Genomic DNA, 57671 nt, shown 5'->3' on the forward strand with positions numbered 1-57671 from the left:
TACGGCAAGGTCGCGCGCTTCTACGCCGACTGCGGGCGCACGGCGTCGCCGCTCGCCGAGCACGCGCGCAAAGTCGGCGCGCAGTCGTTCGACCGTGAGCGCGTCGCCAACGCGCTCGAACGCATCAACCGCTGCGCCGGCTCGCCCGAGCTGACGTTCAAGAACATCGAGATGCTGCGCCGCCCCGGCTCCGTGGCCGTCATCACGGGCCAGCAGGCCGGCCTGTTCACGGGGCCGCTCTACACGATTCACAAGGCGATGACCGTCATCAAGCTGACGGACTGTCTGCGCGAGCAGGGCGTTGACGCGGTGCCTGTCTTCTGGGTCGCCAGCGAAGATCACGACTACGAAGAGGTGAATCATTGCCGCCTGATCGATGTCGAAGGCCACCTGAAGACCGTGCGCTACGACCCGGCGACGCGGCCCTCGGACGCGCCGGTCGGCCGCGTGCAAATTGACGAGGGGATCAACGCGGCGATTGAAGAGTTCGTCGCCGCGCTGCCGCCGTCCGAGTTCCTGAGCGACATCGAACGCGATCTGCGCGAGAGCTACGCCGAGGGCGCGGGCTTTGCCGACGCCTTCGCGAAGTTGATGGCGCGCATCTTCAAAGACTATGGCGTCGTGCTGCTCGACCCGCTCGATGAAGAGTTGAAGCAGGTCGCCGCGCCGCTCTACGCAAAGGCCATCGAGCGCACGCCGGAGATCGCGCGTGCGCTGGTCGAGCGCAGCCGCGAGCTTGAGCGCGCGGGCTATCACGCGCAGGTTCACGTGTCGGAAGACGCCGTGCCGCTCTTCGTCATGGATGGCGGCAAGCGCCTGGCGATGACGCAGCGCGACGGCCGCTTTTACGTGAAGGGCTCCGACCGCTCGTTCGATAAAGCCGAGCTTGTCGAGCTGGCGGCGCGCTGCCCGAACTGCTTCAGCCCGAACGTGACGCTGCGGCCCGTGGTGCAGGACTGGCTGCTGCCGACCGCCGCCTACATCGGCGGGCCGGCCGAGGTCGCTTACTTCGCGCAGATTCGCGCCGTCTACGAGACGCTGGAGCGACAGGAGCCGTGCGTGCTGCCGCGCGCGAGCATGACGATCATCGAGCACCGCCACCGCAAGACGCTTAAGAAGCTCAAGCTCGCCTTGCCCGACTTCTTCGACGGCCTGCACGCGGCCATCACGAAGGTCGTCGAGCAGAGCCTCGATCGCGAGACCGCCGACACGTTCGCCGAGACTGAGCGCGTGATCGGCGAGCAGCTCGACAAGCTCGAAGCCAGCCTGCGCCGCGCCGACGCCAGCCTGTCGGACGCGACCAGGAACGCGCGCGCCAAGATCGTCTACCAGCTCGACCACCTGCGCACGCGCTTCGTGCACACGAGCGCGCGGCGCGACGAGACGGTCTACCGTCAAGTTGAACGCGCCTACGCGACGCTCTTCCCGGACAAGAACCTGCAAGAGCGCGAGCTGAACATCTACTACCTGCTGGCGCGTTATGGCCCGACGCTGATGCGCGACCTCTACGATGCGGTCGAGATCGGCTATTCCAACCACCGGCTCGTCACCCTGAGCGGTATGCCTTCGCAAGTCGTCAACGCCGGCTGAGCGCCAGGCCCGACCGCCGCGCCATCACCTTGCCGCTGCTTGCGGGCGCGGGCTACACTTTTGCGCTGGCAAAGCCCTCTGGCGGCTTTTCCAAGTCTCGCGAAAGGAACTCCACTCGTGAAGCGTATTCTTTCCTTTGTACTCTTTATCACACTCGCCGCGACGCTGACCCTGGCGCAATCCAGAGGCCGGCGCGCTGCCGGCAACCGCGCCCGCACGCCTGCCGTGAGCGCCGAACAAAGTTTGCTCGCCGCCGAGCGTCAATGTTCCGAAGCCTTCAAGAATCGTGACCGGCAAGCCCTCGACCTGCTGCTTGCCGACGATTTTGTCTTCACCGACGAAGAAGGCAAGGTCTATGACAAAGCGAAGTACATTCAAGAGATCACCTCGGCGCAGGTCGAATCCTACAAGCTGGACGATCTGGCGGCGCGCGTCAGCGGCACGACGGGCGTCGTCACCGGTCTCTGGAGCGGCAAGATGACGATTGCCGGCAAAGACGCGAGCAGCGCGGTGCGCTTCACCGACACCTTCGTCAAGCGGCTCAATCGCTGGGTCGTGCTGGCGTCGCACGAGTCGCGCATTCCGCAGAAAGGCACGGATATGAGCAACGCCATCACCACGCCTTCCGGCCTGAAGTACATCGATGAGGTCGTCGGCACCGGTGCCAGCCCCGAACAGGGCCAGATGGTCACGGTGCATTACACCGGCACGCTCGAAAACGGCACCAAGTTCGATAGCTCGTATGACCACGGCCAGCCATTCACTTTTCAAATCGGCGTGAGCCCGGTCATCCGCGGCTGGGCTGAAGGCTTGATGACCATGAAGGTCGGCGGCAAGCGCCGGCTGATCATCCCGCCGCAACTCGGCTATGGGGCGCGCGGCGCCGGCAATGTCATCCCGCCCAACGCCACGCTCATCTTTGAAGTCGAGCTGCTCAAGATTCAGTAGGCAGTAGGCAGCCGGGAATGCTGTCGCTATCCGGCATTCCTGGCCATACTGCCTACTGCTTCTTGCCTGCTGCGTTATGGCACACGACCACGACCACGATCACACTCATCATCACCGCCATGCCAGCAACCGGCGGCGGCTGATTCTGGTGATGGCGCTGACGGTCGTCTATATGCTCGCCGAAACCATCGGCGGCTTTGTGACCAACTCGCTGGCGCTGCTGTCGGATGCCGGGCATATGCTGGCGGACGTGGCATCGCTGGGGCTGGCGCTGCTGGCGTTGTGGTTCGCGGCGCGGCCCATCACGCCGAAAAAAACCTACGGCTATTACCGCATGGAGATTCTCGCGGCGCTCGCCAATGGCGTCGCCCTGATTCTGATCTCGCTGCTGATCGCTTACGAAGCCGTGCATCGCTTACATCAGCCTGAACCGGTCAAAGGCTTCGAGCTGTTGTTGATCGCCGGCGGCGGGCTGGTGGTCAACGCGCTGAGCGCCTGGCTGTTGCATGGCGCGGCGGAAGAGAACTTGAACATGCGCGGCGCCTTTCTGCATATCATCGGTGACGCGCTCGGCTCGGTCGGCGCCATCATCGCCGGCCTTTTGATCTGGCGCTGGGGCTGGACGATGGCCGACCCGATCATCAGCTTCGTCATCTGCGCGCTGATCGTCTTCAGCTCGTGGCGGCTCATTCACGAATCGGTGAACATTCTGCTCGAAGGCACGCCCTCGCACATCAGCGTGCGCGCCGTCATCGAAGCCATGCACGATGTCAACGGTGTCGCCGACGTTCACGAGCTGCATATCTGGACGATCAGCTCAGGCAAAGAAGCGCTCTCGGCGCACGTCACGCTCGAAGCCGGCGCGGCGCACCGCGCGACGCTCGAAGCGTTGCAACAGGCCTTGCGCGCCCAATTCAACATTACCCACGTCACCATACAGATCGAGCTGCCGGACGAAGACGAGGTGGCCAGCGGCAGGCTCTATCAGATCGTCAAACGGACGCCGCACGACTGAGCAAGCCTATGGCGGTGCAGGTCATGAAAACCGAAATGCCCGACCCGGCGCCTGCCGAGGCGCTGTCGCGCTTCGCCGGCCTGCGGGCGGTTGCGGCTCCGGTTGCTTTATTGATCATCGGCGCGGCGATGCTCGGCCTCTGCTGGTGGGCGCGCGACCTGCACCGCTTTACGCAGTGGGTGGCGGCCTACATCTGGCTGTTCATCGGCGAGCTGGCGATGTGCATGCTGGCCTGCGGCGTGGTGCTGAAATGGAATCGGCATTCATCGCGCGCCGCTCGCTGGCTGACATTCGCCGTCATCATCATCTTTGCCATCGGCCTGCGGGCGACGCTGGTGCCGCAGCGGCCTTATCTTTCGACGGACGCCTATCGCTATGCCTGGGACGGCCATGTGCAGGCGCATGGCATGAACCCTTATCGCTTCGCCCCCGAGGCGCCGCCGCTTGAGCCGTTGCGCGATCCGGAGCGCTATCCGAACGTCACGCGGATTTATCCGAACATCAATCGCCCGAATCTGCCGACGCCTTATCCGCCGGGCGCGCAATTGGTTTACTTACTGGTCAGCTGGTTACAACCGTTGCGCGTGACGGCGTTCAAAGCGGCGGCGATGGCCTTTGACGTGATCACTATTCTGGCGCTGATGTGGGCGCTCGGGCGGGCGCGGCTGGACCCGGCGCGGGCGATTCTGTTTGCCTGGCACCCGCTGCCGATCTGGGAAGGCGCGCACAGCGGCCACATCGAAGCGGCGTTCATCATGCTGCTGGCGCTGGCGCTGGTGGCATGGACGGGTCGCCGCCACTGGCTGACGGGCGCGCTGCTGGGACTGGCGACAGCCGTCAAGTATTACCCGGCGCTCGTGCTGCCGGCCTTCCTGCGCGCCGTCAGTGAGCGAAGTACTGCGCCGCTGAAAGCCCGCTTGATTGCCGCGGCGCGCGCCGTCTTATTCAATCGAGCGAATCTCGTTATGGTCGGCTCGTTCGCGCTGACGCTGGCGATTGTTTACCTGCCTTATGTGCTGACGGGCGCGACCGGCTTCGGCGCGCTCGGCAACGAGTTCAGCGAAGAAGGCTTCACCGGCACGGGGGCGCGTTACTTTGCGCTCGATGTGATTCACAAGCTGGTGCCGCTGCGCGCCGACCTGTTTTTGATTGCTGCCGCGTCGTTGCTTGCGGCGCTCGGCGCGTGGTGGGCAATGCGCACAAAGGCGGGCGTGGCCGTGGTAGCGCGCGGCGCGGCGGCGCTCATCGGCGCATACTGGCTGCTGACCTCGCCGCGCTATGCGTGGTACTACGCCTGGATTCTGCCGTTCCTCTGTTTCGCGCCGCGGCTCGGTTGGATTTACCTGACCGGCGCGTCTGTCTTCATGTACTGCTTGTGGTACGAGCCGCTGGTCTATCCCGACTTGCCTCTGTGGCTCGGCGCAGTCGTCTACCTGCCGGCGCTGGCGTGGCTGGCGTGGGAGGTCTGGCGCGAGCCCTACGCGCCCGATGGCGGCGCTGCCGACGCGGCGCGTGAAGAAGCGACCTCGCCCGTGGAGTGATTGCCGGCAGTCGTGTTGCGATTGCTAGCCTTGCTGATTAAGATAAGTTCGTCCGGCATCAGATTACCGCAGCGCAGTCGAAGCTGTATCCCCACACCGTTCAACCTTCGGCAGAATGGGAGGATCATCCATGAACCTGAGAACCCAAATCAAAATGCTGGCGGCGCTCGTCTTTATCGCGGCGGGCGTTGCAACCATGCTGGTCAGCCCCGCCACTCGCGCCCAGGACAGTGGCAAGAAGACGGAGCCGCAGTCGTCGTTTTCGCCGGTCGTCGAAGAACCGTTCGCGGTCGTCTTGAAGCGCGACAAGGCCAACAAGGCGCGGGTGATGGCCGAGCATCAACGGCTGCTCGAAGCACGCTATGACCTGAGCCGTCGCGTTGACCAGAGCGTCACCATGACGCGCGGCAAACCAATCCCCGTAGGCCCGACGGCGCGCCTCAAGGGCGTCACCTGGGAGCAGCTCGGCCGCATGTCGCCGGAAGAGATCCGCGACAAGGGCGTCTTTCCTTACCTGCCGCTGCCGCACGTCAGTCATCCGGTCGGCGGCATGATCTTTCCGCAGGCCGAGGTCAAAGCCCTGCCGCGGCTAGAGCGCTTTGACATGGATTTCGACCTGCCGGAGCAGTTCTTGCCGGAATTCCCGCCGGCCATCTTCCTGACGACGCGCCCCGATCTCGGCGACGTGTCGAAGGGGCAGTTGGTGACGATCAACAACTTCTACGAGCTGTTCAACGGCATCCTCAACCCGAAGCAGCTCGACGGCCTGCGCCTGCTGGTGTCGCAGTTCCCGCAGCAGCAGTTCAACGCCACCGCCGACCGCAAGACCGAGCGCGCGGAAGGCATGTTGGGCGTCGCCTGCTTCGACTGTCACGTCAACGGGCACACTTCGGGGGCGGCGCATCTGGTCGGCGACATCCGCCCGCAAGAGAATCGCCGGCGCATCGAAACGCCGAGCCTGCGCGGCGTCAACATCCAACGTCTGTTCGGCTCGCAGCGCGCCCTGCGCACGGTCGAAGACTTCACCGAATTTGAGCAGCGCGCCGCCTACTTCGACGGCGACCCGGTGATTGCCACCAAGAAGGGATTGAACATTCTTGAGCGCGGCTCGCAGATTCATGCGATGGCCGAGTTTCAAGAGCTGCTCGACTTTCCGCCAGCGTCGAAGTTGAATCTCTTTGGCCGCCTCGACCGCGCCAGGGCGAGCGAGAGCGAAGTTCGCGGCGAAGACCTCTTCTTCGGCAAAGCCAGTTGCGCGGCCTGTCACACGCCGCCTTACTACACCGACGGGCTGATGCATGACCTGAAGGTCGAGCGCTTCTACCGCCCGCGCATGGAAGGCGGCATGATGATCACCGCGCAGGGGCCGATCAAGACCTTCCCGCTGCGCGGCATCAAAGAGTCGCCGCCTTACCTGCACGATGGCCGCTTGCTGACGCTTGAGGATACGGTCGAGTTTTTCAATCTCATCGAACAGCTCAATCTTTCGGCGCAGGAGAAAAAAGACCTGGTCGCTTTCTTGCGCGCTTTGTAGCCCTATTCAAAAGATGAATTAAACACAGAGACACAGAGGCACGGAGGTACACAGAGAAGACTCCGTATCTCTGTGTCTCTGTGTCTCTGTGTTTTTCTTTCATCCCTGTTTCGCAGAACTGAATGCTCCTGCCGCTTCGGGGAGGCTTTTAGCGCGGCGTGACTTTACGTCGCGCGCTGGCGGCTTTTATGCTAAATTGAATCGTGCGCCCAAATCGGTTGAGCGGAGAATTTAGCTTAGTGATCAGCACTGCCGGGAAGCTCGAACAACTCCAGAAAACAATCGAATCAGTCATTCGCGGCAAGTCGGATGTCGTCGAGCTGGCGCTGGTCACCTTGATTGCCGACGGCCACCTGCTCATCGAAGACGTTCCCGGCGTCGGCAAAACTACCCTGGCGCAAGCCATGGCGCGCAGCTTCGACTGCTCGTTCCAGCGCATCCAGTTCACCTCTGATATGCTGCCGAGCGACATCCTCGGCCTCGAAGTCTTCAACCAGCAGCAGAGTTCTTTCGAGTTCAAGTCCGGCCCCATCTTCGCCAACGTCATTCTCGCCGACGAGATCAACCGCACGACGCCGAAGACCCAGTCGGCCTTGCTTGAAGCGATGGCTGAAGGCCACGTGACGGTCGAGCAAGTGACCTATAAGCTGCCGCGCCCGTTTATTGTCCTGGCGACGCAGAACCCGGTCGAGCATCACGGCACCTACCCGCTGCCCGAATCGCAGATGGATCGTTTCATGATGCGCGTGCGCATGGGTTACCCCGACCTCGAAGACGAGAAGACGATCCTGCGCCAGCAGACCTTCAACTCGGCGGTCGAGCGCCTGTCGCCGGTTATGCACAGCGATGACGTGCTACAGCTCCAGCGCGAAGCGCGCGAGGTGGCGGTAGACGAATCCTTGCTCGATTACCTGATCCGCATCGTGCGCGCGACGCGCCAGTCGGATTTACTCGACCTCGGAGTCAGCCCGCGCGGCTCGCTTGCCTTGTATCACGCGGCGCAGGCGATGGCCTTTATCGAGGGGCGCGATTACGTCATCCCCGACGACATCAAGCGGCTGGTTGTGCCCGTCTTTGCCCACCGCATCGTCGTCAACTCGCGCTACTCTACGGGGATGCGGCGGTCGGACGAAGCCGAGGCGGCGCTTCAAGAAATTCTCAAGACCATCAATGTGCCGCTCTAAGAGTTTGTAGTTATGAACCGGCAAGCGTGGCGCGATTTCTTCATCACTGTCTTTTTCCTCGGCGTTGCTTTTCTGGTGGCGTTGCTCAGCTCGGTCGCCGCCGACCAGCGCAATACGCAACTGGCGACGATTGCCGCCGCCGTGTCACTGGTGCTGGCCTTGCTCGGCGCGCTCTACATCATCCCGCGGCTGGCGCGTAATGTGCGGCTTGAAATCCTGCGCTTCGCCATCCGCACGACGGTGACGGTCGAGGGCTTGCTGTTCATCGTCTTTCTGGTGATCATCGGCTTTGCCGCCTGGAACACCGGCAACAATCTGCTCTACCTGATTCTCTCGGCGATGCTCGCCTTTCTGATTGCCGCCAACCTGATCGGGCGAGTGTCGCTCGCCGGCGTCGCCGTGCAATTGCGCTTTCCCGATCATATCTATGCCGGCGAATCGGCCAGCATCAGCGTCACCTTGCTCAACCACAAGCGCGTGCTGCCGAGCTTCAGCGTCCTGGTCGAGGCGCTCTCGGAGCCGCGCGAAGCGCGGGACGTGACGGCGCGGCGACGCGGCGACGCGGATAAAGGGGACGCGGCGACGCGGCGACGCGGCGACGCGGAGAAAGAGGAGAAAGACGGGCTAGCCAGTGATGACAAGGTGAAACTCGCCGCGTCGCTGCGTCCCCGCGTCGCCGCGTCGTTCCTGCCGCCGGCGTTGTTAGAGATTGGTAAGCTGGCTTACTTTGTCCTCGTGCCGGCGGGCGCGTCGGGGCGGCATCGCATCGAGCGGACATTCGCGCGCCGCGGACGTTACCCCATCACAGGCTTTCGCCTGGCGACCAAGTTCCCCGCCGGGTTCTTCAAGAAGTGGCGGCGCATTGATGCGCGCGGCGAGCTGATCGTCTACCCCAAGCCGCAGCCGCTCAGCGATTTTTACCACTCGCTGCCGATGCTCGCGGGGCGCATCGAGAGCCGGGCGCGCGGCTCGGGCGACGACCTCTACGCCATCCGCCGCTACCAGACCTCGGATCACCAGCGCAACATTGACTGGAAGGCGACCGCCAAGGCGCAACAGATGATGGTGCGCGAGCACACCCGCGAAGACGAGTGGCGATTGACTATCGTTTTCGACACCATGGCGCCGCCCGATCTGGCCGCCTTACGGACGAACGAGCCGGATAAAAAGTCGCAAGACAACGGCACCGCCGAGCCTGACGAAGAGCGGCAGCGCCTGGCCGCCGCCTTCCAAGAAAAATTCGAGCGCGCCATCGTCGAAGCCGCGTCATTCGCCAATCACTTTATTTTGGAGCGCGCCGAGGTGGAACTGATCACCCCGGAGGAGCGCTACAACGTCGGTTCGGGCGCCGGCTACGAGCAGCTTTATAAAATCCTGCGTGTGCTGGCGACGTTGCAACCGACGGTTTATGCGGTAGAGACAGAAGAGGCCGCCGAGGCCGCGCCGGCCCCGCGTCGCCTCTTCAAACGGCGGCCCCGCGCGGTCGCTGCAAGCGCCGGCGAAGCGGCGGCGATGCCGCGCGCCGCCGGCCAGATCAGTTGGCGCTTGCTCGACGAATTGCCGGTGCTGGGCGACGAACGGCGTTTTAAGGTGCTGATCACTTCGGCGGCCAAGGGCACGATCCCGGCGCACATCTGGCGCAGCGCCCACGTCGTGTTCATGGATGACCTCTGAGAGAGGAGGCAGTAGGCAGGAAGCAGGAGGCAGTGATGAGTAATGAGTGATGAGTGAATCGGCTCCCCACTCATTACTCATCACTCATCACTGCTTTTCCTGCCTCCTGCTTCCTGCCTACTGCCTACTGATATGGAGACGTACTTTCGCATCACTTCCTACGCGCTGGTGGCGACGGCGTTTCTGGCGCTGGCGCTGACCGGGCAGCTCGACGGCGCATCAATGATCTTGTATGCGGCGGCTATCGGCGCGAGCTTCGTGCGCGACCACCGCCGTCGGAATGATGAGGACCACCAGGGCGTCGCGGTGTCGCGCTGGCGCATGTGGGCGTGGCGCGGGCTGGTGGCGCTCTACCTGCCGTTCTTATTTTTCGATGCCGCTGTGCTGACGAACCGCGTGCTGGCGCTCGTCCACCTGGCGCTGTTCGCGTCGGCGATGAAGCTCTTGCAGGCGAAGCGCGACCGCGACTGGGTCTTTCTTTATGTGATCGCGTTTTTCATGATGCTGCTGTCGGCGGGCCTGACCTTCAATGCGACGTTCGTCGCTTCGCTCGTCCTATTCCTTTTCTTCTTCGTGTCGTCGCTCGCGGCCTTCGAGGTGCGCCGCGCCCAGCGCGAGATCGAAGCCTCTCAAGACGAAATCATCGCCCCGATCAAGGCGTTGAAGCGGCGCGCCGGGGGCGAAGTCACGACCAGCCCGCGCCGCCGCGTGCGCTATCTGCTGGGGGCGTCCTTCGCCCAGGTCGCGATTGTGGCGGTGCTGACGTTGCCGTTTTTCTTTATGATCCCGCGCTTCGGCGGCGGCATCACGCAGGGCTTTTCCGAAACCCCGGCAACCGGCTTCTCGAACACCGTCGAGCTTGGGCAGGTGGCGCGCATCAAGAAAAGTCAGCAGGTCGTGATGCGCGTTCAGCTCGACCGCAATCCGGGCCGTTACCTGCGCTGGCGCGGCGTCGCCCTCGACCAGTATGAGAACAACACCTGGAAAGTCGGCGGCGCGATGAACCGGGTTCAGACCTGGGATAATATCAAGAATAGCGGCGCGACCGAGAGCGCCGCGCCTTTGGAATGGACTTACCCGCTAGAGAAGACGGCACCGCCACGCGAAACGCTTCCCGAGCAGAAGATCATCCTTGAGCCGCTCGACACGCCGACCCTGTTTGCGGCACAGAAGGCGCTCTATCTGCGCGGCCCGATGAGCAGTCTGCACCGCGACAGCTATACCGGCGCGCTCTGGACCGGGGGCGCCTTCAAGCGGCGCATCGTTTATTCGGTCTGGTCTGATCTGAGCCTGCCCAGTGAGCAGGAATTGCGCGCTGAGACGCTGACGGATTTGCCGGACGACATGAAACGAATGTACGTCCTGCCATGGCTGCAACTGCCGCGCAAGCTCGACCTGCGTATTCGCCAGGAGGCGCACCGGGTCGTCCATGAGGCCGGGGCCGTGACGCCATTCGACAAGGCGAAGGCGATTGAAACGTATCTGAAAACACGCTTCGGCTACACGCTCGACCTGAAGATCAACAGCGAAGACCCGCTGGCCGAGTTTCTATTCGACGTCCGCGAAGGGCACTGCGAATACTTCGCCTCGGCGATGGTCGTCATGCTGCGCACGCTGGGCATCCCGGCGCGCATCGTCAATGGTTTTCAGATGGGCGAGTACAACGATGTCAATCGCATGTTCACGGTGCGCGAGAGCGACGCGCACTCGTGGGTCGAAGTCTATTTCCCGCACGCCGGCACCTGGGTCGAGTTCGACCCAACGCCGGCCGCCGGCATCAACGACTATTCGCAGGGCGGCTTGCTCGCGCGCTTCCGCAAGTACATGGATGCGATGGAGGTCTTCTGGCTCGACTACATCGTCACGCTTGACAGCGACGAGCAGGCATCGATCATCGTCGGCTTGCAGCGGCGGCTGGCGGCAGTCAAAGACCGTATGATGGCTTACTATAACAGCGCCAAGCAATGGACACGGCAGGCGCTGAGCTTCGTGATGGCGCGCGACTGGCAGACGGTTGACTGGCTGAAGCTCGCCGCCCTGCTGTTGCTTGTCTTAATGGGCGGCGGCACGCTTTACGTGCTGCGCCACATGAAGCAATGGAGCCTGGCGCCGACCGGCTACGGCCCGTGGTGGCACCGCTGGTTCATTCTGCCGACGTGGAAACACCGGCGCCGCGCGCGCGGCGATGGGCGCGAATGCGCGGTCATGTTTTACGAGCAGATGCTGGCCATCGCCAATCGCGCCGGGCTGCGCAAGCCCGCCGATCAGACGCCGATGGAATTTGCCTCGACCAGCGGCTCTGAAGCCATCTCTGAAATCACCCGGCTTTACAACCGTGTGCGCTTCGGCGGCGCGGCGCTCGACGAAACCGAAAGCCGCCGCGTATCCGAGCTGCTCGGCGAATTGAAGCGCCACCTGCGAAAAGCAGGGAGCAGGAAAGGCAGGAATGAGTGATGAGTGATGAGTGATGGGTCGGGGACCGCTTCATCCATCACTCATCCTTTATCACTCATCACGGCCTACTGTCCCCTATCCGCCGAATTTGACAACCACCGGCGCGCCACTTAGCATACTTCGCATCAATAACGAGAAGAGGAATTCAAGGGGTATGAAGATTTTCGATGTGACCGTCCCGATCTCGAAGGATATGCCGGTTTATCCCGGCGATCCGGCGGTGAAGATTGAGCGCAAAGCGACGATTGATAAGAAAGAGGCAAAGTATAATTTGAGCCGTTACTCGTTCAACTCGCACGTCGGCACGCACGTTGATGCGCCCTTTCACTTCATCGCCGATGGCAAGACGGTTGACCAGTTGCCGCTTGAAATATTGATCGGTCGCACACGCGTCGTCGAAGTGACCGCGCCGCGCATCGATGAAGCAGCGCTCAAAGAGTTCACTTTTACGGCGGACGCGCGCGTGCTGTTTAAGACGCGCAACTCGTACCTCTGGAGCCAGCCGCGCTTCGTCGAAGATTACGTTTACATTACGCCGGGAGCGGCCCGCGCCCTGGTCAATGAGGGGATTAAGCTCGTCGGCATCGATTATCTTTCGGTTGAACAGTATGGCAGCGACACGTTCGAAACGCACCTGACACTGCTCGGGGCCGGCACGCTGATTATCGAAGGGCTTGACCTGCGCGAAGTCGAGCCGGGCGATTATGAGATGATCTGCCTGCCGATGAAGATTCAGGGCGGCGACGGCAGCCCGGCCCGCGTCATCCTCAGACAGTAAACCGTGACAGGTGACAGATGCCAAGAAGTGATGAGCGATGAGCAGAAAGTGATGAGTGCGGAGAGCGAAGCGTACAGCGCGTCTGCTTACTCATCACTCATTACTCATTACTCATCACTTCCTTTTTGCCACTCGTCACTCGTCACTCGTCACTTATGAAAGACGAAGACCTGATCCAGCTTGCCAGCGACCATCGCGTCATCGCCGTCGTGCGCACGCGGTCGGCAGAGACCGCTTTGCGCGCCTCGGAAGCGGCCATCATCGCGGGGGTCAAGCTGGTCGAAGTCGCGCTCACGACGCCCGGCAGCTTTCGCGTCATCGCTGACCTGCGCCGTCAGTACGGCGACCGCGCGGCTATCGGCGCCGGGTATGTGATGAGCCAGGATCAAATTGATCGCGCCATCAAGAGCAGTGCGCAATTCATCTCGATGCCGCACACCAGCGCGCCGCTCATTGATGCCTGCCGCAAGCGGCGCGTGCCGCCGGTCATCGGCGCGCTGACGCCGACCGAAATCGCCGCGGCCTGGGCGCTTGCGGTGCCGCTGGTGACGTTGTTTCCTGCCGCGCCGCTCGGCGGGCCGGAATATGTCGCGGCCATCACCTCGCGCATGCCGGATGCGCGGCTGGTCGTCGCCGGCAGCGTCGGGCCTGAGAACATCGTTGATTATTTCGCCGCCGGCGCTTTTGCCATCGCCGTCGGCAGCCGCTTGTTCACGCCGGGCGACCTGCAATACGAAAACTACACCGCCATTGCCGAGCGCGCGCGCGGCATGATTCGCCTCGCCGGCGTCGCCTGATTCGCCCACCCGCCAACCGCTTCACGGCAGCTCCGGCAGCATCAACAGGTAATCTTTGTTGACGCGCCCCATATGAACATACTGGTCGTCTATCTTTTTGATCGAGATGACATTGGCGCTGAACACGCCATAGATCACCGCGGCCAGAAAGAGCGGAAGGCCCAGCAAGACGACGCCGGCCAGGCTATTGGCCGCGCCGAGGATGATCATCGCAATGCTGAGCGCGATCAGTCCCCAGCTCACCGCAATGGCGACGCGCCGCTTGGAAAAATGCTCGTCGCACAGGCCGAGATTGAGGACGACCGACTTGCGCACGACCATCGCGACAATGGCGTAAATCAGGATGCCGGCCAGGATGGTCAGCGCCCATGCCGGGTGGTGCCACGAGTACCGTTTCGTCAATCTCCGGCCATTGGCTGGGTTGTTGCACTTGATGCAGCGATCCGGCAGCGTCGCCTGCTTGTGCATTACGAGCGTATTCTTCTGCTGCCATACGCCTGAAATAGACCACGGTGCTTGCGCCGCCGCCGGCGGCCCGCCATAAGCCGGCACCGGCGACATCGCCGCCTGAGCCGCGCCGCCATAGCCTGCCTGCGGGTCGCCATAAGGCGGCGGCGTTGGGTAGGGCGGTGGCGCTGTATAGGGCGGCGCTGCCGGGTCAACCGGGCGTGCGGCGGCTTCGAGCACGGTGCCGCAATTTCGGCAGAAGCGACTGGTGGCCGGGACGACCAGCGCGCATGTCGGACAAGTCTGCGAAGCCATGTTTATCTCCTGCGTGAAAGGTGTTGAAGCGAGCGGCACGCTCGCCGTCGGCCCGCATTATAGCTCGCCTGTCGCGATGGCGGAAGATTAAGATCAACCGGTCGCCCGCCACTCAGCCGTAGCGGCCTGCGGCTGAAGGGCAGGCAACTGCCTTGAATTTTCCGCGCACGGCTCACCGAATCGCATAGCGCCACCCCAAATCGTTTATGGCGGCGACCGCGGGCGGCAGGGCGCATTTTATAAACCCCTGTAAAAACAAACTTTTTGTCTGTGGGCAGGGGAGCCGTCGCTACGGCATATCGGTTGCTCTTATTGAATAGCGCGGCCCGCAAGCCGCAACATCAGAGAGGACGGAGGGTCGAAAAAATGTTGAGTCTTAATAAGAGAGTTTTCGCCGGGTTGTTGAGCCTTGCGCTTTTATTCGCCATCGTTTCCCCGGCTGGTGCCCAGTGGCGTCGTCGTGACCGCGGGCTGTCAACGGGCGAAAAAGCCGGAATCATCGCCGGCGGTGCGGCGGCTGGCGCCTTGCTTGGTGGTTTGATGGGCGGCAAGAAGGGCGCGGTGATCGGCGGCCTGCTCGGCGGCGGCGGCGGCACGGGCGTGGTCATTTACAAAGACCGCCAGGATAACCGCTGGGATCGTTATCGCGAAGACCGTTACCGGTACTACCGCGATTCGCGCTATCGCTACTACAACAACTACAACCGCTGGCGCCGCTAAGCCGGTTTCAGCGCGAGCGCATCGCTGCTAGAATGTCTTGCATAGAGCGATGACAACGAAACTGATGAAATGGACAGGGCCGCCGACAGCCATTCTGCTGCTGTCGGCGGCAATCGTTTTTGGTGCCGTGCGTCCGCAGACGACCGCGCCGTTACAGAAACGCCGCGTCGTCGCGCAAGGTCGCTTGACCGGCACGCGCGACCTGTTGCAAATCATCACCTGGCAGACGGCCAACCCACCGCGCACCTCGCGCCCTTACGCGCAGGCGCATCTCGCCATCGAAGCGCCGCGCGGGAAATCGCGCATCGCCTTTCAAGTTGATGGCGGCGAAACACAGTACCTGGTTGATCGCGTGCAAATCGCTGACCTCGATGGCGACGGCGTGCCCGAGATCATCAGCCTCTGGCAGGAAGGCGCTTCTGCCGGCAGCCGCCTGCGCGTCTTTCACTGGGATCGCGCACGGCAAACCTTCATCGAGCTAAAGAGCCAGGATGATCTCGCGGGCATCCATGCTTATCGCATCAGCCCGGCGCGCGGCGCGCGGCACGTTGTGATCTACTCGCGCACGATAAGCAAGCCATCTTCCCCGGTGCAGCTAGGCGAGCTTGCGGTGCGTGGCGCGGAGCTGGTTCGTGTCAACGGAAGGGACAACGTGCGGACGCAAACCGAATCAGGGATCGAGGGCCGGACGCTCATCAGCCCGACGCGGCCCGGCCCGACCAGAGTCACTGACCCACCGGACATCGCCCCTTATCCGGCGACCCTGGCGATTATTTCCACGGCCACAGACCGCGAAGTCGCCCGCCTGAAAACCGGCTCTGATGGCCGTTTTCGTGTCGCCTTGCCGCCGGGCGAATACCGCGTCGTCTATGCGCCTGAGCGGCCCGGCCGGATGCTGCCACACGCTACGGAAGAGCTTGTCCGCGTCCTCCCCGGCCAGTTTGCCCACGTTGAGATTCATTTCGACAGTGGAATGCGTTGAGGAGCAAGAAGTCAGGAGTCAGGAGTCGGAAGACAGAATAGAAGAGGAAGCCGGCGGCAGTGAATACACTTCTCGCGCCGCCGCGTTTATTCTGACTCCTGACTCCTGACTCCTGACTTCTTCTTCGCAATCACCGTCCTGAGCAGCAAACTCTTCAAGCGAATCTCGTCGTCGCTCTGGATGCCCATCTGGGCGACGTAGAGCGGCACCGCGCCCTGCCGCAGTCCTTCAAGTCGCACCGCATCCTTTTCCGTCGCGATCACGAAATCGGCTGCCGCCTGTTGCGCGGCGGCGCTCGCGCGGTCGAGATCAGCCTGCGTGAAGGGATGATGGTCGCGGAAGAAATTTTCGCTGACGATATCGATGCCGGCTTGCAGAATGTCGTCGGCAAAAGCGTGCGGATTGCCGATGCCGCACAGCAGCGCCGCCTTCCAGCCGGCGAATTCGCGCGCTTCATAGACCGTGCCGGTCTCAAGGTGGCGCAGGCCGTTGATGCAGCTCGCCACATACATCACGGGAATTTGATCGCCGCAGAAATGGCGAATGATGGCTTGCGCCCGCGCCTGATCGAATGGCCGGTCGGCGCGCGTGACGATGATGGCATCGGCGCGCTTGATGCCGTAAAGCGGCTCGCGCAGGCGGCCCAGCGGCACCATCTCGAAATCGCCGAACGGATCGCTCGCGTCGATCAACAACAGATTCAAGTCGCGCGCCAGTTGCAGGTGCTGATACGCATCGTCGAGCACCAGCACATTGGCGCCGAGCCCGCGGGTGGCGCGCAAGCCGGCCTCGAAGCGGTCTTTGTGAATGACGATGGGCACGTCGGGCAGCCGTCGCGCCAGCATCAGCGGCTCGTCGCCGACTTCGCGGTATGACCGGGAGTTTACCGATTCGACGTCCGCGCCGCCACTTGAAGGGCCCGGCGCATTGAGCATTTGCATGGCGGCGGACTCGCGCCCGTAGCCGCGTGTGAGAATCGCTACGCGGTGCGCCTCGCCGCGCAGGTAGCCGGCGATGTATTCGACCATCGGCGTCTTGCCGGTGCCGCCGAGCGTGATGTTGCCGACGGCGATCACGGTCGCCTCAAGCCGGCGTGGCTTCAGGTAGCCGGTTTCGTAAGCGGCGACGCGCAAGCGCACCGCCAGCTCATAAAGTTTCGCCGGCAGCCAGACCATCGCGCGCTTAAGCCTTTTGTCTTTAGCGATCACCGCATTCGCTCACGAAATTCGCTCACGAATCGCCGCCACGGTGCAGCGGGTCGCGCCGCGATTCGATAGTAAGATTTGTCGCGCCCTGGCGCCCAGCGCCCGCGCCGCCTCGCCGTCTCGGAGCAGGCGGATCAGCTCGCGGGTGAGCGCGCTGGCCAGGGCTTCGCCGGTCGCCTGTATCTGCACGACGGCGGCGGCGGCGGCGAAGTCTGCGACGATCTGCCGAAAGTTCTCGGTGTGCGGGCCGACGATGATGGGCCGGGCAAAAGCCGCGGGCTCGATGATGTTGTGGCCGCCGCGCGCCACCAGGCTGCCGCCGACAAAGACGACGCCGGCGAAGCGATAAACCGCCGCCAGCTCGCCGATAGTGTCGAGCAGGATGATGTCGGCGCGTGCCGCGTCAGCCTGCGCGACCGAGCGCCGCGCATAATCAAGACCGCTTTGCGCAATCAAAGCGGCAACCTCGTCGAAGCGTTCCGGGTGGCGTGGCGCGATCAGCAGCCGCGCCTCTTCAAGTCCCGGCTCGCGGCGAATCTCGCGGAGCGCCGCAAGCAACATCGGCTCTTCGCCGGGCGCGGTGCTGCCGGCGACAATCAGGAAGCGCGAAGCCGAGAGCGCGAACTGGCGATCAATCTCGCTGGCGATTGGCGAGGCGACATCATCGGCCTGCGGCTCGCCGTCGCTTGCCGCCACATCGTATTTGAGATTGCCGCAGACCCGCACTTCGCTTGCGCCGAGCGCGCGGGCGCGTTCCGCGTCAGCGTCGGATTGCATCACCAGCAGCGACAGATCGGCGAGCGCTCGTTTGATGAAGCGGCGCGCTCGCCGGTAACGCGCAAACGAGCGCGGCGAGATGCGCCCGTTGGCGATGACCGTGACAATGCGGCGGCGGCGGCACTCGCGCAAGAAGTTCGGCCACAGCTCGGTTTCAAGAATCACGACCAGCGACGGTCGCACGCGGTCGAGGGCGCGGCGCACGCTGAACGACCAATCGAAAGGGAAATAGCAGACCGCATCAAAATGCCCCGGCTGCTCGGCACGCGCCAGCCGCTGGCCAGTCGCTGTGGTTGTCGAAACCAGAATGCGCCAGCCGGCGAGCTCTTCGCGCAGCGCGGCGATCAATGGCCTGGCCGCGATAAACTCGCCGACCGACACCGCATGCACCCACACCGTCGGGCGCGCGTCGTCGCCAGGCGCTTTCGGCAAGCGTCCCAGCCGCTCGCGAAAGCTGCCCGCATACTTGCCGTGACGTAAAGCTTGATAAATGAAATAGGGCAGCAGCAGCACGAACAACGCCGTCAGGATGAGGCTGTAGAGCAGGTACATAATCAACAAGCGGAGTAAAAAGTTTGAGGCGGGCCATACCCGCCTCGCCTCTACAACTGCCGCGCCCGAGGCGCGACGATTCGCCTCAACTCAGCCGCGTTTACTTGGCGCGCTCAAGGTAGGTGCCTTTCGACGGGTCAACGCGAATGCGGTCACCTTCCTTGACGAACGGCGGCACTTGCACGGTGACGCCGGTTTCGAGCTTCGCCGGCTTCGGGCTGTTCGACGCCGTCGCGCCTTTCATTTCGGGCGTCGTTTCGACGACCGTCAGCTCGACCGACGGCGGAAGTTCGACGCCGATGGGCGCGCCGTCAAAGAATTCGACCTGAATCTTGGTGCCCGGCGTCAGGTAATCTATCGCGTCGCCGAGCGATTCGCGGTCGAGGGCGATCTGGTCATAGGTCTCGGTGTTCATGAAGTGATACATGTCGCCGTCCGAGTAGAGATACTCCATCTCGTGATCTTCGAGGGCGGCGCGCTCGATGTTTTCAGTCGAGCTGAAACGCACCTCGGTCGAGGAGCCGTTCTTGAGGTTGCGCAGCTTGGCCTGCACAAAGGCGCGCAGGTTGCCCGGCGTGCGGTGCTGGAAATCGAGCACGCGGTGCGGCCCGCCGTTGTACATAATGATCATCCCGCGTCGAATGTCGTTTGCGTTCATAGCAATCAGTTTCCCTTCTCGTCGTCTGGTCGGTTTGTTATGAATTCAGCCGTCCGGCTAACCTCCTACATTACCGCATCCCGAAACCGCCATGCAAGCAAGGCTAACCGCGGCGCGGCGCTACTTTTTGTGACCCAACACACTATGAATCTGTTATAGTGTGAGCGCTCAAGACAGTCACGGCGTTCTCGCCACCTGCGTATCAACAGAGACGGATTGAAAACAAACCATGGGAAAGACATTCGATTGCCTCAACTGTGTAGGCATCTGCTGCTCAGTGTACAACCGCGTCGAAGTGACCGGGCGCGACATCAACCGCATCGCCCGACATTTCAACATCACGCCGGAAGCCGCCACCGCGCGCTTCACCAAAGTCCTCGAAGGCGAGCGCGTCCTGCGCCGCAAGAAAGACCCGCTGCTCGGCGAGACCTGCATCTTTCACGATCTTGAAAAACGGCTCTGCGGCCAGTACGATGCGCGCCCGCACGTCTGCCGCATCTGGCCCGATCACGGCGACGGCGGCTGCGTCTACTATGACGTTTTGCAATTCGAGCGCGACCAGCAGGGCAAACACAACGTCGTGCCGCTCATTCAACTGGCATACAAGGCAGAAGACAAAAAGGCTAAGGGGAGCGGCTCACGCTAAGGCCGCCAGCCGCAGTCGCGGCAGAGCTGTGCTAAGCTATGGCTATGCGCGACGAACTGCAAGCGAAGGCCGAAAAGCTCGGCGTCCATCGCATCCGCCGCCACATCTTTTTGTGTTGTGATCAGAGCAAGCCGAAGTGCGCCGACAAAGAGCTGAGCCTTGTCTCCTGGGAATACCTCAAGCGGCGGCTGAAAGAGTTGCGTCTGGTGGGCGACGGCGGCGTCTATCGCACGAAAGCCAACTGCCTGCAAATTTGCGCCGGCGGCCCCATCGCCGTCGTCTATCCTGAAGGCGCGTGGTATCACTCCTGCACGCCCGACACGCTAGAGCAGATCATCCAACGTCACCTTCTGAATGGCGAGGTCGTCGAGGAATTCCTCATTACCCGACACCCGCTCGACCGTGAGAAGTGACGAGTGACAAGAGGCGGTTGCCGGTTCCGCTCTTGTCACTCATCTTCTTCAACGCGGCCTCAGTGCTTCGACTGCGCCACCGACGGACAGGTGCAGGTGTTGTTGGCCATGTTCTGATCGGTGATGACACAGGTCGTCTGGTTGGCAATGATCAAGGTCGCCGTGCCGCGCTTCACGGCCATATCGGCAGTGATCTTGATCTTGCGATTGCCCTTGATGTGGTCGAAGGACACCGTGCAGCCGCGCACCGTCAATGTGCCGGTGCCGGTGGCGGTGACTACGCCGTTGCAGCAGAACTGGTAATCACCCGTCTGCGCATCGAATAGCACCACATTGCCGGGGTTCGACTCATCCTGTAGACAGCCCGTCCAGACGCGCACCGCGAACGAGCAGGTCGCCGTGTTGCCCGAAGCGTCGGTCGCCGTGCAGGTCACGCTCGTCGTCCCCGTCGCGAAGACCGACCCTGAAGGCGGCACACACGCTACCGTCGCCCCCGGACAGTTATCCGAAATCGCCGGCGTCGCGTAGGTCACCGTCTGCGATGTCGAGATCGGGCAGGTGATCGGCGTCACCGTGCTGATCGCCGCCGGACAACCGTTGGTGAAGACTGGCGGTTGTGTGTCGTTGACCTTGACGGTGAAGCTGCACGTCGCGTTGGGCGACACGCCGTTGCTCGCCGTACAACTCACCGTCGTCATGCCCACGGGGAAGCTGGCTCCTGGCGGCGGCGAGCAGACCACGGTCGGCGCCGGCAGGCCGGAAGCGGTCACCGTGTAGTTGACGTTGGCCGCACACTGTCCAGTGGCCGCAGCGGCGATGACAGGGCTGGCCGGACAGGTGATCGATGGCGCCGCGCCGATGTTGATCGTCACCTGGGCAAAGGAGTCCGCGCAGGGCGGATTGGCAATCGTCCACCTCAACACGATAGGCCCGGTGCCGCCCGTGTGCGTGAAGGTCGAGTTGCCGGTATGCAGGCCGCTGAAAGTTCCGGTTCCGCCGCTCTGTACCGTCCAGGTGCCGTTGCCGGAAGTGGGAGTATTGCCACCGAGGCCGGCGGTCGTGCCGCCCGGCGCAATCGTCTGATTCGGACCGACCGAGGCGGTTGTCGGCGGAGGCACGACGGTGACTGTCGTGGCGGCAGAAGGTGCGCTGGTACAGCCACTAGCCGTCACCGTCACGGTATAGCTGCCGTTCGCGGTAGCGACGTATTGCTGGCCCGTCGCGCCGCCGATAGGGCTGCTGTTCAAGTACCATTGATTGCCGCTGGCGCTGCTCGAAGTGAGGGTGACGCTGCCGCCTTGGCAGAAGGTCGTCGGGCCTCCCGGCGTGATCGTTGGCGTCGGTGGAATCGGATTGACGGTGACGACTACGGGTGACGAAGCCGCGCTGGTGCAGCCGCTGGCCGTCACCGTCACGGTATAGCTGCCGTTCGCTGTGGCGACGTATTGTTGGCCGGTGGCACCGCCAATCGGGCTGCTGTCCAGATACCACTGATTGCCGCTGGCGCTGCTTGAGGTCAAGGTCACCGAACCGCCGGCGCAAAATGTCGTCGGCCCACCTGGCGTGATCGTCGGCGTCGGTGGGGTTGGATTTACCGTTACCGTCGTTGCGTTGGAAGCCGCGCTGGTGCAGCCGCTAGCCGTCACCGTCACGGTATAGCTGCCGTTCGCGGTAGCAATGTATTGCTGGCCCGTCGCGCCGCCGATGGGACTGCCGTTCAAGTACCATTGGTTGCCGCTGGCGCTGCTCGAAGTGAGGGTGACGCTGCCGCCTTGGCAGAAGGTCGTCGGGCCTCCCGGCGTGATCGTCGGCGTCGGTGGAATCGGGTTCACCGTCACGGTCGTCGGCTCCGAGGTCTTCATGCAATCGCCGACCGTGATCGTCACCGTATAGCTGCCGCTCGCGGTGGCAGTGTACTGCTGAGACGTCGCTCCCCCGATGGGCGAGCCGTCAAGGTTCCACTGGTAACCGTCGGCGCTGCTTGAGCTCAAGACGACGCTGTCGCCCGTGCAGAAAGTCGTCGGGCCTCCCGGCGTGATCGTCGGCGTCGCCGTGTAGTCGCACGGCGGGAAGAGGCCGACAAGCACAGGGTCATGATCGGATGCCCTGTAAGGCGTGCCCGGCTGGAAGACGACGCGCGGCGGCACCAGCGCCGAGCCGTCCGGCTTCTCTTCAAAAGTAGATTCGCCGGCGTCTTTCACTTCATCGTTGTAATCGAACAGGTCGACTTCGTCGGCGTTGATGTGCCAGGCGTCCGCGCCGGTGATCTTCGCTAGCAGGCTGCTGCTGGCGAAGGCGTAGTCGAGGTGACCCAGCTCGCCGCTGAAGAGATAGGAATAAGCGTTCGCGCCGTGAAACACGGTCTCCATATCAGAGAAGCCGCCGCTCTCCAGCGTCGTCACCGGGTTTTCCTGGGCGTAAGAGTTGAAGTCGCCGAGCAACAAGATGTCCGGATCGCCCGCCGCCGGCAGCACCGTGCTGTTGATCCAGGTGAGCAGGCGGGACGCTTGCTGGGTGCGCCGGTCGTTGAAACAGCCCTGACCGTCGTTCGCGTCCGCGTCCGCGCCGGTGCCAGGGCAGCCCTTCGACTTGAAGTGATTGGCGACGACCGTAAAGCGCTCGCCGAAGGCCGGGTTCGCCGGGTCAACCACATCAAAGGTCTGCGCCGTCGGCGGGCGGTTGTGAATCGGGTCGAGGTCTACGAGCGGCGAGCCAACCGGCGACACGATGCCCGTGCGGTAGATCAACTGCACACGGATGGCGTCGGTGCCCAGCGTCCCGCCGGTGTTGACGAAAGCGTAAGGGTGCGCGCCGCCGCAGCGGGCGTTGATCGCGCCGAGCAGATCGGTGATGGTGTCGGACGGCGTCGTGTTCTCAAGCTCCATGAAAGCGTAGATGTCAGCATTGAGCGAGCAGACGACGATGGAGGCGCGCTCGCGCTGGCGGTTCAGCTCGGCAACGCTATCGGCACCGCGGCAGTCCTGGTCATGCCCCGGGCCGCATGGCCCCGAACTGTTGCTCGATGTCGTGTCAATCGTGGTGAAGTAGTTGAGCAGGTTCATGCTCACTGCCTTGATCGAGCCGCCGACGGCGGGCGGCGTCGCCGGGCGCGGATTGGCGACGGTGAAGCTCACAGGGTACGCATTGGTCGGGCGGATGCGCCAGGTGTCGGCGCCGAACCCAGGGAATGACCAGTGCAGCACGCCGGTCAGGCCATTGACCAGATCGCCGCCGCGGAAGAAGTCAGTGCCCTGCGTGCCGACCGAAAAGCCGCCGTTGGCTCGCGGGTGATAGACGTACTGCATGCCGTCGGGTTTCGAGAGGTAAGCCTCCTGCGCGTTGTTATCGTCGTCGAGGATAACAACGCGCCGGGCAAGCTCGTCCTGGTGAGCCAGGTTACCGGCGACGCTGGGCGGCGACGCTTCGGTGAACTGCCGTGGCCGACCGCCCTCGTACAACTCGATCTGACCGAAGCGCGCGAGTTCAAAATATTCTGAAACGGTCAGCGTATCGACGAAGGTCACGAGCATCCCCTCGCGCGCTTCGTAGAAAGCGTTGATGTCGCCGACAATCGGCAGATCAATGGGGGAGGGAGTCACTTGGGCAAGGTTGTTGCCGGCGTTTGTGACGACGACCGAGCCGGCAGTGCCGGCAGTGATCTCGGTCATGTTGTTGAACTCCGAGACGGTGCCGGTGACTTTCACGCGCTGCCCTTCGGCGACAGCAGACGGGCAGGTATTACAGAAGATAAATATGCCTTCCGAGGTTGCCGGGTCGGCGTCGGCATCGGCGTCCTCTTCCTGTAAGAAGAAGCCTTGCAGTTTGTCGCTGCCCTGGAAGTTAGCAACCACGACGCCTTCGACCGTGACGGTCGCGCCGGGGATCGGCGTCGCCGCGCCGTTGCCCTGAACGTCGTGAATCTTGGTGATGTCGTCGTTGACGATGGTGCCCTGGCCCTGCGTGTCCATCCCGATAGCGTTAGTGATATTGGTGACGTTGACCAAGAAGGTCTCGTCGGTTTCGGGTGTCGTGTCGCCGTTGACCAAAACATCAAAGGTATAGGTCGAAGAGCCTGCTGGAATGGTCTGGCTGGTGAGCGACTTGGCCGTGTAATCGCCCGGCTGTACCGCTGTGCCGTTAGCCGTCGCAATGTCAAACGTGACGCCGCCGGCGGGTGCTGGTGCCGATAAGCTGACGGTGAACGTGAAAGTCGTCGTGCCGGCGTTGCCTTCGTTCAGCGACACGTCGTTGATCGTCAGGTTGGGCGCGGCGTCGTCATTGACAATGGTGCCCTGGCCCTGGCCCTGGCCAGCGGTAACGGTCGCGCCGGTGACGTTGGTGACGTTGACGAAGAAAGTCTCGTTGGTTTCTGGCGTCGTGTCACCGTTGACCAGCACGGTGAAGCTGTAGGTCGAAGAGCCGGCGGGAATCGTTTGCGCGGTGAGCGATTTCTGCGTGTAATCGCTCGGCTGGGTCGCCGTGCCGTCAGCCGTCGCAATATCAAAGGTCACGCCGCCCGGGCCTGCCGGCGCGCTGAGGCTGACGGTGAAGGTGAAGCTCGTCGTGCCGGCGTTGCCTTCGTTCAGCGACACATTGTTAATCGTCAGGTTGGGCAGAGCTACGGCCGCGATAGGCACGAACGCCACACCCTGCATCGCTGTATTCGTCGCCGCGGTTGCGAGCGTCGTTGGGCTGCCGGTAATCGTCGCGTTGTAACCCGAGGTGTCGGTGAGCGTCCTGAGTGTCGTGCGTGCGGTGATGTAAAGCGTAACGGTCGAACCGCTCACGGTCCCGGTGATGCCGCGCGCCGTTGTCACTGCGATTGTGCCGTTCGCCGTCCAATTGCCGCCGACGAGGGAGTATTTTTGGATGGTGCCGCCGTCATCGGCGACATAGACGGTATCGACACCGGGCACACCCGCGTCGAGATCGGCGAAGAAAAATCCGTAGGGCGATCCGGTTGCGGTCGGAAAGCCCGGAAGATTCGTGATCGTCTGTCCGGTCATCGTCGGCGTACCGGTGCCGACGGTGGCGAGGCGGAAGGCGCCGCTCTGCGAGCTGACATACAGCTGTCCGCCGAAGATGTTCGTCGCGCGCAGGTTCGTCGGGGTCGTGCTGAGCGAGGTGGAGGTCGTCGCTCCCAACGTCGCATAGCGAATCCCGCCGCCGCCGCTCGTTCCGCTGAGCCAGAGATCCGTTCCGTTCGTCGATGTCGCGCCTCGCGGATTGCCGCCGCTGATCGCGTCAGTGAGCGCCGTCGAGGTGTCGAGCGTTCCGTTCGCGTCGACGCGGCCGATGACGCGCGGAACGGTCGCCGAGGTGCTGGTAGTGATGCTCACCGTGCCAACCGCGGCGTCGTAGCCTGAGAACACGACGTACTTGCCATCGGTCGAACGGGTCAGGAATCCTTCGGTCGTTGCGGTTCCGCTACAGACCAGCCGGCGTTGCGACCCGACGGTCGTCGTCGGTACGGCGATTGACTGCACGAGCGTCCCGCCGGTTGTGTACTCGTCCAGAAAGACGGCGGTGCCGTTTGCTGACAGCGCCGCCGCACCGTCGTTCATGCGGTAGATGATCAGATTGCCCGGCGTCAGTGCCGCCTGCGGCGCTGCGACGGTTGGTGCCGATTGGCTGCGACGGGCAGCAAGCTCTTGCGCCTGAGCCGGGCGGCGCGTCGGCAGGCTGACTGTGCCCGCCGCCGATGTGCGCATCGTCGAAAGCAGCGGGAGACAGATAAATAAGGCGACGGCAATCAATCCCGCGAGCAGGCCCGCCGGTCTGTTTGTCAATGAGTGCGTAATGAGCGTGACGACTCTGGCGCGCGGGGCCGAGTCACGTTTGGGGAAGCGCGTCTCTTTTTTCATCATGATTAAACACCTAACTCTTGCCGCGCGGCGGATCAGGATACGCCCAGCACAGAATAGAGCTTTCCTTTCACCTAAACTTCGAAATGTTTTTAGGAATCGGGCCTAAAGGATCACGACTATCGAGTCGAGGCGTAATTTTATCCGAGCCCTGGCGCAAGAGCAAGCCCCCGTAGTCGTGAAAGAGAGAATTAAGTTACTCTTAACCGCGGCTCGGTCGCTGGCCGATTCGACGGGCGGCAAGTTTTGCCGCCGCGCTCCTTTTGCGCTAGGCGGCTGGCGGCGAATGCTATAGAATGCTTCCTCTTTTTGGGGATGGTTTCCTTCACGCAAAACCCCCAACAGTTTTTCTATTGAAAGGAGTGCCCCCACTCTGCATGGTGTGCCTAGGCCGATCCCCCTGCCTGGCAAGCGCGGCGAGAGACGGGCTTTGAACAAAGATGAAAATATCACTTCCAGGTCGCGGGCGGCGCACCGGCGTTTCTCGCAAAGCGGGACTCCACACACAGGCCAGTCGATCTCTATCAAGAAGACAGTGGCTTATCCCGTCCGTCGCCACGGTCGCGCTCGTCGCCATGCTTTCGATTGCCATCGTACAGGCGGCCATCTCTTTATCAACATCTACGCCCTACACACAAAACTTTGACAGCATGGGGACATCGGCGACGGCGACCCTGCCGACCGATTGGAAGGTAGACAAACAGTCAGTCGTGCGCACCGTCGGCACTTACGCCGCGGCGGTCACCGCGACCTCGCTTGCCGGGGGGGCCAATCTATCAAGCAGTGCCGCCAATGGCATCTACAATTTTGGCTCAGGGACGACGACGACCGGAGCTGACCGGGCGGTGGGATTCCTTTCCTCCAGTAGCGGCACGCAGAGCGGCAATCTCTACGCGCAGTTCGTCAACAACACCGGCGGCAATCTCAGCGGCTTGCAGATTTCTTATGATGTTGAGAAGTATCGCAACGGCACGAATGCGAGCGGCTTCAGCATCCAGTTGTACTACTCCACCGACGGGTCAGCATGGACGAGCGCCGGCGCGAATTTTCTTACGAGCTTTGCCGGAGCCAACGCCGACAGCAACGGCTTTGCGACGGCCCCCGGAGCGACCAGCTCCGTAAGCAATCAGACCCTGACGGTGACTATCGCCAATGGCGGCAATTTCTATCTGGCGTGGAACTACTCGGTGACGAGCGGCAGCACCACTTCCAGCGCCCAGGCGCTTGCGGTGGATAACGTTTCGGTGCTGGGCATCGGCGGCGGCGGCTCGACCAACCCGGCGGGAGTTGGCGCGGCGAGCCCTTCGTCCGTCGTTCGGGGCAACACGACGCTGCTGACCGTCACGGTGACGCCCGGCAGTGGCCCTGCAAGCACAGGGCTGGCGGTGACGGCTGATCTCACGTCCATCGGCGGCTCGGCGACGCAGGCGTTTCTTGATGACGGCATGAATGGCGATGCGAGCGCCGGCGACAACATCTTCTCGTACAACGCCTCCGTCCCCGTGGGCACCAGCGTAGGCATGAAGAGCCTGCCGTTTACAGTCAGCGACGCGCAGATGCGGACGGGCACGGGATCAATCTCGCTGACGGTCACGGCGCCCGGGGGCAGCATCCGCATCCACGACATCCAGGGGGCGGGCCACACTTCGCCGCTCGTCGGCACGGCGGTAAGTGGCGTGCCGGGCATCGTCACGGCGCTGGTCTCGAACGGCTTCTATCTGCAAGACCCGACGCCCGACGCCGACGACGCCACCAGCGAAGGCATCTTCGTCTTCACCTCGTCGGCGCCGACCGTGAGCGTCGGCCATTCGGTGACGGTCAGCGGCAACGTCCAGGAGTTCCGCCCAGGAGGCGCGAGCAGCACCAGCCTGACGATCACGGAAATCGCTTCGCCCACCATCGCCATCGTATCAACCGGCAACCCGCTGCCGACCGCCACCGTCATCGGCACCGGCGGGCGCGTCCCGCCGACAACCGTGATTGAAGATGACGCGTCGGGCGGCAGCGTCGAAAACGCCGGCAGCATCTTTGATCCGGCCTCTGACGGCATCGATTTCTACGAGAGCCTTGAAGGCATGCGCGTGCAGATCAACGACGCCGTCGCGGTCAGCCACACCGTAGACTTCACCTCTAACCGCGAGCTTGCCGTGCTCGGCGACAATGGCACTAACGCCGGCATCCGCACCGCGCGCGGCGGCATCGTCATCCGCTCGACGGACTATAACCCGGAGCGTGTCATTCTCAACGACCTGATTACCGGCGGCCCGACCTTGCCGGCGGCCAACGTCAGCGACACCTTCCCCGGCCCTATCGTCGGCGTGATGGATTACACTTTCAACAACTATAAGCTCCAGGTGCAGACGCTGCCGGCTATGGTCTCGGGCGGCCTGGCCCTGGAGACCGCGACGCCTGCGGGAACGGATCAGATCGCCATCGCCACGTTCAACTGCGAGAACCTCGACCCCACCGATGGGACGGCCAGATTCGACGCGCTTGCGGATGTCATCGTCAACCGCCTGAAGTCGCCCGACCTGGTCACCCTGGAAGAGATTCAGGACAACAATGGCGCGACCAGCGACGGCACGGTTAGCGCCAGCACGACGATGGGCATGATGATCTCGGCCATCCAGTCGGCGGGCGGGCCGACTTACCAGTACCGCCAGATCAACCCTGTGAACAACGCCGATGGCGGCGAGCCGGGCGGCAACATCCGTCAGGTCTTCATGTTCCGCACAGACCGCGGCCTGAGCTTCATTGACCGCGCCGGTGGGACTTCGACCGCCGCGACCACCGTTGTCAGCGGCGCCAATGGGCCGGAGCTTTCTTTCAGCCCGGGCCGCGTTGACCCGACAAACTCGGCATGGAACTCCAGCCGCAAGCCGCTGGCCGGCGAGTTCATGTACAACGGCACACACTTTTTTGTTATCGGCAACCACTTCAACTCGAAGGGCGGCGACCAGCCGCTGTTCGGGCGCTTCCAGCCGCCGACGCTCAGCAGCGAGACGCAACGCCTACAGCAGGCGCAGATCGTCCATGACTTCGTCAATTCGATCCTGACGCTGGACGCCAACGCCAGCGTCGTCGTCCTCGGCGACCTCAACGACTTCGAGTTTTCCAACCCGCTGGTTACCTTGAAGGGCAGCATCCTCCACGCCCTGATCGAATCGCTGCCGCAGAACGAGCGCTACTCTTACAACTTCGACGGCAATGCGCAGACGCTCGATCACATTCTGATCAGCAACCGCCTGTTCAACAGCGTGCCGTTCGTCTTTGACGTGGTTCATGTCAACTCTGAATTTGCCGTGCAGACGAGCGACCATGACCCGTCGGTCGTTCGCCTGACGCTGTCGCCGACCGCCGCCCGGTTAGACGACTTCAGCGCCACCGTCGAAGGCAATGAAGTCCTGCTGCGCTGGCAGACCGGCGAAGAGACGGACAACCTGGGCTTCAACCTCTACCGCGAAGTCAGCGGCCAGCGCCGGCGCATCACCCCGCAACTGGTTGCCGGCTCGGCGCTCGTCGCCGGTCCCGGCACGCGGCTCGGCGCCGGGCGCTCTTATTCGTGGTGGGACACGTCGCAAGGCGGGGCGGGAGCCCGTTACTGGCTCGAAGAGATTGACCTCAAGGGCGAAAGCCGCTGGCACGGGCCGGTGACCGTCAAAGCGTCGGGCAGCGGCAAGCGCTCGGTGACCCGCGAGCGCCAGGCCATGACGCTCAGCATGCTGGGGCGTGAGCAAATCCAGGAAGGCGTGACGCGGCCCGTCGAAGCGACGGCTGACGAGGTGCAACTGGCGGCGAAGTCGCCTGCGGGCGTCAACCTCGGCAATCAACCGGCGGTGAAGATCGCCATCAATCACGAAGGCTGGTATCGCGTCACGCAGCCGGAGCTGGTGCGCGCCGGCCTGAGCCCGAAAGCCGATTCGCGATTGCTGCAACTTTATGTTGATGGGCGCGAGCAGCCGATGCTGGTCAGCAGTAAGAACGGCACGCGCTTTACCGGCACCGACGCCATCGAATTCTATGGCATGGGGCTGGACACGGCGGCGTCGAACACGCGCATCTACTGGCTGACGGTCGGCTCGCAGCCGGGCCAGCGCATTCAGCAACAGAAAGGCGCGGGCGTCGCCGACACGCCGACGAGCTTCGCCTACACCGTCGAGCGTAAAGATCGCACCATCTACTTCTCATCGCTGCGCAACGGCGAGCGCGAGAACTTCTTTGGCGCCATCGTCTCGCATATACCGGTTGATCAAGCGATCACCCTGCAACACATGGCGGCGAAGGCGGCGAGCGAGACGACGCTCGAAATCGCCCTGCAAGGGGTCACCGATCTGCCGCACCGCGTGCAGATTCTGTTGAACGGCGTGGCGGTCGGCGAAGCGACTTTCGATGGCCAGAGCGCCACCACCGTCAGAATGCCGCTTGCGGCGGGCTTGCTCAAAGAAGGGGCGAACGTCGTCAACCTGACTGCGCATGGCGACCCGTCTGATCTTAGTCTGGTAGATTACATTCGCGTCACCTACCCGCACACCTACACCGCCGACAATAACAGCTTGCGGCTGACGGTCGCAGGCAACCAGCCGTTGATGATCGATGGTTTCAGCAGCAGCGCCATCCGCGTCTTTGACGTGACCAGCATAGCGGCGCCGCAAGAGATCATCGGCACCACGCGAGCGACACAGGCGGGCTATGGCGTGTGGGCGATGGCTACTGGCAGCGGGCCGCGTCGCTTGCTGGTGATGACCGACGACCAGGCGCAGCGGGCGGCGGCGATCACTGCCAATCTGCCTTCGAGCTGGCGGCAGCGGGATCAAGCCGCTGACATGGTCATCATCACCCACGGCAGCTTGATCGGCAGCGCCGCGACCTTGAAGGCTTACAGGGAGAGCCAGGGGCTGCGCGTCGCCGTCGTTGATGTCGAAGACCTCTTCGACGAATTCAGCTACGGCAACAAGAGCGCCGATGCGATCAGAGACTTTCTCGGCTACGCCGCGACGAAATGGCAGCGGGCGCCGCGCTTCGTGCTGTTGCTCGGCGACGCCAGCTACGACCCGAAGAATTATCTCGGGCGCGGCGAATTCGATCTCGTGCCGACGAAGCTGATAGACACGCAGTTCATGGAGACCGCTTCGGATGACTGGCTGGCCGACTTCAACGGTGCGGGGAAGGCCGAGATGGCCGTCGGTCGCCTGCCCGTGCGCGGCGCGGACGAGGCGGCGCGGATGATTGAGAAGATCATCAGCTATGAGGGCGCGGCGGCAGTCGGCGGCGCGCTCATCGTCAGCGACAGCAGCGACAGCTTTGCCTTTGACCGGGCCGGCGATCAACTGCGAGCGCTGATACCGGCCACGGTTGCGGTCGAGCAGATTGATCGCGGCCAGATGGGCACGGCTCAGGCGAAGCGCGCCTTGCTCGACAGCCTCGGGCGCGGCCAGCGCGTCGTCAATTATCAGGGCCACGGCTCGGTAGACCTGTGGCGCGATAGTCTGTTCACGGCTGCCGACGCCCGCGGCCTGACCAACGGCGGCCGGCTGCCGCTGTTTGTGGCGATGACCTGCCTGAATGGCTATTTTCAGGATACCGCCACGGACAGTCTGGCCGAGTCATTGCTGAAAGCCGAGCGCGGCGGCGCCATCGCCGTGTGGGCTTCGTCGGGCATCACGCAGCCCGCGGGGCAGTCGCAGATGAATCAGCAGCTCTACCGACTGCTGTTTGATGAGAACGGCGGGCGCGGCACGCTCGGCGAGCTGACCTTGAAAGCCAAGGCGAAGATCAGCGACCCGGACATTCGCCGGACGTGGATTCTCTTTGGCGATCCGGCGACCGCATGGCGATAGTCGGTTGAAGCCTGCGAAGGGGTAGCGCGGACGCGAGTCTGTGCTACCCTTTTTAATTTGAGCTTAGAGAGGGAGTGAGAAGATGTTCGCAGTGATTATGGCGGGCGGGTCGGGGACGCGCTTCTGGCCCGCGAGCCGCGACCGCTTGCCGAAACAGTTTTTGAAGATCACCGGCGACCGCACCATGTTTGAAGAGACGCTCAATCGCCTGCGCCCGTTCGTCGCCGAAGATCATATCTATCCGGTCGTCGGCCAGGTTCACGCCGAGCTGACGCGGCAAGCATTGGGCGCAAGCGCCGCCCATATGCTTGTCGAGCCCGTGGGCCGCAATACGGCTGCCGCCATCGGGCTTGCGGCGATTCACGTCCGTCCGCGCGATCCCGATGGCGTGATGCTCGTGCTGCCGGCGGATCACTTCATCGCCGACCTTGAAAACTTCGCGCGCACGGCGCAGGCGGCGGCTGAAGTCGCAACCCGTGGCGCCATCGTCACCATCGGCATTCAACCGACGCGGCCCGAAACCGGCTACGGCTACATACAGGTTGGCGAAGCCACCGGTCAGGCGCTTGAGCGAAGCTATTACCGCGTTGCGCGCTTTGTCGAAAAGCCCGACCAGGCGAAGGCGCTCGAATACCTGGCGAGCAATCAGTACGCCTGGAACAGCGGCATCTTTGTTTTTACGGCGCGCACCATACTCGCAGAGATTGCCGCCTGTATGCCTGAGCTTGCCGCCGGCCTGGACGAGATCGCCGGCGCGATGGGCAGCCATGCTTATGATGAAACGCTTGAGCGGGTCTATCGCCGGCTCGCTTCGGTTTCGATTGACTATGGCGTGATGGAAAAGACCGCCGCTGCGATCTACGCTTTCAAAGCCGATTTCGCCTGGAGCGACGTGGGGAGCTGGCAGGCGCTTTATGAATTGCGCGCCACGGAAGCCGACCGTGACGGCAACCTGTTGCTCAGCGACACGGTCGCCGCCGCCGCGAAAAGTAATCTGGTTTACTCGACGACCACCCGCGCGGTGGCGCTGCTCGGCGTCGAAGGGCTGGTCGTCGTTGATACCGAAGACGCTTTGCTCATCGCCGACCGCAGCCGCTCGCAAGAGGTCAAGCAGTTCCCCGAACAGTTCAAGCGCGCCGGGCGCACAGAGCTTGGTTGAGGATAGAAAATGAATCCGCACATCTTTCGCGAATATGACATTCGCGGCGTCGTGGGCCGCGACCTGACCGACGACAGCGTCTATGATCTGGCGCGGGCCATCGGCACCTTCTTTCATCGCAACGGCGCGCGGCGCGTCAGCCTCGGGCGCGACGCCCGCGAAAGCTCGCCGCCGTTCCGCGACTTGCTGATCCGCGGCTTCAACCAGTCGGGGCTTGATGTCATAGATGTCGGCATGGTGCCAACGCCTGTGCTTTACTACACGCTCTTCACGCAGCCGGTTGAGGCCGGCGTGATGATCACCGGCAGCCACAACCCGCCGAACGAGAACGGCTTTAAAATCTGCCTCGGCAAAAGCACGATCTTCGGCGGCCAGATCAGTGAGATCAAAGAGATCGCCCTGGCGCGCGACTTCAGTAACGGGTCGGGCAACTTTGAAGTGCGCGATGTGCTCGAAGAGTACCGCGACATGATCGCCGCGAATGTGCAGCTCGGGCCACGCCGCTTGAAGGTCGTCGTGGATGGCGGCAACGGCATGGGCGGCATGGTCGGCGCGCCGCTCTACCGCGAGATGGGCTGCGAGGTGGTCGAGCTTTTCTGCGAGCCCGACAGCCGCTTCCCGAATCATCACCCTGACCCGACGGTTGTCGAGAACATGCGCTTTGCGATTGCAGCGGTTGCCGAGCACCGGGCCGATCTGGCAATCGCCTTTGACGGCGACGGCGACCGCATCGGCGTCGTGGACGAGCGCGGCGGCGTCATCTGGGGCGATCAACTGATGATCATCTTTTCGCGGGCGATTCTTGCGCGGCATCCGGGCGCGCGGTTCATCGCCGAAGTGAAATGCTCGCAAGTCCTCTATGACGACATTCGCGCCCACGGCGGCGAGGCGCTGATGTGGAAGGTCGGCCACTCGCTGATTAAAGCGAAGATGAAAGAGATCGACGCGCAGATGGCCGGCGAGATGAGCGGCCACCTCTTCTTCGCGGATCGCTACTTCGGCTACGACGACGCGGTCTATGCGGGGGCGCGGCTGCTTGAGATTCTGTCGCACACTGAAGGGCCGCTCTCCGATCTGCTCGCTGACCTGCCGCCGACCGTCTACACGCCGGAGATTCGCCTCGACTGCCCCGACGAAAAGAAATTCGCCGTCGTCGGGGCGCTTAGCGAAGAGTTCAAGCGGACGCACGATGTAATTGACATAGACGGCGCGCGCATTCGCTTCGCGCACGGCTGGGCGCTGGTGCGCGGCTCGAACACACAGCCGGTGATCGTCATGCGCTTTGAAGCCGACACCCAGGCGCACCTCGACGAGATGCGCCAACTGCTCGAAGCCCGCGCGCAGCGTTTGATTGCCGAAAGCGACGCCTAGAGCAGTGTTCAAATGGATGTAGCGCAAGGCGGTTAGATTGCGCATTGGCTCGCGCAATCTAACCGCTTGCGCTACAAGGCAAACGCAATTGAAATCCGCTCCAGCGCAAGCGAGACGATGATCGAGCGGCGCTTCTACTTTTTGATGATTGCTGAAAAAGGAGAGACGGGAGAAGCTCTACGGCTCTATAGGAGGTCGCTTCTCCCGTCTGCGGAGACATCCAGACCTAAGCAATTGCCGGCATCATAACCCGAGTCGTACAAGCTGTCTAACTCATTGTTTTTATCGCGCCAATCGAATCTGCTAATGATTCGCAGCACCCGCGCTTGACTTCATCCTGATCGCCGCCCGATGATCAAAACAGAGACCCGTGCGACGGAGGTGCGACGAGGGGGATGATCAAGAAGATATTGAAATGGGCGGGCATCACGCTGGCTGTGGCCTTCATTGTCAGTCAATTCATTCGGCCCGCCAAGACCAACCCGCCGGTTGACGAAGCCAGCACCCTGAGCGCCCGGCTGCAAGTCACGCCGGAGGTCGAAGCGATTCTTAACCGCTCGTGCGTTGACTGTCACTCGCACAAGACGGTGTGGCCTTGGTACAGCAACGTGGCGCCGGTGTCGTGGTATTTGACGCACGACGTCAACGAGGGGCGCAGGCATTGGAACGTCTCGAACTGGCCGACCGACCCGAAGCGCTCGGCGCACCGCCTCGAAGAGATGTGCCAGCAGGTCGAAAAGGGCGAGATGCCGCTGGCCATCTACGTCACCATGCACCCGACGGCGAAGCTGACGGACGCCGACAAGAAGACGCTCTGCGACTGGGCGAACGCCGAGCGCCAGCGCCTGGGCGCGGCGGCCCAGCAAGCCGCACCTGAAGGCCAGAGCGGCGAGCGCCGCCCCGAGTCGCACTAATTCGCTATGGCGCAGGCAATCATCCTGATGGGGGTCAGCGGTTCGGGCAAGACGACCGTCGGCGAACGGCTCGGCCGGGCGCTCGGCTGGCCTTACTATGACGCCGACGATTTTCACCCGCCAGAAAACGTCGAGCGCATGCGTCACGGCATCGCGCTCACGGACGAAGACCGCAAGCCGTGGCTGGCGGCGCTCGCTCGCCTGATCGTCGAAGCGCTGTCCCGTAATCAATCCATCCTGCTCGGCTGCTCGGCGCTTAAGAAAGCCTATCGCGAGCAGCTCAAGCCACCCGCCACGACCTCTGCCGCCGTGCGCTTCGTCTACCTGCGTGTGCCAATCGAAGTCGCGGCGGCGCGCACCAGGGAGCGGCGCGACCACTTCATGCCGACTTCGCTCGTCCCCAGCCAGTTCGCCGCGCTCGAAGAACCCAGGGACGCGATTGTCGTTGATGCCACGAAGTCGCCCGACGAAGTGGTGGCGCAAATTCGCCGGGCGCTCAGGCTGTAAGCAGCGCCGGCAATCGCTGATTCACCCGCGCGTCACGATAAAGGGTGGCGGCGCAGGAATCCGAGTGTCGCGCTCAGCGAGGCTTCGGGCTGGTCTGTGAAATAGATGTGACTCGCCGAGGGCAGCAGCAACAATTCGGCGCCGGAGATGCGCTCGGCGATCAAGCGGCCATTGGCTGCCGGCACCAGCTCATCTGTCTCGCCGTGAACCACCAGAGTCGGCGCTTGAATCTGCGATAAGCGCGACTCGCTCGACCACGCCATAATCGCCTGTAGCTGTGCCATGTAGGCTTCAGCGGTCGGCAGCGTCCGCCGCCGCATCGCCAGGTCTTCTTCGATGCGCTCGCGCGGCGTCTGCGCGTCGTAGATGTAGGGCACCATCGCGCGGATGGCTTCTTCATCCTCCATCGTCGCGCGGGCGAACAGCACCCGCCTGACCGCGGGGCCGGCCGACACGGCGAGCGGGCCGCCAAAAGCCGTGCAGCCGAGCACCAGCGAATGCACGCGCTCGGGGTATTGAAGCGTCAACTCTTGCGCGATCATGCCGCCCATCGAAACGCCAAGTACGTGAGCGCGCTCGACGGCGGCGGCGCTCAAGACCGCCTCGGCGTCCGCGGCCATGCCGGCAATCGTGTAAGGGCCCGCGGGAACGTCGCTGCGACCGACACCGCGATTGTCGAAGACGATGACGCGGTAATGCTCAGCCAGCGCCGGCACGACGCGGCCCCACATCTCCAGCGAATAGCCCAGCCCCATGATCATCAACAGCGGCTCGCCGCTGCCGCGCTCTTCCCAGTAGATGCGCGCGCCGTCCGCTTCAACGTAAGGCATCGTTCAGCTCTCCCTCGCGTAGACTTCAGAATAGAAAAGCGCGGGCGCCGCCTCGATGAAACGCGCAGCGCCCGCGCCGGTGGTTCAGAATGTGTAAGGCAAACTACGCGTCGGCGCCGCCCGCCTTGCCGGGCTGTTTCACCATGCGCAGGTAAGGCTTCAAGGTCTTCCAGCCTTCGGGGAACTTCTCTTTCGCCTGCTCATCAGAGATCGCCGGCGGGATGATGCAATCGCCGCCCGGCGTCCAGTTCGCCGGGGTGGCGACGCTGTAGTTGGCCATCAGTTGCAGCGAGTCGATGACCCGCAGGATTTCATCGAAGTTGCGCCCCGTGCCCATCGGGTAGGTGATCGTCAGTTTCACTTTCTTGTCCGGGCCGATGACGAAGACCGAGCGCACCGTCGCCGTCTCGCTGGCGTTCGGGTGAATCATGTCGTAAGCCTCGGCCACCTTGCGGTCGGGGTCGGCGATGATGGGAAAGTTCAGCGCCGTGCCTTGCGTCTCCTCGATGTCCTTTGCCCACCCTCTGTGCGAGTCTACCGGGTCAACGCTGAGGCCAATGACTTTTACACCGCGCTTGTCGAAGTCGCCTTTGCTGCGCGCGACCTCGCCGAGTTCAGTCGTACAAACCGGCGTGTAATCCTTGGGGTGTGAGAAGAGCACCGCCCAGTTGTTGCCAATCCATTCGTGAAAGTTAATCGGCCCTTCGGTGGTGTCCGCCGAAAAGTCCGGCGCCGTATCTCCTAATCGAATAGCCATAGTTTTGCTCCCTTTCTTCCTCGGAGGTTCATCTTGTGAGCGCGGCCCGGACGGTTTATCGTTGTTCGCTTGTCCCGTGCCTCCCCGGACTCGCCTCAATTTCACTCGCTAATCATAACACGCCCGCCCCGCCCCGTGTCACCTGCCGGCAGCGCCCCGCGGAGAGATCATAGCGACCCGTGGCCATTCACGCGAATTCTTGACCGCTAGAACTTTTCAGAATATTATTCGTTTATTGTGAGCGAAACCGTATGATCAACGAAACTGACAAGCAAATACTGAAGATTCTTCAAGAGAACGCGCGAACCACCAACGCCGAGATCGCCCGCCAGGTCGGCATGGCGCCGTCGGCGATTCTTGAGCGCGTCCGTAAGCTCGAAGAGCGCGGCGTCATCAAAGGCTATGGCGCGCAGTTGGCCGGCCACGCCATCGGGCGCGGCTTGCTGGCCTTCATCTTCGTGCGCCTGGAAGACATGGCCGGCGAGGGCAAAGCCGCCAAGGCGCTGGCGCGGATCCCCGAAGCGCTCGAAGTCCACCACGTCGCCGGCGAAGACTGTTTTCTCGTCAAAGTGCGCGCCGCCAGCACCGAGGCCCTGGGCCAGTTGTTGCGCGAGCAGATCGGCACCATCAAGGGCGTGCGCTCGACGCGGACGACCATCGTCCTGCGCACCGAAAAAGAATCTACGGCGCTGCCGTTTGAAGGCGACACACGGCGCAAAGCCTGATCGTTACCTGGGAGCGCGGGCGTCTCGCCCGCCGGTCTGACGCATTGCGGGGCTGCGGGCAAGATGCCCGCGCTCCCAGGCTGAGACAATGAACATGACACACCAAGGAGTAAACGAGCGACCGTCGCGCCTCAAGCTGGTGATGGCCTTCGCGGCGGTCTACGTCATCTGGGGCTCGACCTATCTAGCGATCCGCTACGCCATCGAGACGCTGCCGCCGCTGCTGTTTGCCGGCACGCGATTCATCGTCGCAGGTTTACTGCTCTACGGCTATGCGCGGCTGCGCGGCGCGGCGCGGCCGGCGTGGACGAACTGGCGCAAGTCGCTCGTCATCGGCGGCCTGCTGCTGCTCGGCGGCAATGGCGCGGTGGTGCTGGCCGAGCGCAGCGTGCCTTCGGGAATGACGGCGTTGTTGATCGCCACCGAGCCGCTGATGGTGGTGCTGCTCGATTGGGCGCGGCCCGGCGGGCATCGGCCCGCGGGCCGCATCATTCTGGGCCTGGCGCTCGGCATGGTCGGCATGTTTATTCTCATCGGCCCCGCTGGTCTCGCCGGCAGCAGCGAGGTCAATCTGATTGGCGCGGCGCTGTTGATTATGGCGACGGTCTCGTGGGCCGCCGGCTCGCTTTACGTCGCGAGGACGCGCACGCCGTTGTCGCCGATGCTCTTTGCCGGCATGCAGATGATCGCCGGCGGCGCGTTGCTCGCGGCCGCCGGCTTGGCGCGCGGCGAGCTGCATGACTTTGCCTTTGCGGCGGTGTCGCTGCGCTCTGTGTTATCGCTCGGCTATCTGATCGTCTTCGGCTCGCTCATTGCCTTTACTTCGTATAGCTGGCTGCTGCGGGTGACGCCGCCTTCGCTCGCCGCGACTTATGCGTACGTCAACCCGGTGGTTGCGGTGCTGCTCGGCTGGGCCTTCGCCGGCGAAACGCTCAGCCTGCGCACGATGGTCGCCGCGGCGGTCATCGTTGCCGCGGTGATTATGATTACCACGCATCAACCGCGCGCCGGGGCGAAGGTCGCGGTAGAAAAAGAGGCGGAAGCCACACCGCGCTTCGGCGAGCGCGAGTGCCTTGAATCAGGTGATTAGGGCAGGATGTAGCGCAAGCGGCTAGCTTGCGCCAGACCTGCGCAAGCTAGCCGCTTGCGCTACAAGGAGGGACGCATGACCGATCTTCGATTTCCGATAGGGCGATTCAACTGGGAAGGCGAAAGCTCGCCGGCGCAGCGCGAGCAATTCATCGACGACATCAGCGAGCTGCCGGCGCGGTTGCGCGCAGCGGTCGCGGGATTAACTGACGAGCAGCTCGACACGCCGTACCGCGACGGCGGCTGGAGCGTACGGCAGGTGGTTCATCACCTCGCCGACAGCCACCTGAACAGCTATGTGCGCTTTCGCCTGGCGCTCACCGAAGAGACGCCGACGATCAAGGCATATGACGAAGCTCAGTGGGCCGAGCTTGAAGACGCGCGCCGCGCGCCGGTCGAGGTGTCGCTTGCGCTGATCGAATCCTTGCACGACCGCTGGGTGCGCCTGTTACGTTCATTACAACCCGCAGATTTCGCCCGCGAGTTCAGGCACCCCGAGCGCGGCACCATGTCGCTCGATGCCAACCTGGGGCTCTATTCCTGGCACGGCAAGCATCACACAACACACATCACCAACCTGCGCCAGCGCATGGGCTGGAACTGATCCGCCGCGCGCTGTCTCAGCGACGTTGCGCGGCGCGGCGGAATGCGATAAATAGACGGGCTGTAGAGCGCCTCCCCCGCTTGATAAAGGAACCGTCATGCCGCGCGCCGCGCGCCGAGCCACTTGCTGCGCCGTTCACTTCGCCCTGGCGTTGTGGCTGCTCTTCGCCTGGACAGGCGAAGCCTGCGCCGAACAGTTGCCGGTCAAGATATACACCAGCGCCGAAGGGCTGGCGCATGACCGCATCCAGCGTATTCGCCGCGACTCGCGCGGCTTCCTGTGGTTCTGCACCATAGACGGCCTCAGCCGCTTCGACGGCTACCGCTTCATCAATTACAACGCCAAACAGGGTCTGCCGCATTCAGACATCATGGATATCCTGGAGACGCGCGACGGCAGGTATTGGCTCGGCACCTTTGGCGCGGGAGCCTGCTTGTTCAATCCCACGGCCGCTTCGCGAAACCTGAAGCGCGCCGATGATCCGCCCGATAGCGCCGGCAGGTTCATCAGCTTTCCTGTCGGCGACAGCGCCCTGACGAACGAAGTTCGCGTGCTGTTTGAAGATCACGCGGGCCGCATATGGGCAGGGACGACCGGCGGCCTGTTCCGGCTCGAAGAGCGCGATGGCGCAAAAGCCTTCCGGCGAATTGAGCTGAATTTGCCGTCGCCGGCGGACCAGTCGATGCGCGTCTTCGCATTGGCCGAAGACGGCGAAGGAGCCTTGTGGGCCGCCACCTCGAAGGGACTGTTCCGCATACTCCCCGACGCCCGCGTCGTCTATTACAAGCTCGGCGAGGCGAGCGATTCTCTGCCAGCCACTTCGCTCTTGCTCGATAGCGCGGGCCGCCTCTGGGTCGGCACAGGCGGAGGGGTCGTCGTTCTGAGGCCCGAAGCGATTTCGCCGACCGTCGGCTCACGGGGAACCGTCGTGCGGCAGTTGAAGAAAGCCGAGCCGTTCGCAAAAGGTTCGCTGATGGCTCTGGGCTCGCTCTTTGCCGCCGGCGATTATCGCTGGCTGACGACCGCCGACGGATTGACCGGCGACGAGGTGGGCGGCCTGATTGAATTGCCGAATCAGCGCATCTGGATCAGCACGCGTGACCGCGGGCTGACGCAGTTCGATGGCAAGCAGTTCCAACCTTACACGACGGCGCAGGGGTTGAGCAGTAATGATCTGAGCTGCCTGGCCGAAGACCGCGAGGGCAACCTCTGGGTCGGCACGCAAACCAGCGGCGCGATGAAGCTCTCAAGCAACGGCTTCACTTCTTACACGGAAAAGGATGGGCTTGACGGGATTTACATTATCTCGATCTTTGAAGAGCGCGCGGGCCGGCTCTGTATGATCAGTTACCCGCGAACCCTCAACGTCTATGACGGCAGGCGCTTTGTGACGGTTCGCCCAAACGTTCCCGACCCGGCGTCGCGGCTGGTCGCCCAGCGTTACGAAACGCTGTTTGAAGATCGTGAAGGCGAGTGGTGGGTGCCCACCGGCGTCAGGCTCTATCGGTTTGCCAGGGTGGATGACCCGGGGCGGCTGGCGCGGGCAAAGCCGAAAGCCGTCTACACGACCCGCGAAGGGCTGGCCAGCAACAGCATCACGCGGCTGTTTGAGGACCGTCGCGGCGACCTGTGGATCGGCTCGGACAGCGCCAACCCGCTGACGCGCTGGGAACGGGCGACGGGGAAGTTCACTGTCTACACACAGGCCGATGGCTTGCCGCCCAACAACCCGCCGAGCGCTTACCTCGAAGACGAGGCGGGCAATCTGTGGATGGGGTTGTTACACGGCGGGCTGGTGCGTTATCGGCGCGGGCGCTTCGAGCTGTTTAAGGAAGAGGATGGCGTCGCCGCCGGATTGATCCGGCAAATCTTTCAAGACCACAACCGGCAGCTCTGGTATGCCGCGGAGATCGGCGGGCTCGGCCGCATCGAAGATGCCGACGCCGCCCGCCCGCGCTTTGCGGCTTACACGACGGCGCAAGGGCTGGCCAGCAACAATGTGCGTTGCCTAACCGAAGATCGCTTCGGGCGGCTCTACGTCGGCACGGTCGGCGGCATTGACCGGCTCGACTTGGCGACCAACGGCATCAAGCACTACACGAAGGCCGACGGCTTGAGCTACACAGAGCTTGGCACCGCCTATTGTGATCGCGATGGCGGCTTATGGTTCGGCATGTGGCGTGGCCTCTCGCGCCTGGTGCCGCAGCCCGAGCAGCCGCTTCCGCCGCCGGTCTTCATCTCCGGGCTGCGCCTGACCGGCGACGCCTTCCCGATTGCCGACAACGGCGAGGCGCAAGTCATCTTGCCTGAGCTGCAAGCGAACAACAATCAACTGGAGATCGAATTCCTCGGCCTCGACTTTTCGCCGGGCGAGGCGCTGCGCTATCAGTTCAAGCTCGAAGGCGCGGGCGGCGATTGGACGCCGCCGACCGACCAGCGCAGCGTCAATTACCCGAACCTGCCACCGGGCGCTTACCGCTTTCTGGTGCGCGCCATCAGCGCCAACGGCATGATGAGTGACGCGCCGGCCGTGGTCGGCTTTCGCGTCCTGCCGCCGGTGTGGCGGCGCTGGTGGTTTATCGCACTGGCAGTGATTCTGGTCGCCATCCCTTTTCTGGCCATCGCGCGCTATCGCCAGCAGCGCATGAAGGCGGTGCGCGAAGCCGAAGAGGCGTTGCGAAAAAGCCGCGAAGAACGCCTGCGCGACCTTGAGCGCGTGCGCCGCCGCATCGCTACGGATTTGCACGACGACATCGGTTCGAGCCTCACACAGATTTCGATCCTCAGCGAAGTGGCGCGGCAGCGGATCAACGGCGATGACGCGCAACTGTCGGCGCCGCTGGCGATGATCGCCGGCGCTTCGCGTGAGCTGATTGATGCGATGAGCGACATCGTCTGGGCGATCAATCCGCAGAAAGATCATCTGAGCGACCTGACGCAGCGCATGCGGCGCTTTGCCAGCGACGTGCTGACGGCGCGCAGCATCAGTTTTGCCTTCCGCGAGCCCGACGAAGAAGAGGATGTGCAGCTCGGCGCCAGCATTCGCCGCGAAGTCTTTCTGATCTTCAAAGAGAGCATCAACAACATGGTACGCCATGCGGGCTGCACCACCGCCGGGATCGATTTTCAGATCGCCGCCGGGGCGCTCAAGCTAGAAGTCAGCGACAACGGCAAAGGCTTTGACCCGGCGCAACAGAGCGAAGGCCACGGGCTGTTGAGCATGCGGCAGCGCGCCGAGGCGCTCGGCGGCAGGTTTGAAATCGCCTCGCGCCAGGGCGAAGGCACGCGGATGCGGCTAGAGCTGCCGCTCGCCGGTCAGTCGTGAACCGATGATGGTTTTCGATTGCGTTTGCCCTGTAGCGCAAGGCGGTTAGATTGCGCATTGACTCGCGCAATCTAACCGCCTTGCGCCACACCCGATTGATCACCGCTCTAAAAGAGACTACAAGAGTTCGTAGTGACGGAACGCGGTTTCGGGTGTAGCTTTGAGGCAAGCTTAAGGATCGAAGGTCAACGCGTATGTCGCAAGAGCCTGAGACGGCACAGGCCCCGCCTGCGCCGACCATCCGTGTGACGATCATCGAAGACCGCCGTGAAATCCGCGAAGGGCTGGCAATGCTCATCAACGGCACGGCGGGCTACCAATGCATCGGCGCTTACCGCTCGATGGAAGAGGCGCTTGAGCGCATCCGTCAGCCGTTGCCTGACGTGGCACTCCTCGACATCGGGCTGCCCGGCATGAGCGGCATCGAAGGCTTGCGCGTCCTTAAAGAGCGTTACCCCGACATGCTGTTGCTGATCCTCAGCGTCTATGACGACGACGAGCGCATCTTCGACGCCATGTGCGCCGGCGCTTCGGGCTATTTGCTGAAGAAGACGCCGCCGCTGAAGCTGCTCGAAAGTCTCAGAGAAGCGGTGCAGGGCGGCGCGCCGATGTCACCCGAAGTCGCCCGCCGCGTCATCTCTTTGTTCCGCGAGATTCGCCCGCCAGAGCGCGCCAACTATAACCTGACGCCGCACGAGACGCGCCTGCTCAAGCTCTTCGTCAAGGGCCACAACTACAAGACCGCCGCCCAGGAATTGAACGTCACGGTTCACACCATCTCCTTCCACCTGCGCAGCATCTACGAGAAACTACAAGTTCACTCAAAGAGCGAAGCCGTCGCCAAAGCGCTCCAGAACCGCCTCGTCTGATCTCTCCTGAATCGTAAAAATCCGCGATTTTCCTGGGATTTTTGTGTCTGACCGGCGGTCGGGCGGTGACCGTTTGTATCGTAAATCGCATTAACGCGTGGCTACGAATGTACGTGGTGACGCCACCGAGTGACTCGCGTATCTTCGTGGCGTGGTCGGCAATGATTGAAGCCGGCCGCGAAAAAAAGATGAGAAGGAGAGAAAACCGATGAGAAAGTTAGTTGTCATGGCCGCTCTGATGATCGGCACCTCGGCGCTGGTTATGGCCGGAGGGCCGCGCCCGACGGCGCCCGCTCAAGGCCAGGAACTGAAGCACGAAAGAGCCTGTAGCATGGCCAACGTGGCCGGCGCTTATGGAGTGTATGGCGGCGGCACGATCTTGCCCGGCAATCAGGTGGGCGCGCCTCCCGGCCCGTATGCCACCATCGGCAGGGCCGAGCTGGATGGCCACGGGGCCTTTATCATCACCTCGCAGACTGGGAGCTTCAACGGCGCGATATTCCAAAACATTACGGCGCAGGGAGTCTATACGGTCAATGCCGACTGCACCGGCACGCTCGCGATAGGCAGTGACACCGCCGACATCGTGTTTGCTGACGGCGGCAATGAATTCTATGCCACCGATACGACTTCAGGGATCGTCACCACATTCGTTTTCAAGCGCATCACCCCAAATAAATAGAACGATCAGCCATCGGCTCCAGCCCGGTTTATTGATGCGCGCCAGGCTGGAGCAAACCTGCGCGAAGGCGCAACGGCGACCAGCCGCTGCGCCTTCGCGCGCGACATTCAAATCCAAGGAGATTGCAGCCCGGTCGCACTGGCCAAACGAACAGGCCGGTTGAGCGCGACTCCCGTGAGAGAGGTTATCGAACGATGAGCAACACGGCAGCTTTGACCTTAGACCGCTTTCTCGGCGAGCGTCGCCGGGCCAGTTCGGGCTCGGCGATCCGCCTGAAGCGCGAGATTGCCAGCCACTTCTGGACGGTCGCCCCGGCGCTGCGCGCCGCCATCACGGCAGCCCCAGAGATGCCTGCACGTCCGTTTCAAGCGATAGTGAAAGACGAGGCGCTCGGCAGCGTACGCGTCAGCGGCCTGCTGTCAGACGCGCCCGCGTCTGACACGGTCGTCATCATTCTTCATGGGATCGGCGGCAACGCTCACAGCCCGTGCTGTCTGGCTGCGGCGCGCGCCGTCGCGCAGGCCGGCAATGCGTCGTTGCGGCTTTCGATGCGCGGCGCTGATCTGTCGGGCGAAGACATCTATCACGGCGGCCTGACCGACGACCTGCGGGCCGCGCTCACCAGCCCGGAACTGCGCCGTTTTCGGCATGTGTGGTTGCTGGGATACTCGGTCGGCGGTCATCTGGCGTTGCGCGCCGCCATCGAGCAGATCGATCCGCGACTGCGGGCGGCGGCGGCCATCTGCCCGCCGCTTGATCTGCTGGCCGGGGCGGTCGCCTTCGACGAGCCACGGCGTTGGCTCTATCGTCGCTATGTCTTTGCGGGGATGAATCGCGGCTACGCGGCGGTTGCGGCGCGGCGACCCGTTGCGGTGCCGCCCGCCGTGGTCAAGCGCGCCCGCTCGGCCTTCGAGCGTGATGAGCTGACCGTCATCCCGCGCTTCGGTTTCGCGAGCGCCAAGGATTATTACCTGCGCGCCGGCGTGGCGCCGGTCATTGACCGGCTGGCCCTCCCGTCGCTGGTCGTTGCCAGCCTGCATGACCCTGTCGTCCCGCCGCACACCCTGCGCGCCGCAGTGGCTGACGCCTCTGCTGCTCTGAAGCTGCGCTGGGTTGACGGCGGCGGCCACATCTTTTTCCCGCCGGGCGTTGATTTGGGATTTGGCGGGCGGCCCGGCGTCGAACATCAAGTGGTCCGCTGGTTGAGCCGGCAATGATCGCCACAAGGTTCTTACGGCAGTCGGGCGACCGGCGCGCGGCAATCTGTTTTGTTATTAACTTCGCAAAAGGAGAATCCGATGAATCCAATCGCTGAACAAATGCCGCTCGCCGCTGACGGGCGCGGCGCCGGCCTGTTGACTGCCCTGCGGCGGCGCTATCAGAAGCTCACGGCCGAAGGGATCACCGGCCCGGCCTTCGAGCTACGGCTGCCGGATGGCTATTGCGCGCTGATTGGCGCGGGCGAGCCGCGCTTCACGCTCGACATCGCCACCGCGCGCGGCTTGCGGGCCGTCGCTTCGTTTGATGAGCTTCGCCTCGCCGAAGCCTACATGAACGGTGATCTGGACATCCTCGGCGATATGCTCGCGAGTCTCAAGCACCGGCGGCTGTTGAGCGACCGTCGTCCGCTTCAGTATTTGATGGCGACCTATCTGGGGCCGCTGCTCGCCGGTCAGGTGCGCAGCGATAAGCGGTGGATTAAGAGCCACTATGATATTGACCCGGAGTTCTTCTTGTTGTGGCTCGACAAGCGGATTCGCGGCTACTCGCACGCCCACTTCGCGGATGACGGCGAGCCGCTCGAAGTCGGCATGGAGCGCAAGTTCCGTTTCGCGATGGATGCCTGCGGCATACGCGCGGGCGACCGCGTGCTGGACATCGGCGGCGGCTGGGGATCATTCCTTGAGTATGCCGGCTCGCGGGGCGTGCATGTGACTTCGGTTACCATCTCCGACGCGTCGCAAAAGTTCATGCAAGAGATAATCGCCCGCAAACAGTTGCCCTGCGAAGTGGTCAAAGAACATTTGCTAGATTACCGCGGCGCCGCGCCTTTTGATGCCGTGGTCAACCTCGGGGTCACCGAGCACTTGCCGGACTATCGTCGGACGCTGCGACAGTACGAGCGACTGCTCAAGCCCGGCGGGCGCATCTACCTCGACGCCTACTCTGGCGACCGCCATGGCATGCCGAGCTTCATCACCAAGTGGGTCTATGAGGGCAACACCTCGCCGCTCTGCCTGCCGCGATACCTGGCCGAAGTCGCCCGCACGGATTTCGATGTCGTGCTGATTCAAAACGACCGGCACAACTATTACCTGACTTGCAAAAAGTGGGCAGAGAATCTGGAAGCGGAGAGCAGCACAGTGATTGCTCGCTGGGGGCACCACCTTTACCGGCGCTTCCGCCTCTATCTGTGGGCGGCGGCCAACTCTTTCGAGCTGGGAACGCTCTCGGCACACCGGATGGTCATGGAACGCCGGGCGCTCGCTTAGGCGATGAGTAAGGTAATCGAGCGCCGCTGCCGGCGCTCGATTCTTTCGTCCGACTTCAGCGGGACGTGCCGCTCGCCAGCTCGCGCACCACTTCGAGCAAGCGGTCAATCTCTTCGTCGGTCGTGTAACAGGCGCAGCCGACGCGCAACAGACCCTCTTCGACAAGTCCCAATCGCTCAACCACCGTCCAGGCGTAGAAGTCGCCGTTTGAAGCAAACAGGCCGCGCGCGGCCAGAAACTCGGCGACCGCAAGCGACGGCTGCCCCGCGAGCGTGAACGACACGGTCGGCGTGCGCGGCGCGGCGGGCGGCGGGCCGTAGAGACGGATGCCTTCGATGGCCGCGAGCCCCTCCCATAGTTTTGTAAGCAACCTCACCCCACGCTCATGCAGGCCGGCAAAGGCCGATTGCAGGCGCTCGCGCCGTGTGCCGCCTGCCGCGAGCGAAGCGAGAAAGTCTACGGCAGCCGCCGCGCCGATCATGCCTTCGTGGTTTTGCGTGCCGGTTTCGGCGCGGTCGGGCGCATAATCGGGCGCCGGCAGCAGCTTGGGAAAGTCGAGCGCTTCAAGCAACCCGCGCCTTCCGTACAGCACGCCGATGTGCGGCCCATAAAACTTATAGGCCGAGCAGGCCAGAAAATCGCAATCCATCGCACGCACGTCAACCAGCTCGTGCGGCGCGTAATGCACCGCGTCAACGAAGACCAGAGCGCCAACCTGTCGGGCCATGCGGACGGCGCGCGCGAGATCGTTAATCGTGCCCAGCGCGTTCGACGCCGCGCCCACCGCGACCAGTTTCGTGCGCGGCGTGACACACTGCTCAAAGGCCGGCCAGTCGAGCTGGCCGGCCGCCGCGTCCATCTTCACCGTGCGAATCTCGACGCCGCGCTCTTTGGCGAGCTGATGCCAGGGCGCGACGTTGCCGTGATGATCAAGCTCGGTGACGACGATCTCGTCGCCGGCGCCGAACGTGTAGCCGAGGGCGCGCGCCAGGTGAAAGGTCAGCGTCGTCATGTTCAAGCCGAAGGCGATCTCGGTCGAATCGGCATTGAAGAAATCGGCGAGCGCGACCCGCGCTGATTCAATCAAGGCGTCGGTTTCGGCGCTCGTCGGGTAGGCCCAGTGGGTATTGGCGTTGTGGTGGTAGAGATAATCGCTCATTGCTTCAACGACCGGGCGAGGCACTTGCGTGCCGCCCGGCCCGTCAAAGTAGGCCACAGGGTAGCCGTTATGACGGCGTTCGAGCGCCGGGAAGTGTGCGCGAATCTCTTCGACGGAGGCGATGCCGGTCAACTCTTTGGCTTCTTTCATAATCTCCATGCGACGGATGAGAAGTGAACGTAAAAAGACGAGTGTATCGTAGAGAGGGGCCAGGGAGCTAGGGGACAGGGACGAGAGAGCCGGCGCGTGTTTTTCGCTTACTCTTCCCCGGCCCCTAGCCCCTCGCCTCTCTTTGCGGTAGCATGGCCGCGCCCGCAAGCGGCACCGATGAACCATGACGCTGTCGATCAAATCCTACGCCAAAATTAACTGGACGCTCGACGTGCTGTTCAAGCGCGAAGACGGCTATCACGAGCTGCGCACCATCTATCAGACCGTGTCGCTGCACGACACCTTGCAATTGACGGCGACCGCGAGCGCGATTGAGATTGCCTGCGACGACGAGCGCGTGCCGCTCGATGAAAGCAACCTTGTGCATAAAGCCGCGACCCGGCTGCGCGCCGCCATCGGCTTGCGGAAAGGCGCGCGCATTCAAATCAACAAGCGCATTCCGGTCGCGGCGGGGCTGGGCGGCGGCTCGTCGAACGCGGCGGCGACGCTTCTGGGGTTAGCGCGGCTATGGGAGGTCAATCTCGACGAGCGCGAGCTATTCGAGATCGCCGCCGGCTTAGGCTCGGACGTACCGCTGTTTCTCGTCGGCGGCACGGTCTTAGGGGTCGGGCGCGGCGAAGAGGTCTACCCGCTTGAACAGGTCGAGTGCGATGAATTATTGCTCGTCAACGCGGGCATTGCGGTCTCGACAATGACGGCTTATCGAGGGCTTTCGCGGTTGACAAGGCAAGAGGCGCTTCGTATCATGCCCTTTACTCTGTTTGCCGCGAAAGCCATCCGTGAGCTACCGCTTGTGGCTGCGAACGATCTGGAAGAGACCGTTATAGCCGCTCACCCCGAAATTGCGGAAGTCAAACGTCGGCTGAAAGGCTGTGACGCACGGCATGTGTTGATGAGCGGCAGCGGCGGCACGGTTTGGGCGGTCTTTGACAATTCGGAGACGAACGAGCGGGCGCAAGCCGAGTTGCGCGCCGCCGGCTGCTGGGCCGAGCGGGCGCGCGCCGTCAGCCGTCAAGCATACCAGGAATCCATTTTTGAATGACCACGCGCCGGCTGCCTGATCTCGCAGATCAGCTGCATGTCCAGGCCGAACGTCCACGCGACGAGATTCGCTTAGATCATCCGCCGATGGCCATGTTGGGGAGTCGCCAAGCGGTAAGGCAGCGGCCTTTGGAGCCGCCATTCGGAGGTTCGAATCCTCCCTCCCCAGCCAATCCCAGTAAATAGTGACAAGCGGCAAGTGACAAGATAAAATCGCACTTCTCTCTTGTCGCTTGTCACCGTTTACTTATCACTCTTTTGATGTGGAGGCAGCGTGAACACCTGGGACGGTTCGCCGCATCCGAACGGCAACGTCAAAATCTTCTCCGGCAATGCCAATAAGCGGCTCGCCGAAGAGATCTGCGATCATCTCGGCATCGACTTGGGCAAGGCGCACGTCGGGCGTTTCACCGATGGCGAGTTCAATTTTCAGATCCTCGAAAACGTGCGCGGCGAAGATTGCTTCATCGTCCAGCCGACCTGCCCGCCGGTTGATGGCAATATCATGGAATTGCTGATCATGCTCGACGCCTTTCGGCGCTCGTCGGCGCGGCGCATCACGGCGGTGATTCCGTATTACGGCTACGCCCGCAAGGATCGCAAAGACCGCCCGCGCGTGCCGATTACCTCGAAGCTGGTGGCGAACCTGATTACCGGGGCGGGCGCGGACCGCGTCTTGTTATTCGACCTGCACGCCGGGCAGATTCAAGGCTTCTTTGACATCCCGGCGGATCACCTGTTCGCCGCGCCGGTGCTGGTCGGTTACTTTCAAGAGCTGAAGCTGCCGCGGCTCACGGTCGTCGCGCCGGATGCCGGCGGCGTCGAGCGGGCGCGGGCCTACGGCAAGCGGCTGGGCGCGGAGCTGGCGATCATTGATAAGCGGCGCGATTACGAGCGGCTCGGCGAAGTCGAAGTGCTGAACGTCGTCGGCGACGTCGAAGGGCGCACGACGCTGATCATTGACGATATGATTGATACGGCGGGCACGCTGGTCAAAGCCGCCGAGGCGCTCAAGGCGAACGGCGCAGAAACCGTGCTGGCGTCGGCGACGCACGCGGTGTTGAGCGGCCCGGCGGTCGAGCGCATCAACGCTTCGCCGCTCAAGGAAGTCGTGGTGACGAACACGATTCCGAGCGACAATGCGTGCCGGTCTCCGAAGATCAAATGTTTGAGCGTGGCGAAACTGCTGGCGGAAGCCATCCTTTCGATCCACGACGAGACTTCTGTGAGCAAGTTATTTATTTAGGGGCCGGGTATCGGGTGCCGGGTGTTGGTAAGAACCTTAGAGTCTTATCCCAGCACCCAACCCCTGACACCCGACACCCAGCGGAGCTGAAATGATTACTGACATTACCATCAATGCGAACACACGCGGCGCGGCGGGCAAGGGCGATTCGCGCCGCCTGCGCGCTCAGGGCATGATCCCGGCGGCGGTCTATGGCGGCGGCGACGAAGCCGTGGCCATTGCCATCAATGCGAAAGAGATTGCCAACATTTTGCGCTCGGAGACCGGGCACAACACGATCTTCAAGGTGGCGCTGCCGGGCGGCGGCGAGCCGGCGACCGTCATCATCAAAGACTGGCAGGTTGATCCGGTCAGAGGCCGCCTGCTGCATGCAGACCTGCTGCGCCTGTCGCTGACTGAAACGACGCGCGTGCACGTGACGATTGAAGTCGTCGGCGAACCGGTCGGCGTCAAGCTGGACGGCGGCATCCTCGACCTGCAACTGCGTAGTGTCGAAGTCGAATGCCTGCCGGGTGACATTCCTGAACACCTGAAGCTCGACGTTGCGAACCTGCACCTCGGCGATCATGCGACGGTCGGCGACCTGGTTTACGACCGCACCAAGATTAAGGTGATGGCCGATGATCATCAGGTGATTGCCGGCGTCCTGACGCCGCGCCTGGCCGAAACGGCGGCGCCGACTGCCGTGGAAGCCGAAGCAGCGGCGACCTCAGAGCCGGAAGTCATCAAGAAGGGCAAGACCGAAGAGTAGTGACAGGTGGCAAGTGACGAGTGACACGGTAACCCCTCTCATCACTTGTCACTTGTCACTTGTCACTGTCTTATGATGTTGATCGTCGGTCTGGGGAATCCGGGTGGCGAGTACGAAGAGACGCGCCACAACTTTGGATTCATGCTCATTGAAAGGTTGCTGGCGCGGGCCGGTGGGCGTCGCTTCCGTGACGCGCCGGGCGCGAAAGTGGCCGAGGTGACGCTCGCAGGCCGCCGCGTGCTGCTCGTCAAGCCGCAGACTTATATGAACCTGAGCGGCGACGCGGTCAAGCCTTTGCTGGCACGCTATGGCGACGGCGATCTGAGTAATCTGATCGTCGCTTCCGACGATGTTGCCTTGCCCTTCGGCATGATTCGCGTGCGCCCCGGAGGCAGCGCCGGCGGCCAGAAGGGCTTGAAGTCGATCATCGAGCGGCTCGGCTCTGATCGCTTCACGCGCCTGCGGCTCGGCGTCAAGCCGGATCATCCGGTGGGCGATCTGGCGAGCTTCGTGCTCGCGGTGATCCCGAAGCGCGACCGCGTGCTGCTCGACGAAACGCTCGACCGCGCCGCCGACGCCATCGAAGTGATTCTGGCCGAAGGCGTCGAACGCGCTCAGGCGCGCTTCAACGAGCGCGTCAAGGAAGTGAGCGAGGAGTGATTAGAGGAAGGGAGTCAGAAGTCAGGAGTCAGGAGCCAGAATGGAAAAGGAAGTCGGCGGCATTGAGTAGACTTGCTGCGCCTTCCAAATTCATTCTGACTCCTGACTCCTGAATACTTCCCTCACTGTTCTTTGCCAAGAGGTTCTATTGTGAATCTCCTTGCTCTGCGCCGCGAGCGCAGGGCTTAACCGTGAGCTTCGCTTGGTGCGGAGCCGAACGAAATCCACAAGGAGGATATCTCTCACATGAGAGTTTACGAAGTTCTGTTTATCATCGCCCCGAACACCGAAGAGGGCGATATTGAAACGCTGGTCACGCAGATGCGTGACGTCATTACCAACCAGGGCGCGCAGGTCACGAATGTCAATCGCATGGGCCGCCGCCGCCTCGCTTACCCCATCGGCAAATTCAATGACGGCCATTACGTCGTGCTGACGGTCGAAGGCACCGGCGCAGAGATCGCCGAGCTTGAACGCCGCATGCGCGTCAATGACGCGGTCATCCGTTACATCACCATTCGCATTGACGAAGACCTGAAGCGCGCCGAGAAGTTCCGCGCCCGCCGCGCGGCCCGCGTTCGCGCCGGGGCCGGCGCTCGCGGCTCGCGTAACAGTGAGCCGGTGCTGCCGGTCGGCGACGAAGAGGAGGAAGAATAAATGAGCAGCGATAGAGAACAGCCGCGCCGCGACGACCGCCGCGGCCAGGGGGGCCGCCGTTTTGTGCGCGCCCGCAAGTCGTGCCGCTTCTGCGCCGACCGCGTCGATTATATCGATTACAAAGACTCCAAGACGCTTGGCAGCTACGTGCCGGAGCGCGGCAAGATTCTGCCGCGCCGCATCTCGGGCACCTGCGCGCCGCACCAGCGCATGCTGGCGGAAGCCATCAAGCGCGCTCGCAACGCTGCACTGCTGCCGTTCGCGACAGACTAACGATTTTGGATTTTGGATTGCCGATTTTGGATTGGCAGATTGAGGCTTTGGCATTGTCCCTCAATCCAAAATCCAAAATCTAAAATCCAAAATCGAACGAGGATGATTCAATGGCACACATGGATGTTTTGTTGAAAGAAGACGTAGACAATCTCGGCCAGCGCGGTCAGGTGGTGCGCGTGCGCGCCGGTTATGGGCGCAATTACCTGCTGCCGCAGGGGCTGGCAATCGAAGCGAGCGCCGGCAACCGCCGCATGATCGATGAGCAGCGGCGCGTCCTGGCCAAGCGCGAGCAGCGCGAGAAGACGAGCGCGCAGGGAGAGGCCCAGAAGCTCGATGGCCTGGAGCTGCGCTTTGAGCGGCGCGTCGGCGAGCATGGCGTTCTCTATGGCTCGGTGACGGCGCTCGACATCGTCGAAGAATTGAAGCGGCTCGGCTACACCGTCGAACGCCGCCGCCTCAGCCTGCGTGATCACATCAAGGAGGTCGGCGATTTCGAGGTCACCATCAAGCTGCACCGCGAGGTCGCGCCGGTCATCAAGGTGAAGGTGCGCAAGGAGGGCGAAGCCGAAGAGCCAGCCGCCGCGGAAACGGCTGCGGAAGCCAGTTCTGAGCCGGCAGAGGCAACGGCTGAGGCTGCGACCGAAGCACCGGGCCTTGCCGCCGCCGTCGCCGACGAAGCCGAATCGGCGCAAGAGTAGGGATCAGGGGCCAGGGACCGGGGGCGAGGGAGTTGAGTCGAGAGTCGCGAAATAAAACGCGTCTTTCCACTAGCCACTAGCCACTAGCCCCTCGCCCCTCCTTCTGCTATCATCTGGCGCGGAACGGTTGAGGACGCAGCCGTTCCGCGCTTTCTGTCTCTGGTGTCGTTCGCTCCAGAAATCATCCCCCCAGAACGTTTGGAATCATTGGTATGTCACGTGCTGCCTCAAGTGATCCTTTTTTCGATAAAGGGCTGCCTTCTAATGTCGAGGCGGAGCGCTCCATCCTGGGCGCAATCCTGCTCGACAACGCCGTCTGCAATCAGGCCATCGAGCTGCTGAAGCGCGAAGATTTCTTTCTCGACTCGCATCGGCGCATCTACGAAAAGATGATCTCCTTGAGCGAGCGCGGCGCCGCCATTGACCACATCACGCTAACCGATGAGCTGCGCAAGGCCGCCGAGTTCGAGCAGGTTGGCGGCCTCACCTACATCGCCTCGCTCATGGACGGCGTGCCGCGCACCGACACCATCGAGCATTACGCCAAGATCGTCAAATCTAAATCGCAACTGCGCAAGCTGATCACCGCCTCGAATCAGATCATCGCCAGTTGCTTTGACGAAGAAGATGACCCCGAGATCATCATTGATCGCGCCGAAGCCTTAATCTTTCAGATTGCCGAAGACCGCGTGCGCCAGGGCTTTCAATACATCGGCGAAGTGGCGCAGCGCCGCCTCGAACAGATCGAGCAGATGGCCGGGCGGCCCGAAATGATTACCGGCGTGCCGACCGGCTTCACCGATTTTGATCAGCTCACCTCCGGGCTTCAACGCCAGGACCTGATCATCGTCGCCGCGCGCCCGTCAATGGGCAAAGCGCAACCGTTGGACGCGCGGGTGCTCACCGAGAGCGGCTGGAAGACGATGGGCGAGCTTGAAGTCGGTGATGACCTGGCTTCAGTTGATGGCCGGCCTTCGACCGTCATCGGCATCTATCCGCAAGGGGTCAAGCAGATTTATCAAGTGACCTTCTCGGATGGCCGCGCGACAGAATGTTGCGGCGAACACCTGTGGAGCGTCCATTACCGGAACTGGCCCGCGCCAAGAGTGTTGACGACGACGGAAGTCGCGACATTGCTCACGCGCAAGCGCTATCAGAAACGTCTGTGGATCGATATGGTCTCAGGCGATTTCGGGCACAACCAGTCGCTGCCCGTAGACCCCCGGGTCTTAGGTCTGCTCATCGGCGAAGGCGATTTCAACACCTTACGGTTCTCGACCGCGAGCCATTCGATCTTGAGCCGAATGACGGCGGAGCTGGAGCCCGCGCTGACGATCAATCATGCCGGGCGATATGACTATCGCCTTGTGCAGACCGATGGGCAGTGCCGACCGGGACGCTATGGCGTGTGGCCGAATCCGCTCAAAGAAGAATTGAAGAGTCTGGGCCTTTGGGGAAAACGGAGCGAGAGCAAATTCATCCCGGAGCCATACAAGACGGCGAATCGGGCGGCGCGGCTGGCGTTGCTGCAAGGGCTGCTCGATGCTGACGGCTGGGTGGAGAAGACCGGCTCGGTCCGCTTCGCTACGTCGAGCGAGCGGCTCGCAGACGATGTCGTTGAGCTGGCGCGTTCGCTGGGCAGCTGGGCGACGAAGAACAGCAAACAGCCGGTCTACACGTATGACGGAGAGCGGCGGCAAGGACGATTGTCGTTTGTCGTCAACATTGGGCATCCGCAGCCCGCCAGCCTGTTTACACTGCCTGAGAAGCGCGCCCGCGCTGCCGCCATAAGAAAGCGGCGCAAGCTGCCGACCTTTGTTTCGATTGAGCCGGTGCGGCAGGTCGAGGCGCGCTGCATCGCCGTGACGCACCCGACGCAGCTTTACATCACGGATGATTATGTCGTCACGCACAACACGGCGCTGGCGTTGAACATGGCGTTGTATGCGGCGAAGAACGGCAGCACCGTCGGCATCTTCAGCCTGGAGATGTCTGCCGAACAACTGGTATCGCGCCTGCTCTGTTCCGAGGCCCGCGTCGACGCGCACCGCCTGCGCACCGGCTACTTGAATCGCGAAGAGTGGGCGCGGCTGGCCGACGCCTTGCGGCGTTTGTGCGAGACGCAGGTTTACATCGATGACACGCCGGGCTCCGGGGTGCTGGAGATGCGCGCCAAATGTCGAAGGCTCAAAGCCGAGCACCGGCTTGACCTGCTCATCATTGACTATATGCAATTGATGTCGGGTCGCGGGCGCATCGAGTCGCGCCAGCAGGAAGTGTCGCAGATTTCGCGCGACCTCAAGAGCCTGGCCAAAGAGCTGAATGTGCCGGTGATCGCGCTGTCGCAGTTGTCGCGCGCCACCGAAACCCGCAGCGACCACCGCCCGCAGTTGAGCGACCTTCGTGAGAGCGGCTGCCTCGCCGGCGAGAGCTTGGTGACGATGGCCGACACCGGCGCGCAGGTGCCAATCCGTGATCTCGTCGGCAGGTCAGGATTCGCCGTCTGGGCCTTGAACGAAGAAACCCTGCAGATCGAGCGCGCCATCGTCAGCCGCGCTTTCTCGACAGGCGTCAAGTCGGTTTATCGTTTGACGACGCGATTGGGGCGAACGATTCGCGCCACCGCCAATCATAAGTTCCGCACGTTTGCCGGGTGGTTGCGGCTCGATGAATTAAGGATCGGCGAGCGATTGGCCGCCCCGCGCGAGTTGCCGAGCCCGTATCCGCAAACCATCAGCAACGCGGAACTGGCTCTGGCAGCCCATCTTATCGGCGATGGTTGTACTCTGCCACGTCATGTCATTCAGTACACGACGCGCGAAAAAGATCTCGCCGAGTTGGTCGCCGCGCTGGCCACCGAAGTGTTTGGCGATGAAGTTCGACCGCGCATCAACCCGGAGCGCAACTGGTATCAGGTCTATCTGACCTCGACGCGGCATCATACGCATAATGTCCGCAGCGCCGTTGCTGAATGGCTCGATGACTTGGGCATCTTCGGGCTGCGATCTTACGAAAAGCATGTTCCCGACAAAGTCTTTAAGCAGCCGGCGCCGGCCATCGCGCGCTTCCTGCGCCACCTGTGGGCGACGGATGGCTGCATTCGCCTGAAGCCGGGCTTTTATGCGCCCGCCGTTTATTACGCATCGAGCAGCGAGCGACTCGCGCGCGACGTGCAATCGCTCTTGCTGCGGCTCGGCATCACTGCATGGCTCAGACGCAGATCGCAAAATGGAAAAGGGCACGACCAATTTCATGTTTCTTTAAGCGGCAAGCCTGACCTCCAACGATTCATCGAGCTGGTCGGCGCAGTCGGAGAATATAAGAACGGTTCCTTACGTGAAATCGCGGCATATATTGGAAACCGCCCGGCAAATACTAATCGGGATATCATTCCCAGCGAGGTTTGGAGAAACCTTGTTGTGCCAGCAATGGAGGTGGCTGGCATGACGACGCGTCAGATGTTCGAGGGGATAAGCACTCGATATTGTGGAACAGGAATTTATAAACAGAACATCAGCCGCGAACGCGCTGCGCGCCTTGCGAGCGTTGTGCATTCTGAGGAACTCAATAAGCTGGCTCACAGCAGCGTTTATTGGGATGAGATTACCTCGATTGAGCTAGATGGTGAAACCGAAGTCTATGACCTCACAGTCGAACACTTCCATAATTTCATTGCCAATGAAATCATCCCGCATAATTCGATTGAGCAGGACGCCGACGTCGTTTGCTTCATCTACCGTGACGAAGTCTACAATCC

Annotated in this window: 43 protein-coding genes and 1 tRNA gene (1 of these 44 running past the window's edge); 36 read left to right on the plus strand and 8 right to left on the minus strand. The window is 62.7% G+C overall.

Features of this window, described 5'->3' with window-relative positions:
* The 10 genes from bshC to VJ464_27515 form a co-directional block, all read left to right on the plus strand.
* Window positions 1–1590: bacillithiol biosynthesis cysteine-adding enzyme BshC (gene bshC / locus VJ464_27470; protein HKQ08893.1), on the plus strand; the 1590-nt coding region annotated here is incomplete at its 5' end.
* A 225-nt stretch (window positions 1591–1815) separates the two neighbouring features.
* Window positions 1816–2538 carry an FKBP-type peptidyl-prolyl cis-trans isomerase gene (locus VJ464_27475; protein HKQ08894.1) on the plus strand — a complete coding sequence of 241 codons (723 nt, stop codon included), beginning with the start codon at window positions 1816–1818 and terminating at the stop codon, window positions 2536–2538.
* A gap of 76 nt (window positions 2539–2614) precedes the next feature.
* Window positions 2615–3553 (plus strand): cation diffusion facilitator family transporter, encoded by a 939-nt coding sequence (locus VJ464_27480; protein ID HKQ08895.1) that lies wholly within the window; start codon window positions 2615–2617, stop codon window positions 3551–3553.
* 23 nt (window positions 3554–3576) lie between these two features.
* Entirely contained in the window at window positions 3577–5094 is a 1518-nt protein-coding gene (locus tag VJ464_27485) for a glycosyltransferase family 87 protein (GenBank protein HKQ08896.1), read from the plus strand.
* A gap of 196 nt (window positions 5095–5290) precedes the next feature.
* Window positions 5291–6628 carry a cytochrome B6 gene (locus VJ464_27490; GenBank protein ID HKQ08897.1) on the plus strand — a complete coding sequence of 446 codons (1338 nt, stop codon included), beginning with the start codon at window positions 5291–5293 and terminating at the stop codon, window positions 6626–6628.
* Window positions 6629–6867: 239 nt separating this feature from the next.
* The gene (locus VJ464_27495) at window positions 6868–7812 is read left to right on the plus strand and encodes a MoxR family ATPase (protein HKQ08898.1); all 945 of its coding nucleotides are present in this window, start codon (window positions 6868–6870) and stop codon (window positions 7810–7812) included.
* Between the two features lie 12 nt (window positions 7813–7824).
* On the plus strand, window positions 7825–9486 hold the full coding sequence (locus VJ464_27500) for a DUF58 domain-containing protein (GenBank protein ID HKQ08899.1): 1662 nt from the start codon (window positions 7825–7827) through the stop codon (window positions 9484–9486).
* Between the two features lie 132 nt (window positions 9487–9618).
* Complete coding sequence (locus VJ464_27505) at window positions 9619–11940, plus strand: DUF3488 and transglutaminase-like domain-containing protein (GenBank protein HKQ08900.1); 2322 nt, start codon at window positions 9619–9621, stop codon at window positions 11938–11940.
* Window positions 11941–12094: 154 nt separating this feature from the next.
* The gene (locus tag VJ464_27510) at window positions 12095–12718 is read left to right on the plus strand and encodes a cyclase family protein (GenBank protein ID HKQ08901.1); all 624 of its coding nucleotides are present in this window, start codon (window positions 12095–12097) and stop codon (window positions 12716–12718) included.
* A 155-nt stretch (window positions 12719–12873) separates the two neighbouring features.
* Window positions 12874–13515: a hypothetical protein gene (locus VJ464_27515; protein ID HKQ08902.1), complete on the plus strand. Its 642-nt coding sequence runs from the start codon at window positions 12874–12876 to the stop codon at window positions 13513–13515.
* 21 nt (window positions 13516–13536) lie between these two features.
* On the opposite strand, the gene VJ464_27520 is transcribed toward VJ464_27515, so the two are convergent.
* Window positions 13537–14277, minus strand: coding sequence for a hypothetical protein (locus VJ464_27520; protein HKQ08903.1), 741 nt, complete (start codon window positions 14275–14277; stop codon window positions 13537–13539).
* A gap of 366 nt (window positions 14278–14643) precedes the next feature.
* Here VJ464_27520 and VJ464_27525 point away from each other — a divergent pair, with 366 nt between their 5' ends.
* Both VJ464_27525 and VJ464_27530 read left to right on the plus strand, forming a co-directional pair.
* Window positions 14644–14997, plus strand: a complete 354-nt coding sequence (locus VJ464_27525) for a hypothetical protein (GenBank protein HKQ08904.1) — start codon at window positions 14644–14646, stop codon at window positions 14995–14997.
* Between the two features lie 49 nt (window positions 14998–15046).
* The gene (locus tag VJ464_27530) at window positions 15047–15979 is read left to right on the plus strand and encodes a carboxypeptidase-like regulatory domain-containing protein (GenBank protein ID HKQ08905.1); all 933 of its coding nucleotides are present in this window, start codon (window positions 15047–15049) and stop codon (window positions 15977–15979) included.
* 86 nt (window positions 15980–16065) lie between these two features.
* On the opposite strand, the gene lpxK is transcribed toward VJ464_27530, so the two are convergent.
* From lpxK to efp, 3 genes are all read right to left on the minus strand, one after another.
* On the minus strand, window positions 16066–17187 hold the full coding sequence (lpxK, locus tag VJ464_27535; GenBank protein HKQ08906.1) for a tetraacyldisaccharide 4'-kinase: 1122 nt from the start codon (window positions 17185–17187) through the stop codon (window positions 16066–16068).
* A 9-nt stretch (window positions 17188–17196) separates the two neighbouring features.
* A complete protein-coding gene (locus tag VJ464_27540; protein ID HKQ08907.1) occupies window positions 17197–18513 on the minus strand; it encodes a 3-deoxy-D-manno-octulosonic acid transferase in 1317 nt (438 codons plus the stop codon).
* 100 nt (window positions 18514–18613) lie between these two features.
* A complete protein-coding gene (gene efp, locus VJ464_27545) occupies window positions 18614–19171 on the minus strand; it encodes an elongation factor P (protein ID HKQ08908.1) in 558 nt (185 codons plus the stop codon).
* Window positions 19172–19400: 229 nt separating this feature from the next.
* Between efp and VJ464_27550 the strand changes: the two genes are divergently transcribed.
* Window positions 19401–19817: a YkgJ family cysteine cluster protein gene (locus VJ464_27550; GenBank protein ID HKQ08909.1), complete on the plus strand. Its 417-nt coding sequence runs from the start codon at window positions 19401–19403 to the stop codon at window positions 19815–19817.
* A 44-nt stretch (window positions 19818–19861) separates the two neighbouring features.
* Window positions 19862–20230 (plus strand): (2Fe-2S) ferredoxin domain-containing protein, encoded by a 369-nt coding sequence (locus VJ464_27555; protein HKQ08910.1) that lies wholly within the window; start codon window positions 19862–19864, stop codon window positions 20228–20230.
* Between the two features lie 59 nt (window positions 20231–20289).
* Here VJ464_27555 and VJ464_27560 read toward each other — a convergent pair whose 3' ends face one another.
* On the minus strand, window positions 20290–26097 hold the full coding sequence (locus VJ464_27560; GenBank protein ID HKQ08911.1) for an ExeM/NucH family extracellular endonuclease: 5808 nt from the start codon (window positions 26095–26097) through the stop codon (window positions 20290–20292).
* 437 nt (window positions 26098–26534) lie between these two features.
* On the opposite strand from VJ464_27560, the gene VJ464_27565 reads away from it, so the two are divergent.
* The 5 genes from VJ464_27565 (at window position 26535) to VJ464_27585 (ending at window position 35882) form a co-directional block, all read left to right on the plus strand.
* Window positions 26535–31931 carry a C25 family cysteine peptidase gene (locus tag VJ464_27565; GenBank protein ID HKQ08912.1) on the plus strand — a complete coding sequence of 1799 codons (5397 nt, stop codon included), beginning with the start codon at window positions 26535–26537 and terminating at the stop codon, window positions 31929–31931.
* 82 nt (window positions 31932–32013) lie between these two features.
* Window positions 32014–33090 carry a mannose-1-phosphate guanylyltransferase gene (locus VJ464_27570; GenBank protein HKQ08913.1) on the plus strand — a complete coding sequence of 359 codons (1077 nt, stop codon included), beginning with the start codon at window positions 32014–32016 and terminating at the stop codon, window positions 33088–33090.
* A 9-nt stretch (window positions 33091–33099) separates the two neighbouring features.
* Window positions 33100–34461, plus strand: a complete 1362-nt coding sequence (locus tag VJ464_27575) for a phosphomannomutase/phosphoglucomutase (GenBank protein HKQ08914.1) — start codon at window positions 33100–33102, stop codon at window positions 34459–34461.
* Between the two features lie 395 nt (window positions 34462–34856).
* Complete coding sequence (locus VJ464_27580) at window positions 34857–35375, plus strand: heme-binding domain-containing protein (protein HKQ08915.1); 519 nt, start codon at window positions 34857–34859, stop codon at window positions 35373–35375.
* A 6-nt stretch (window positions 35376–35381) separates the two neighbouring features.
* Window positions 35382–35882 carry a gluconokinase gene (locus VJ464_27585; GenBank protein ID HKQ08916.1) on the plus strand — a complete coding sequence of 167 codons (501 nt, stop codon included), beginning with the start codon at window positions 35382–35384 and terminating at the stop codon, window positions 35880–35882.
* A 32-nt stretch (window positions 35883–35914) separates the two neighbouring features.
* Here the strand turns inward: VJ464_27585 and VJ464_27590 are convergent, their stop codons facing one another.
* Both VJ464_27590 and VJ464_27595 read right to left on the minus strand, forming a co-directional pair.
* Window positions 35915–36712 (minus strand): alpha/beta fold hydrolase, encoded by a 798-nt coding sequence (locus VJ464_27590; protein HKQ08917.1) that lies wholly within the window; start codon window positions 36710–36712, stop codon window positions 35915–35917.
* A 103-nt stretch (window positions 36713–36815) separates the two neighbouring features.
* Window positions 36816–37469, minus strand: a complete 654-nt coding sequence (locus tag VJ464_27595) for a peroxiredoxin (protein ID HKQ08918.1) — start codon at window positions 37467–37469, stop codon at window positions 36816–36818.
* 251 nt (window positions 37470–37720) lie between these two features.
* Between VJ464_27595 and VJ464_27600 the strand changes: the two genes are divergently transcribed.
* The 8 genes from VJ464_27600 to VJ464_27635 all read left to right on the plus strand — a co-directional run bounded on the left by VJ464_27600 (window position 37721) and on the right by VJ464_27635 (window position 47255).
* A complete protein-coding gene (locus tag VJ464_27600; GenBank protein ID HKQ08919.1) occupies window positions 37721–38194 on the plus strand; it encodes an Lrp/AsnC family transcriptional regulator in 474 nt (157 codons plus the stop codon).
* Window positions 38195–38288: 94 nt separating this feature from the next.
* Complete coding sequence (locus VJ464_27605) at window positions 38289–39284, plus strand: EamA family transporter (GenBank protein HKQ08920.1); 996 nt, start codon at window positions 38289–38291, stop codon at window positions 39282–39284.
* 75 nt (window positions 39285–39359) lie between these two features.
* A complete protein-coding gene (gene bstA / locus VJ464_27610) occupies window positions 39360–39887 on the plus strand; it encodes a bacillithiol transferase BstA (GenBank protein ID HKQ08921.1) in 528 nt (175 codons plus the stop codon).
* 97 nt (window positions 39888–39984) lie between these two features.
* Window positions 39985–43212, plus strand: a complete 3228-nt coding sequence (locus VJ464_27615; protein HKQ08922.1) for a two-component regulator propeller domain-containing protein — start codon at window positions 39985–39987, stop codon at window positions 43210–43212.
* A 194-nt stretch (window positions 43213–43406) separates the two neighbouring features.
* Entirely contained in the window at window positions 43407–44081 is a 675-nt protein-coding gene (locus VJ464_27620) for a response regulator transcription factor (protein ID HKQ08923.1), read from the plus strand.
* Between the two features lie 208 nt (window positions 44082–44289).
* On the plus strand, window positions 44290–44763 hold the full coding sequence (locus tag VJ464_27625) for a hypothetical protein (protein ID HKQ08924.1): 474 nt from the start codon (window positions 44290–44292) through the stop codon (window positions 44761–44763).
* Window positions 44764–44957: 194 nt separating this feature from the next.
* A complete protein-coding gene (locus tag VJ464_27630; protein ID HKQ08925.1) occupies window positions 44958–45980 on the plus strand; it encodes an alpha/beta fold hydrolase in 1023 nt (340 codons plus the stop codon).
* An 81-nt stretch (window positions 45981–46061) separates the two neighbouring features.
* The gene (locus tag VJ464_27635; GenBank protein ID HKQ08926.1) at window positions 46062–47255 is read left to right on the plus strand and encodes a class I SAM-dependent methyltransferase; all 1194 of its coding nucleotides are present in this window, start codon (window positions 46062–46064) and stop codon (window positions 47253–47255) included.
* A 55-nt stretch (window positions 47256–47310) separates the two neighbouring features.
* Here VJ464_27635 and VJ464_27640 read toward each other — a convergent pair whose 3' ends face one another.
* A complete protein-coding gene (locus VJ464_27640; GenBank protein ID HKQ08927.1) occupies window positions 47311–48564 on the minus strand; it encodes a cysteine desulfurase-like protein in 1254 nt (417 codons plus the stop codon).
* A gap of 184 nt (window positions 48565–48748) precedes the next feature.
* Between VJ464_27640 and ispE the strand changes: the two genes are divergently transcribed.
* From ispE to VJ464_27685, 9 genes are all read left to right on the plus strand, one after another.
* Window positions 48749–49627: a 4-(cytidine 5'-diphospho)-2-C-methyl-D-erythritol kinase gene (gene ispE, locus VJ464_27645; GenBank protein ID HKQ08928.1), complete on the plus strand. Its 879-nt coding sequence runs from the start codon at window positions 48749–48751 to the stop codon at window positions 49625–49627.
* A gap of 96 nt (window positions 49628–49723) precedes the next feature.
* Window positions 49724–49798: transfer RNA gene (locus VJ464_27650), tRNA-Gln, on the plus strand.
* Window positions 49799–49900: 102 nt separating this feature from the next.
* Window positions 49901–50872, plus strand: a complete 972-nt coding sequence (locus VJ464_27655) for a ribose-phosphate pyrophosphokinase (GenBank protein HKQ08929.1) — start codon at window positions 49901–49903, stop codon at window positions 50870–50872.
* A 91-nt stretch (window positions 50873–50963) separates the two neighbouring features.
* Window positions 50964–51623: a 50S ribosomal protein L25 gene (locus tag VJ464_27660; GenBank protein ID HKQ08930.1), complete on the plus strand. Its 660-nt coding sequence runs from the start codon at window positions 50964–50966 to the stop codon at window positions 51621–51623.
* 72 nt (window positions 51624–51695) lie between these two features.
* Window positions 51696–52283, plus strand: a complete 588-nt coding sequence (gene pth, locus VJ464_27665; protein ID HKQ08931.1) for an aminoacyl-tRNA hydrolase — start codon at window positions 51696–51698, stop codon at window positions 52281–52283.
* Between the two features lie 246 nt (window positions 52284–52529).
* On the plus strand, window positions 52530–52940 hold the full coding sequence (rpsF, locus tag VJ464_27670; GenBank protein ID HKQ08932.1) for a 30S ribosomal protein S6: 411 nt from the start codon (window positions 52530–52532) through the stop codon (window positions 52938–52940).
* The gene (rpsR, locus tag VJ464_27675; GenBank protein HKQ08933.1) at window positions 52941–53213 is read left to right on the plus strand and encodes a 30S ribosomal protein S18; all 273 of its coding nucleotides are present in this window, start codon (window positions 52941–52943) and stop codon (window positions 53211–53213) included. It begins immediately after the preceding gene.
* Between the two features lie 110 nt (window positions 53214–53323).
* A complete protein-coding gene (gene rplI, locus VJ464_27680; GenBank protein HKQ08934.1) occupies window positions 53324–53914 on the plus strand; it encodes a 50S ribosomal protein L9 in 591 nt (196 codons plus the stop codon).
* Between the two features lie 212 nt (window positions 53915–54126).
* Window positions 54127–57671 carry the 5' portion of a replicative DNA helicase gene (locus tag VJ464_27685; GenBank protein HKQ08935.1) on the plus strand. The gene runs 124 nt beyond the window's last position, so the window shows 3545 of its 3669 coding nt (coding positions 1–3545); the start codon lies at window positions 54127–54129; its stop codon lies off the right edge, out of view.

Source organism: Blastocatellia bacterium (assembly GCA_035275065.1).
Taxonomy (GTDB): Bacteria; Acidobacteriota; Blastocatellia; order UBA7656; family UBA7656; genus DATENM01.

Excerpts from the sequence above, each read along its gene's own strand:
- VJ464_27480 (HKQ08895.1), top strand. The coding sequence starts at position 2,615 with ATGGCACACGACCACGACCACGATCACACTCATCATCACCGCCATGCC.
- VJ464_27485 (HKQ08896.1), top strand. The coding sequence starts at position 3,577 with ATGAAAACCGAAATGCCCGACCCGGCGCCTGCCGAGGCGCTGTCGCGC.
- VJ464_27490 (HKQ08897.1), top strand. The coding sequence starts at position 5,291 with ATGCTGGTCAGCCCCGCCACTCGCGCCCAGGACAGTGGCAAGAAGACG.
- VJ464_27500 (HKQ08899.1), top strand. The coding sequence starts at position 7,825 with ATGAACCGGCAAGCGTGGCGCGATTTCTTCATCACTGTCTTTTTCCTC.
- VJ464_27505 (HKQ08900.1), top strand. The coding sequence starts at position 9,619 with ATGGAGACGTACTTTCGCATCACTTCCTACGCGCTGGTGGCGACGGCG.
- VJ464_27510 (HKQ08901.1), top strand. The coding sequence starts at position 12,095 with ATGAAGATTTTCGATGTGACCGTCCCGATCTCGAAGGATATGCCGGTT.
- VJ464_27515 (HKQ08902.1), top strand. The coding sequence starts at position 12,874 with ATGAAAGACGAAGACCTGATCCAGCTTGCCAGCGACCATCGCGTCATC.
- VJ464_27520 (HKQ08903.1), bottom strand. The coding sequence starts at position 14,277 with ATGGCTTCGCAGACTTGTCCGACATGCGCGCTGGTCGTCCCGGCCACC.
- VJ464_27525 (HKQ08904.1), top strand. The coding sequence starts at position 14,644 with ATGTTGAGTCTTAATAAGAGAGTTTTCGCCGGGTTGTTGAGCCTTGCG.
- VJ464_27530 (HKQ08905.1), top strand. The coding sequence starts at position 15,047 with ATGACAACGAAACTGATGAAATGGACAGGGCCGCCGACAGCCATTCTG.
- VJ464_27540 (HKQ08907.1), bottom strand. The coding sequence starts at position 18,513 with ATGTACCTGCTCTACAGCCTCATCCTGACGGCGTTGTTCGTGCTGCTG.
- efp (HKQ08908.1), bottom strand. The coding sequence starts at position 19,171 with ATGAACGCAAACGACATTCGACGCGGGATGATCATTATGTACAACGGC.
- VJ464_27550 (HKQ08909.1), top strand. The coding sequence starts at position 19,401 with ATGGGAAAGACATTCGATTGCCTCAACTGTGTAGGCATCTGCTGCTCA.
- VJ464_27555 (HKQ08910.1), top strand. The coding sequence starts at position 19,862 with ATGCGCGACGAACTGCAAGCGAAGGCCGAAAAGCTCGGCGTCCATCGC.
- VJ464_27560 (HKQ08911.1), bottom strand. The coding sequence starts at position 26,097 with ATGATGAAAAAAGAGACGCGCTTCCCCAAACGTGACTCGGCCCCGCGC.
- VJ464_27565 (HKQ08912.1), top strand. The coding sequence starts at position 26,535 with ATGAAAATATCACTTCCAGGTCGCGGGCGGCGCACCGGCGTTTCTCGC.
- VJ464_27570 (HKQ08913.1), top strand. The coding sequence starts at position 32,014 with ATGTTCGCAGTGATTATGGCGGGCGGGTCGGGGACGCGCTTCTGGCCC.
- VJ464_27575 (HKQ08914.1), top strand. The coding sequence starts at position 33,100 with ATGAATCCGCACATCTTTCGCGAATATGACATTCGCGGCGTCGTGGGC.
- VJ464_27580 (HKQ08915.1), top strand. The coding sequence starts at position 34,857 with ATGATCAAGAAGATATTGAAATGGGCGGGCATCACGCTGGCTGTGGCC.
- VJ464_27585 (HKQ08916.1), top strand. The coding sequence starts at position 35,382 with ATGGCGCAGGCAATCATCCTGATGGGGGTCAGCGGTTCGGGCAAGACG.
- VJ464_27590 (HKQ08917.1), bottom strand. The coding sequence starts at position 36,712 with ATGCCTTACGTTGAAGCGGACGGCGCGCGCATCTACTGGGAAGAGCGC.
- VJ464_27595 (HKQ08918.1), bottom strand. The coding sequence starts at position 37,469 with ATGGCTATTCGATTAGGAGATACGGCGCCGGACTTTTCGGCGGACACC.
- VJ464_27600 (HKQ08919.1), top strand. The coding sequence starts at position 37,721 with ATGATCAACGAAACTGACAAGCAAATACTGAAGATTCTTCAAGAGAAC.
- VJ464_27605 (HKQ08920.1), top strand. The coding sequence starts at position 38,289 with ATGACACACCAAGGAGTAAACGAGCGACCGTCGCGCCTCAAGCTGGTG.
- bstA (HKQ08921.1), top strand. The coding sequence starts at position 39,360 with ATGACCGATCTTCGATTTCCGATAGGGCGATTCAACTGGGAAGGCGAA.
- VJ464_27615 (HKQ08922.1), top strand. The coding sequence starts at position 39,985 with ATGCCGCGCGCCGCGCGCCGAGCCACTTGCTGCGCCGTTCACTTCGCC.
- VJ464_27620 (HKQ08923.1), top strand. The coding sequence starts at position 43,407 with ATGTCGCAAGAGCCTGAGACGGCACAGGCCCCGCCTGCGCCGACCATC.
- VJ464_27625 (HKQ08924.1), top strand. The coding sequence starts at position 44,290 with ATGAGAAAGTTAGTTGTCATGGCCGCTCTGATGATCGGCACCTCGGCG.
- VJ464_27630 (HKQ08925.1), top strand. The coding sequence starts at position 44,958 with ATGAGCAACACGGCAGCTTTGACCTTAGACCGCTTTCTCGGCGAGCGT.
- VJ464_27635 (HKQ08926.1), top strand. The coding sequence starts at position 46,062 with ATGAATCCAATCGCTGAACAAATGCCGCTCGCCGCTGACGGGCGCGGC.
- VJ464_27640 (HKQ08927.1), bottom strand. The coding sequence starts at position 48,564 with ATGAAAGAAGCCAAAGAGTTGACCGGCATCGCCTCCGTCGAAGAGATT.
- ispE (HKQ08928.1), top strand. The coding sequence starts at position 48,749 with ATGACGCTGTCGATCAAATCCTACGCCAAAATTAACTGGACGCTCGAC.
- VJ464_27660 (HKQ08930.1), top strand. The coding sequence starts at position 50,964 with ATGATTACTGACATTACCATCAATGCGAACACACGCGGCGCGGCGGGC.
- pth (HKQ08931.1), top strand. The coding sequence starts at position 51,696 with ATGATGTTGATCGTCGGTCTGGGGAATCCGGGTGGCGAGTACGAAGAG.
- rpsF (HKQ08932.1), top strand. The coding sequence starts at position 52,530 with ATGAGAGTTTACGAAGTTCTGTTTATCATCGCCCCGAACACCGAAGAG.
- rpsR (HKQ08933.1), top strand. The coding sequence starts at position 52,941 with ATGAGCAGCGATAGAGAACAGCCGCGCCGCGACGACCGCCGCGGCCAG.
- rplI (HKQ08934.1), top strand. The coding sequence starts at position 53,324 with ATGGCACACATGGATGTTTTGTTGAAAGAAGACGTAGACAATCTCGGC.